Source organism: Cellulomonas sp. PS-H5 (genome assembly GCF_019265565.1).
Taxonomy (GTDB): domain Bacteria; phylum Actinomycetota; class Actinomycetes; order Actinomycetales; family Cellulomonadaceae; genus Cellulomonas.
Genome location: NZ_JAHVCI010000027.1, coordinates 1 through 53,338, shown reverse-complemented (window position 1 = coordinate 53,338; position 53,338 = coordinate 1). Strand labels below are relative to the sequence as shown.

Below are 53,338 nucleotides of genomic sequence, written 5' to 3'. Positions count from 1 at the left end.
CGCTCCACTCATCTCCACGCCTGGGGGTGGACGGGCGGGCGCGGCCGTCGACGGGCGGGCCCGGGCGCGGTCGGCGAGCATGGGGCGTGGCCTCCGACCTGCACGCGAGCACCCCCGAGAACGCGACCGGGAGCACCCCGGCGTGCCCCGCAGGCCACGGCCGACGCCCGACCCGCGGCCGGTGGCTCGTCGCCACGACCGAGTACGCCGGGCTCACCCCGTACACCGGCGGCATCGGGCGGCACTACGCCTCGCTGCTGCCGGCGCTCGTCCGGCAGGGCGCGGCGGTCGACCTGCTGGTGCTCGCGGACGGCCCCCTGCTCCCCGACCCCGACCTCGGCGGCGTCCGGCTGGTCGGCCACGTCCGCCCGCCGCGCGCCCGGGTCCCCGCGCTGCTCGCCCGCGCGGCCGCCGTGCGCCGCGCCGTCCGCGCCGGTCGCTACGACCGGGTGTTCCTGCCCGAGTGGGCGGCGCTCGGGGTCGGGCTGCCGGCCGGGGCGCCGCTGCTGACCAACCTCGCGACGAGCACCCGGCTGGCGAACGAGGTCGCGGGCTTCACGCCGCCCTCGTTCGGGCTTTGCGGCGGGGCCGTCGTCGCGGTGCAGAGCCGGCTCGAGGACCGGCAGGTGCGGCGGTCGGCGGGCCTGGTGGCGATCTCCCGCGCCATGCTCCGGTGGACCGAGGGCGCGTTCACCGGGCTGCCGCCCGCGCGGGTCGTGCGGAACTGCATCGACGTGGCGCACGTGCGCCGGGCGGCTGGGTCGGCGGCGCTGCCCGCGGGCTGGCCGCAGGACGGGTCACCGGTCGTGCTGTTCCTCGGCCGGCTCGAGCGGCGCAAGGGCGTCACGGACGCGTTCGCGGCGTTCGCGGAGGTCGCTCGGCAGCACCCCACGGCGCGGCTGGTGCTGGCGGGTGCGAGCGGGGACCGGCGGTTCGAGCCCGACCGTCCGACCCTGCTCGGGATGCTGCCGCCCGAGGCCCGCGACCGGGTGACCTGGCTCGGGCACGTCGACGACGACACGCTCTACCGGGCGGTGCGCGAGGCCGCGGTGACCCTGTGCCCCTCGCGCTGGGAGGGGTTCGGCAACGCCGCGCTGGAGGCCAAGGCGATCGGCGGCGCGGTCGTCGTGACGACCGGCAGCGGCTACGACGACTTCTGCGCCGACGGCGAGGACAGCCTCATGGTGCCGCCCGCCGACCCGGCCGCCCTGGCGGGCGCGGTGCTCCGCCTGCTCGACGACCCGGTGCTGGCCGCGACCCTCGGCGCCCGGGCGGCCGCGGGCGCGGAGCACTGGACCGCCGACCCGGTGGCGGCCGACCTCCTGGACGCGGCGGACGCCCTCCTGGGCGCACCCCGCGCCTGACCCCGCTCGCCCCCGCCGCGCGCCCGCCCCGACCACGCGCCGATAGTGCAGCCGACACGTCGAGCGAGTAGCCGGCGACTGCTCGCTCGACGTGTCGGCTGCACTCTCGCGATCGCGAGGACGCGCGCGACGCACGGAGGGGCGACGCGCGCCGGGCGCGCCGCGTGGGCGCGACGCGCGCGTCAGGCGCGGTGCCAGGTGGTGCCGTCCCAGCGGATCGCGCCCGCCTCCGCGAACGCGCGCAGCCAGCCCTCCATCGGCCACCGGCCCCAGCGGCGCGCGAACCGCGCGCCGTTGCGCAGGACGTCGTCCAGGTGCTGCCACGGCGGGCTGCTCGTCGGGTGGTGCTGGTGGTAGGCGTGCGCCCCGCCGACCCAGGCCAGCGGAACGCCCGCCGCGCGCAGCGCGTAGCCGTAGTCGGTGTCCTCGCCGCCGTAGCCCTCGTACCCCTCGTCGAACCGGGGTCCGTCCGCCCAGCGCCGCGCGGTCAGGGCGAACGACAGCGACCAGAACAGGTCGTACCCGCCGTCCCCGGCCACGACGACCTCGCCGTCCGCGGGCGCGGGCCGCGCCGGGTGCGGGCGGGTGGCGGCCGCGAGCGCCGCCGGGTCGTCGACGACCGCGCCGGCCGGCAGGTAGGTGACCGGCCCGCACAGCACGGCGTCCGGGTGCACGTCGGCCGCGGCGGCGTACCGGTCCAGCAGGTCGGCCCCGGGCACGCAGTCGGCGTCGAGCAGGACCAGCAGGTCGGCGCCGAGCGCCACCGCCCGGTCGGCGCCCGCGTTCCGCGCCGCCGCGAGCCGCAGGCCGTCCGGCCCGGGCGGCACCCGGAGCACCGCGTCGGCGTCGAGGGCGGGCGGCTCGTCGGCGCCGACCCACACGACGACCGCGAGCACCGCCGGGTCCCGCCGGATCGCCGCGAGCTGCCGGCGCAGGTGGTCGACCCGCGGGGCCGAGCACAGGGTCACGACGGCCCGCCGACCCGCCCGGCGGGGCCCGTCGCTCCCGGGAACGCCGGACGCGCCGGGCACAGGCCCGCGAGGCACGGACGCCCCCTCCCCGGACGCGGCCTCCCCAGCCGCCCCGGCCCCGGTCACCACGCGCCCCGCCCGCGCGCCACGTCCGCGATCGCCTCCGCGGCCCGCGCCGCCGCCCCCGACGTCCCCCACACCGACCAGTCGGGCTCCAGCGCCTCGGCCCGCTCCAGCACCTCGGGCCAGCGCGCCGGTTCCGGCCACGCCGGCTCGACGACGGCGAGCCCGGCCCGCCCCAGGGCGCGGGCGGTGACCGCCTGCTCGTCGAACGGCCGGTCCTGCGGCACGACCACGGCCCGGGCCCCCGCGACCGCCAGGTCCGCGACCGAGTTCTGCCCGGCGAACGACACGACGGTCCCGGCGGACGCCAGCGCGTGCCACGGGTCGTCCGTCCAGGTCCCGCCCGCCCCGAGCGCCGTCCACCGGTGACCGGGCGTCACCCGCGCCGCGGCGTCGAGGTGCTCCGCGGTCACGCCCGAGCCGCCGCGGCCGCCGAGCACCAGCACCCCGGCGCGCTCGCCGGCGGGCACCTCGCGGCCGTCGAACCGGCTGATCCCGCCCGTGAACACGACCCGGTCGCGCACGGCGTCCAGGTGCGGGGCGGGGACGACGTCGGCGGGCCACGGCGCGAGCACCCGGGCGGCGGCGCGCAGGCCGAGGGCGTGCGGCTCGTCGTCGCGGACCCCCGGCTGCGCGACGAGCACCGGCGGGACGCCGAGCAGCCGGGCGAGCACGGTGACCTCGACCGACACGTCGACGACCACCGCCGCGGCGCCCCGGGTGTCGAGCTCGCGGGCGATCCGCGCCAGCCGCCCGCGGTGGCCCGGGTGCAGCAGCGGCGCCCAGTGCAGCAGCCCACCCGCGGCGGGGTCGGCGTCGGCCGGACTGCGGCCGGTGCCGGGGTCGGGCTCGTCGTCGCGCTCCAGGCGGACCCAGTCGACGTGCGCGGGCAGCCCCGCGGGCTCCGGCAGCGTGCTCAGGGCCACGACCTCGGCGTCGAGGTGCGGCGCGACGGCGCGCAGCCGGCCGAGGTGCCCCGACCCGTGGTGGTGCACGTACCAGGCGACGGTCGGCCGGGTCACGCGATCAGCTCCGCGCCGGTGCCGCGCTGGGCGACCAGCGCGCGGAACACCCGCTCCAGGGCGTCGACCCGGGCGTCGAGCCCGTAGTGCCGGCGGGCCGAGGCGCGCACGGCCACCCGGAAGCCCGGCTCGGCCGCGGCCCGGGTGGCGAGCCGGCCCGCGGCGTCCGCGAGGGCGGCCACGTCGCCCCGGGGCACGGCCGACATGCCGGTCGCGGTGCGCGCGATCTCCCGGATGCCGCCGGCCCCGAACGCCGCGACCGGCGTGCCGCACATCAGCGCCTCGGGACCCACGAGCCCGAACGGCTCCTCCCAGGCCGGCGTCCCGAGCGCGCACGCGCTGCGCCCGATCAGGCGCGCGAGGGCGGGCTGGTCCAGCAGGCCGACGTACCGGACGCCGTCGCCGACGTGCGGCAGCACGTGCCGCTCGGCGTACTCCCGGTCGCCGATCCGGCCCGCGATGGTCAGCTCGCGGCCGAGCAGGCGCGCCGCCTCGATCGCCAGGTGCGGCGCCTTCTCCGGCACGAGCCGGCCGGACCACACCAGGCCGTCGCCGCCCGGCCCGGCCGGCCAGTCGGCGGCGTCGATCCCGTTCGGGAGCACGGTGGCGTCGACGACCGGCGCCCACTCGCGCCGGGTGTGCGCGCTGACCGCCAGGAACCGGGTGCCGCGGGCGTGCGCGGCGGCGTCCACCAGCTCCGGCTCCAGCGGCGTGTGCAGCGTCGAGACCATCGGCACCCCGAGGTCCGCGGCCCGGCGGAGCGGCAGCCCGTGCAGGCAGTGGTTGGAGATGACGTCGTACCGTGCCGGGTCCCGGGCGATCACGTCGAGCGCGCGGTCGAGCGCGGGGACGGACCGCTCGAGGTACGCGTCGGGGTAGTGCGAGTCGGTGGCGCGGGCGCCCGCGGGCCAGTCGAGGGTCGGGAGCGCGAACTCGGCCGGCCCGCCCTCGAGGAAGTCGGAGCCCTGCACCGCGATGAGCGAGACCTCGTGCCCGCGGGCGCGGAGCGTGCGCACCTCGTTCCACACGGCCGACTCCAGGCCGCCGGCGTGCGGCTGCCGGATCGGGAAGCGCAGCGGCGCGACGACGACCACCCGCAGGGGGGAACCGGTCACCGGGACCCCCCGGCGAGCAGGTCGCGGTACAGCGCGGCGTGCTGCTCGGCGGCGGCGCGGTCGGCCGTCAGCCGCTCGGCGCGCCGGTCGCGGACCAGCGCGGCGCGCTCGGTGGTCCCGGGGCGGGTCGACGTCTCGGCGGCGAGCAGCCGGCGGAGGGCACCCGCCAGCCCCGCGGCGTCGCCGACCGGCCCCGACGTCTCGACCGAGCCGTCAGGGTGCTGCTCGGCGTAGTAGCCGACGGCCGGCGCCGCGACGGGGACGCCGAGGTCCCAGCAGAGCTCCAGCCAGCCGGAGTGCGTGCCGTGCGCGTAGGGCAGGACGCACGCGTCGAGCCCGGCGAGCGCGGCGGCGAGGGCGTCGTCGTCCAGCCGGTCGTGCTCGACCAGGTCGACGGCCGGACCGGCCGCGGCGCACAGCGCGCGGACCTCCGCGCGCGCCGCCTGGTCCCGGACGGCGCGGTGCAGCCGCACCTCGGCCCGGACGGCCACGCCGGACGCGCGCAGGTCGGCGACGGCGGCGAGCAGCGCGCGGGTGGCGGCGGGGGCGTCGACGTTCGGGCGGAGGTCCTTGAGGTGCAGGCCGACGACGCGCTCGCCGCCGGGCGCGCGAGGCGCCCCGTCGTCGGGGATCTCGCCCAGCAGCCGCGGGTGCGGCACGACCCGCGCGTCCCGTCCCCAGCGCGCGCGGATCTCCGCGGCCGCGCCGGGCGTGAGCGTGACCAGCGCGTCCGCGCCGGGGACCAGCACGTCGAGCTGCGCGCGGTACCCGTCCTGGTCCGTCAGCTGGGGGTGCTCCAGGTCGTGCACCGTGACCACGACGGGCCAGCCCTGCTCGCGCGCCGCGGCGAGCGTGCGGGCCAGGTGCTCGGGCGCGAACGACTCGGTGCCGAAGTGCACGTGCAGCAGGTCCGCCTCGGCGGCGTGCGCCCGCACCCACGCCGGGTCGAGCACGACGGGCGGCCACCAGCGGCCCGGCTCCGCGCCCGGCGGGGTGGGATCGGGCAGCAGCTCGACCCCGGCCGCGGCGGTGACCCGCGCGACGTACGGGTGGCCGGCGGGCACGGAGGCGACGCGGACCGTGCGGCTCGTGGACCGCGGCGCGCCGGCGGTCGGTGCCAGGAGCTGCGACATGCGGTCCTCTCGTCGTCGCGGGCGCGCTGCCCGGTCCCCGAGCAGCGCGGCGTCGCGGTGGTGCGGGAAGTGTCGCGCGGTTGCCGCCTCCCCGCGACTCGACCACGATTGCCGCGATGACCAGGACCGACACCCCCGCGCTCCTCCTCACGGGCCCGCCGCGGCACGGCGTCGTCCGGTACGCGGGCGACCTCGCCGCGCACGTCCGCGCCCTCGACGCGGACGCACCTGTGCTGCGCGTCGAGGACCCGACCGACCTGCCGGCCGCGGCCGCCGGGCTGGGCCGGGCGCACCTGCACGTCACGGACCGGCTGCTCGGGCCCTCGCCCGACGCGGCGGCCGACGTGGTCGAGCGGCTCGCAGCGGCGTGCCGGCTCACGGTCACGCTGCACGACGTCCCGCAGGAGTCGGACGGCCCGCGCAACCTCCCCCGGCGCACGGCGGCGTACGCGCGGGTCGCCGCGGCGGCGGCCGGGGTCGCGGTGAACAGCCGGCACGAGGCGCTGCTGCTCGCGGAGCACGGGGTGCTGGCCGACGGGCGCGCGCAGGTCGTGCCGCTCGGCGCCGCCGCCGCCGGCGCGGCCGCGGCCCCCGCCCCGCAGGGCGCCGGCGCCCCGCTCGTCGCCCTCGTCGCCGGCTTCCTCTACCCGGGCAAGGGCCACGACGACGTCGTCCGCGCCGTCGCCGACGCCGCGGACCTGCTCCGCGCGGCCGGCACCCCGCCGGGCGAGGTGGCGGTCGTCGCGGTGGGCGGCCCGTCCGCCGGCCACGAGGACGAGGTCGACCGGCTGCGGGCCCTGGCGGAGGGGCGCGGCGTCGCGCTCCGGGTGACCGGCGGCCTGGACGACGACGCGTTCCACGAGGCGCTGCGCGGGCCGGGCGTCCCGGTCGCGGCGCACCGGCACCTGTCGGCGTCGCGCACCCTGCTCGACTGGGGCGAGGCCGGGCGGCGGCCGCTGGTCGTCGACTCGCGGTACGCCCGCGAGATGGCCGACCTGCGCCCCGGGACGCTCGCGCTGTACCCGCCGGACGACCTGCCCGCCCGCCTCGCGCGCGCCTGGGCGGACCCGGCGGCGACCGCGCTGCCGGCGGGGGCCTCGCTCGCGCCGACGCTCCGGGACGCGGCGGCGGCGTACCTCGCGTGGTGGGCCGGCGACGCCGGCGCGTCCGGCGGGGCCGCCGCGTGACGTCCGCCGGCCGCCCGCTGCCCGGCAACCGGTGGGACCTGCTCGACGGCGTGGTCGCGGAGGCGCCGCCGACGGTCTCGGTGGTCGTCGTGCACTACGACCAGCAGGCCGAGCTCGACCGCACGCTGCACGCGCTGGCCCGGCAGGACCACCCGGCCGACCGGACCGAGGTGGTCGTGGTCGACGACGGGTCGCCGGAGCCGCCCCGCGTGCCCGACGGCGTCCGGCTGCTGCGCCAGGAGGACCGCGGGTTCCGGGTCGCCGCCGCGCGCAACCTCGGCGCCGCGGCCGCCACGGGCGACGTGCTGGTGTTCCTCGACGCGGACACGGCGCCGGAGCCCGGCTACCTCCGCGCGCTGGCGCGGCTGCCCGCGCTCGCCCCCGACTGCCTCGCCGTGGGGCGGCGGCGGCACGCGGACCTGGGCGGGGTGCCCGCGGACGCGCCGGTCGAGCGCGCCGGCCCGGAGCACGAGCTGACCGAGCCCGCCTGGCTCCTGGACGGCTACCGGCGCAGCCGCGACCTGCTCGACGCGGACGACCGGTCCTACCGGTACGTGATCGGGGCCGTGACCGCGTGCAGCCGCGCGCTGTTCGCCGAGGTCGGCGGGTTCGACGAGGGGTTCTCGGCCTACGGCGGCGAGGACTGGGAGTGGACCTACCGCGCCTGGCTCGCGGGCGCCGTGCTCGCGCACGTCCCGGAGGCGGTCGCCTGGCACGACGGGCCGGACTGGTCCGGCCGGGACGAGGCGTCGCGCGTGGCGAAGAACGCCGAGACGCTGCGGCTCGCGGAGCTGGTGCCGGTGCCGGGGTCCCGGCCGCGGGGCCTGCCGTCCGGGCGGGTCGACGTGCTGGTGCACCCGCCCGCCGGCGACGCGTCGGCGGCGCAGCGGTTCGTCTCGGTCGACTCCGTGCTGGCCGCGCTGCCGGGCGCCGAGGCCGCGCCGGACCCCGACAGCCCCGGCGGCACCGCCGACGACCCGCGTCTCGACCGCGTCCGCCTCGACGTCGTCCTCGACCGCCCGCTCCGTGCGACCGACCCGCGCGCGGTCGCCGAGGCGGTCGAGCGGGTGGCCGCCGAGGGCCTCGGCGAGCTCGCCCTGCTGACCCCGGACGGCGCGCCGCTGCTCCGGGTCGTGTCCCGGCGCGCCCGCGCCCGCGAGCGCCGCTGGGGCCGGGACGACCTGTTCCCGCGCGCGACGTCCGCGACCGAGGGCCTGGTCCCGCTGACGGACGAGCCGGACCTGGAGGCCTACCTCGGCGGCTGGTGACCCGCTCAGCCCGCGGCGTCCACCGCCGCGTCCGCCCGCGCCGCCGCCACGACCGCGCCCCGCTCCGTCGCCGGGAACCGGGCCAGCACGGCGGCCAGCGTCCCGGCGTCCTCGTTCGCGCCGAACGCCTCGGCGTGCGGCTGCAGCGCCACGCTGTCCGCGAGCGACCCCGCGGGCACCGGGTCGAAACCCAGCGCGTCCACGAACGCCGCCACCTCGGCCGCGGCCGCCGCGTCGTCCGCCGCGACCGCGATCGCCCGCCGCCCCGGCGAGCCCGCGGGCAGCGGGCCCTCGTCGAGGTCGTGGTACCCCATGTGGTTGAAGGCCTTGACCACGCGCGCGCCCAGCAGCGCCTCGGCCACCAGGGCGCTGGTCGCCACCGCGGGGTCAGCGAGGTCGGGGCGCTCGCCGTCGGTCTCCCACCAGTAGTTCATCGCGTCGACGACGAGCCGGCCGGCCAGCAGGTCGCCCTCCCGCTCGACCACCTCGGGCAGCCGGCCGAGCGGCAGCGCGAGCACCACGAGGTCCGCGCGCGCCGCGTCGCGCGCGTCGACGGCCCGGGCCCCCGGCGCCAGCACCTCGACGATCAGCCGGATGCGCTCCGGGTCGCCCGAGCCCGCGACCGCCACGTCGTACCCGGCCGCCACCGCGAGCCGCGCCAGCACGGTGCCGACCTTGCCGGCCCCGAGGATCCCGACGGTCGTCACGCGGCGCCCTCCGCGAGCAGGTCGCGCACCATCGGCGCGACGCGGCTGCCGAACAGCTCGACGGCGCGCAGCCGGTCGCTCACCCGCAGCGGGCCGCCGGTGTAGACGAGGTCGAACCGGCTCACGTCGAGGCCGGACACCGTGCGCGCGATCTTGCGGGCGACCGTCTCCGGCGAGCCGACGTAGAGCGAGCCGTGCGCCACCTCCGCGTCGAACTCCGCGCGGCGCAGCGGCGGCCAGCCGCGGTCGGCACCGATCGCGTCGCGCATCTGCTTGTACGGGCCGTAGTACGCCTCGAGCGCGGCCTCGTCCGTCTCGGCGACCAGGCCGTGCGAGTGCACGCCGACCCGGCCCTCGGGGGTGCCCAGCTGCGCGGTGGCCCGCCGGTACAGGTCGACGTACGGCCGGAACCGGTCCGGCTCGCCGCCGATGATCGCGAGCATGAGCGGCAGGCCGTAGTGCGCCGCGCGGACCACCGACTGCGGCGAGCCGCCGACGCCCACCCAGGTCTCCAGGCCGCCTGCCGTCTTCGGGTAGACGTCGGCCGCCTCCAGCGGGGCGCGGGTCGTGCCCGACCAGGTCACCGGCTGCTCGCGGAGCAGCTGGGAGAACAGCTCGATCTTCTCCTCGAACAGGACCTCGTAGTCCTGCAGGTCGAACCCGAACAGCGGGAACGACTCCGTGAACGACCCGCGGCCGAGCATCACCTGAGCGCGCCCGCCCGAGAGCGCGTCGAGGGTGGCGAACCGCTGGAAGACGCGCACCGGGTCGTCGGAGCTCAGCACAGTGACGCCGGACGCGAGCCGGATCCGCTCGGTGCGGGTGGCGATGCCGGCGAGCACGGTCTCGGGCGAGGACAGCGCGAAGTCGGGCCGGTGGTGCTCGCCGAGCGCGATGACGTCGAGGCCGACCTGGTCGGCGAGCACGGCCTCGTCGACCACGCGGCGGATCGCCTCGGGGTGGCTGAGCAGGCGCCCGGTGGCGTCGTCGGTCGGCAGGTCGCCGAAGGTGTCCAGGCCGAGCTGCAGGGCGGTCATGACGGGGTCCTCCCGGGTCGTCGTCGGCACCCATCGTGCGCGATGCTGATTGAACAATCAACTATCGCCACGGATTCCGCCCGGGAACGACCCCGGCCCCGACGCCGTCAGGCCACGACCGTGCGCGCCGGCGCCGCCGACCGCACCGCGCTGCCCACCGTCGACTCCCGCGCCACGACCTCGAAGTCCGTGATCACCTCGACGTGCTCGTCCGGCGCCGTCCCCGCGACCCGCGCCAGCAGCAGGTCCACCGCGGTCTGCGCGATCTGCTCCCGCCCGGGCGCGACGGAGGACAGCGGCGGCGACGCGTACGCCGCGTCCTCGATGTCGTCGAACCCGATCACGGCGACCTCCTCGGGCACCGCGATCCCCCGGTCGTGCAGGGCGTGCAGCGCGCCGATCGCGAGGGCGTCGTTGAGCCCGAACACCGCGTCGATCTCGGTGCCGGAGTCGAGCATCCGCTCCATCGCCTCCGCGCCGGTCGACCGGTGCCACAGCCCCGCCTCGCCGAGCAGCGCCGGGTCGAGCGGGAGGCCCGCCTCCGCGAGCGCCTCCTCGTACCCCCGCTGGCGCAGGGCGGCGCTGCCGACGGTCTCGCCCTCGTGCGACCCGATGAGCGCGATCCGCCGGCGGCCGGTCTCGATCAGGTGCCGGGTCGCCGCGCGGGCCGCCTCGACGTTGCTCATCGTCACGTGGTCGGCGGGGCCGCCGAAGATCCGCTCGCCGAGCAGCACCATCGGGAAGTCGACCGCGAACGACGCCCGGTCGTCGGTCCCGAGCGCGAGCGGCGAGAAGATCAGCCCGTCGGTCAGGTGCCGGCGCTGGCCGTGCAGCACCTCGAGCTCGCGCTCCCGGCTGGCGTTGGTCTGCTCGATCAGCACGATCACGCCGCGGCGCTCGGCGGCCTGGATCACCGAGTCCGCGAGCTCGGCGAAGTACGGCAGGCTCAGCTCAGGCACGGCCAGGCCGATCATCCCGGTCCGGCCCTGGCGCAGGTTCCGGGCCGACAGGTTCACCCGGTAGCCGAGCTGCTCGATGGCGGCCTCGACGCGGTCCTTGGTGCCCGGGCGGATGTACGGGTACCCGTTGATGACGTTCGAGACCGTCTTGATGGACACCCCGGCCAGCGCCGCGACGTCCTGCATGGTCACGCCCGCCTGGCGCCGCTTCCCGGTCACCGGACCACCTCCTCCGCCACGTGCTGCCCGACCCGGTCCCTGCCGATGCGGCCGGGGTGGGTCCGGTCGTCACCGGCCGCCGAGCCCGGTGGTGGCGACCGCCTTGACGATCTGCCGCTGGAACAGCATGAACAGCAGGATCAGCGGCAGGGCGGCGATCACGGCCGACGCCATGGTCTGGGCGTAGATCGTGCCGTAGGCGTTCTTGACCGTCGACAGACCCACGGGGAGCGTCATCAGGTCGGGGTTGTTCGTGACGATGAACGGCCACAGGAAGTTGTTCCACGCGCCGATGAACACGAAGATCGCGACCGCCGACACGATGGGCCGGGAGATCGGCAGCACGATGGACCAGAAGGTCCGCCAGTGCCCCGCCCCGTCGACCCGCGCCGCGTCCTCGATCTCCTGCGGCACCTCCGCGAAGAACTTGCTGAAGATGTAGACCATCACCGGCGCCACCAGCTGGGGCAGGATCACGCCCTGGTAGGTGTCGACGAAGCCCAGGGCCTCCATCTGCCGGAACAGCGGCACGATGAGGATCTGGCCGGGGACCGCGATCAGCGCGATGGTGGCCGCGAACAGCAGGTTCTTCCCGCGGAACCGGGTGCGGGCGAATCCGTAGCCGGCCAGCGCGCACGCCGCGACGGTGAGGATCGTGACCGACCCGGCGACCAGCAGCGTGTTCGCCATCCAGCGCGGCACCTCGCCGCGCTCGAACACCGTGCGGTAGTTCTCCAGCGTGAACCCGCCGTCCGGGAACCACTGCAGCGGCACGGACTGGGCCTGCGCCTCGGTCTTGAACGAGGTGTCGACCGCCCAGAGCATGGGCAGCAGCCAGGACAGCGCGAGCACCACGAGCAGGACCACCGACAGGACGGTGGCGACCTTGCTGCGGCCGAGCACGAGGCTGCGGGTGCGGCGGTTCTCCTCCCGGCGCTCCGCGTAGGCGCGGCGGAACCCGCCCGTCGCGGGGGCGGTGAGCGTGTCAACGGCCACGGCGCTGCTCCTTCCGGCGAGCGGTGGTCAGCACCTGGAACCCGACGGCGACCACGATGATGAGCGCGAAGTAGATGTAGGACATCGCCGAGGCGTAGCCCATCCGGTACCCGGTGAAGCCGGTGTCGTAGATGTACTGCAGGATCGGCCGGGTCACCCCGTCCGGGCCGCTGCCGCCGTTGAAGGCGATGAACATCTGGTCGAACACCTTGAGCGACGCCAGGACCTGCAGCACCGTGATGAGCACGGTCGTCGACCGGAGCTGGGGCAGCGTGATCGACCACAGCCGGCGCCAGGAGCCCGCGCCGTCCAGCGCCGCGGCCTCGTACATCTGGTCCGGGATGGCCTGCAGCGCCGACAGGTACAGCAGGAAGTTGAAGCCGACGGTCCACCAGAGGGTTAGCAGGGCCATCGACCACATGGCGACGCTCGGGTCGGTCAGCCAGCCGACCTTGTCCAGCCCGAGCCGGTCGAGCCAGTAGTTGAAGAAGCCGATCTCGGGCTGGTAGAGCCAGACCCAGATCTGCACCACGACCGCGACGGGCAGCATGTACGGCGCGAAGAACGCCAGCCGCCACACCCACTGGCCCGGCAGGCCGGTGTAGACCAGCAGCGCCATCGCCAGCGCGATCACCACCAGGGGGATCGTGCTCATCAGGGTGAACGCGACGGTGTTGCCCAGCGTGGACCACATGACGGGGTCGCCGAACGCCTCGGCGTAGTTGTCGAACCCGACCCAGCCGCCGTTGCCCATCAGCGACTGCTCGGTGAAGCTCAGGCCGAGGCCCCACAGCGTCGGGACCACCAGGAACAGCACGGCGATCACGACGAACGGGATGACGAACGGCCAGCCGCTGCCCTCGCGGCGGCTGCGGCCGCGCCGGGTGGGGCGGTCGGGGGTGCGCGGCGGCGAGACGGTGCCGGTCGCCTGCGACTGGGACGGTGTGGTGACGGTGCTCATGTCTGCGATCCCTTCCGTCACGCCGGCGGCTTGGTCTTGAGGGCGGCGTCGAGGCTGCCGATCAGGCGGTCGACGGCGGCCTCGGGGGACGACTTGTCGAGCCAGGCGCCCTGCAGCGCCTCGCCGACGCGCGCCTGGAAGTCCGACCCGGAGCCGGTGAACCAGGCCTGCGGGTCGAAGACGGCCTCCTCGCTCGCCGCGGCGTAGTGCGACTGCGGCACCTTGGCCTGGTACTCGGCGGACTCGGTGACCTCGCGGTTGGCCGGGATGTGCCCGCCGTCGGACCAGAGCAGCGACTTGTTGAGCATCGCCGCGACCGTCGCGTAGGCCGCCTCGCGCTTCTCGGGGTCGAGGTTGACCTGGTGCGGCAGCACGAACACGTGCGAGTCGCCGTAGGTGGCGGGGGTGCCGAAGATGTTCGGCATCGGCATGGCGTCCACGTCGACGCCGGCCGTCAGGAACGACTGCAGCTCCCAGTTGCCGTTGAAGCACATGCCGACGCGGCCGGTGGAGAAGTTCGCGACGGCCGACGGGTAGTCGGAGTTCGCGATGGCCACGGTGTCGTCGAGCCAGGACTGCACCCAGCTCACCGACTCGACCAGCGCGTCCCGGTCCAGCTCCGCGGGCTGCCCCGGGTTCAGCACGACCTCGTTGCCGGTCTGCGCGTACAGGCCCCAGAGCATCCGGGACATCTGCGCGCCGTCGCCGGTGTAGCCGTAGCCGACGCCCGCGTACCCGGTGACCTCCGCCATGGCCCGCCCGGCCTCGATGAAGCCGTCGGGCGAGTCGACGCCCGCCAGCTTCCCGTCCGGACCCAGGATCCCGGCCTGGTCGGCCAGCCCCTTGTCGAAGAACAGCAGGAACGCGTGGAAGTCGAGCGGGACGGCCCAGAGCTTCCCGTCGATCGTCGCCCGGTCCCACAGCGCCGGCGGGAACATGTCCTCGGTGACGCCGTGCTCGGCGAGCAGGTCGAGGTCCCAGGGGTCGAGCACCCCGCCCGGGACCCAGCCGGCCACCCGGGTCAGGTGCATGACCGCCAGGTCGGGGGCGCGGCCGCCGACCGACGCCATGATGAGCTTGGTGTAGTACGGCGCGCCCCAGGTGAGCACCACGGGGTCGATCCCGATGGCCGGGTTCTCGTCCTGCACCTCGGTCATCATCTGCTGGAAGATGCCGCCGTCACCGCCCGTGAACAGGTGCCAGAGCTGGATCCGCGTCTGGTTCGACGCGGCAGCGGCGTCGCCGCCGCACCCGCTCAGCGCCCAGGCCGTCCCGAGGGCACCGGCCCCCGCCACGGCTCCCCGGAGCACGGACCGGCGGCTGTACGCCGCTCGCCCCGGACCCCCGCGAGCTCCTGAGATCATCCTCGACCTCCCGCCTCCGCCGGCGCGCACGGCACCGGAGGGTTTTCATCGTTGAAGAACCGCTCGGCAGTGAATCAGGACGGGACAAACCCCGTCAAGGGGTGACGATCCACCCCGGTGTGCCACGTGGCAACACGGCGCGCCGGTGCGCCCGGGAAGCGGTGCCCGCGGGTGCGCCGAGCGCCCCGGCGCGGGGCCTCGCGACGCCACCCAGGCGTCGACCGCGCGGGCGCCGCGCCATCCCCACCCGATTCTCGCGGCACGACCCGATCGATCGGGGTGCACCGCGAGAATCGGGTGGGAACCCGGCGGGCGGCAGGAACGCAGCCGGCGGCGGGCCTCCCGGTGCGCGTGCCCCGGGCACGACGAGGGGCCCGGCACTCGGTGCCGGGCCCCTCGTTCACGTCGCCGCTCGCGCGGCGGCCGTCACTTCTTGTTGCGACGCTGGTGACGCGTCTTGCGCAGCAGCTTGCGGTGCTTCTTCTTCGCCATGCGCTTGCGGCGCTTCTTGATGACGGAGCCCATGGGGTCCTCGCTTCCTGTGGCGAGCGCTCGCAGCGCCCCGCCGGGTCGTGGTCGATCGACGCGCGGCACGACGAACGCCCACGCACGGGAAAGTCCGCCCCTACCTTACGCGATCGGCGACGCCGTCCGCGACGCGCCGGTGCGCGACCGCCCCGGGGCGGGCGCGCGGTCCGCGCGGGTCAGGAGGACAGGCGGCCGGCGCGCGGCCCGCCCTCGTCCGCCTCGCCCTCGGCCTCGAGGTCGAGCCGGGCGGTCGCGAGGTAGTGGTCGAGCGCGTCCTGGGGCACCCGGAACGAGCGGCCGACGCGCACCGCGGGCATCTCGCCCGAGTGGAGCAGCCGGTACACCGTCATCTTCGAGACGCGCATGACCTCGGCGACCTCGGCGACGGTGAGGAACCGCACCCGCGGGGGCTGCTCGCTGGTCATGGCCGCTCTTCTCGCTCGTGCGCGCACGACCCGTGCGCGGAACTGGGTGCACACAGGTGCCGCGACGACACCTTAGAGCCTGCTGAGGCTGGTGTGAAAGGGGAGACGGGTGGGACCACTCCCCGGAGTGCATCCACCCTCCCGCACCACCCTCGCGGGCGCCTCCCGGGGCGGGCGGGGTCAGTCGTGCAGCGGGTCCAGGCCCAGGAGCGGGAAGGCCGCCGAGCGGGTGGCTCGGACGGCGCGGTCGACGTCGTCCGCCGGGTCGAAGCCGTCCGCCCAGGGGCGCCACGCCGGCCCCGCGCCGTCGGACATCGACCCCGGGGCCTCGCGGCCGTAGAGCGCGACGACCTGGTCCAGCCAGGCCTGCGGCATCCGCGTCGCCGGGTCGACCGGGGCGTGCGCCGCGACCCCCAGCAGGTGCGTCCACGCGCGCGGCACCACGTCGACCACCGCGTACCCCCCGCCGCCGAGCGCCAGCCACCGGCCGCCGGACACCTCGTGCGCCAGGTCGTGCAGCCACTCGGACACCAGCCGCTGCGCGTCGACGGAGACGTCGAGGTCGGCGATCGGGTCCTCGACGTGGGTGTCGCAACCGTGCTGCGTGACCAGCACCTGCGGGGCGAACGCCCGGAGCACCGGCGGCACCACGGCGTCGACCGCGCGCAGCCAGCCGGCGTCGCCGGTGTGCGAGGGCAGCGCCAGGTTCACCGCGCCGCCGGGCGCGCCGGGTCCGCCGGTCTCGTCCGGGAAGCCGGTCCCCGGGAACAGGGTCGCGCCGCTCTCGTGCACCGAGACCGTGAGCACCCGCGGGTCGTCCCAGAACGCGCGCTGCACGCCGTCGCCGTGGTGCGCGTCGACGTCGACGTAGGCCACCCGCTCGGCTCCGGCCGCGAGCAGGGCACGGATCGCCACCGCGGCGTCGTTGTAGACGCAGAACCCGGACGCCGCACCGGGCATCGCGTGGTGCATCCCGCCGGTGAGGTTCACGGCGTGGTCGGCGCGACCCTCCCAGACGGCGAGCGCCGCCTCGCGGCTGCCGGCCACGATGCGCGCCGCCGCCTCGTGCATGTGCGGGAACACCGGGTCGTCCTCGGTCCCGATGCCGCGGGCCGGGTCGCCGGCGCCGCCCGCGGACGCGCGCCGCACGGTCGCGACGTACTCCGGCTCGTGCACGGTCTCGAGCTGGGCGTCGGTCGCGGGCTCGGCGCCCACCACCTCGACGCCCGGCAGGTCCAGCAGCCCCAGCGCCCGCGCGAGCCGCACCGTGAGGTCCAGCCGCAGCGGCGCCATCGGGTGCCCGGGGCCGAAGTCGTAGTCGAGGAGCTCGGGCGTCCACACCACGCGCACCCGGGCCGTCATGCCCACACCGTAGCCGCTGACCGGCCGCACCCACCCGCTCGTGCCACAGTGGTGCTCCCCGCGCGCTCGCACGCACGGGCGCACGCGGCGGCGACCTGCCCCGCGCGCGGACGCGGTGCACGGCAGGAGGGCGGATGGCACGGGGCCTCCCCGGGGTGGTCTGGTCCGGGCGCGAGCTCGTCGACCGGCTGGCCCGCCAGTCCCCCGCCCGGCTGGCGCTCGGCGTGTTCGCGTCGGTGATCGTGGTGTTCACAGGCCTGCTGTCGATGCCGTGGGCGACCGCGTCCGGCGAGCGGGCGCCGTTCGTCGACGCCTTCTTCACCGCGACGTCGGCGGTGTGCGTCACGGGCCTGGTCACGGTGGACACCGGGACGTACTGGTCGACCGCGGGCCAGGTGACCATCCTGGTCGGCATCCAGATCGGCGGCCTGGGCGTGATGACCCTGGCGTCGATCCTCGGCCTCGCGGTGTCCCGGCGGATCGGGCTGACCCAGAAGCTGCTGGTCACCTCGGAGACCAAGACGACCCGGCTCGGCGAGGTCGGCTCGCTGGTGCGGACGGTCATCGTCACGTCGGTGGTGCTCGAGGTCGCGATCGCGCTCGTGCTGATCCCGCGCCTGCGGATGCTCGGCGACTCCTGGGGCGAGGCGGTCTGGCACGGGGTGTTCTACGCGGTCTCGGCGTTCAACAACGCCGGCTTCATCCCGACCACCGAGGGCCTGGCGCCGTTCGCCGCCGACTGGTGGGTGCTGCTGCCGATCATCGTCGGGGTGTTCATCGGGTCGCTCGGCTTCCCGGTGATCCTCAACGTCGCGCGCACCTGGCGCCGGCCCCGCCGGTGGAACCTGCACTCCAAGCTGACGATCACGACCAGCCTGGCGCTCGTGGCGTTCGGCGCGGTGGTCGTCGCGGCGTTCGAGTGGACGAACCCGAAGACCCTCGGCGGCATCGGCTGGAACGAGACGCTGCTCGCCGCCCTGTTCGCCGGCGTCATGCCGCGGTCCGGCGGGTTCTCGACGGTGAACGTGGCCGACATGCACGAGGGCACCTGGCTGCTCAACGACGCGCTGATGTTCGTCGGCGGCGGCTCCGCGTCGACCGCGGGCGGCATCAAGGTGACGACCCTCGCGGTGATGCTGCTGGCCATCGTCGCGGAGGCGCGCGGCGACCGGGACGTCGAGGCGTACGGCCGGCGGATCCCGCGCGAGGCCCTGCAGGTCGCGATCGCGGTGTCGCTCGTCAGTGCGACGATCATCCTGGTGGCCTGCCTGCTGCTGCTGGCGATCACCGGGCTCACCCTGGACGTGATCCTGTTCGAGGTGATCTCGGCGTTCGCGACCTGCGGGCTGTCCACCGGGATCACCGCCGACCTGCCCGACGCCGGCAAGTACGTGCTCGCCGTCCTGATGTTCATCGGCCGGACCGGCACGATGACGCTCGCCGCGGCCCTCGCGCTGCGCAGCCGTCGCCGTGTCGTCCGGTTCCCCGAGGAGAGGCCGATCATTGGATGACCTGACCCGCACCGGCGCGACCGGCCTGAGCCCGCTGCCCGGCGACTCCCGGCGCGGCGACCGCCGCGGTCCCGAGGGCCGCGCGAAGGGCCCCAAGCGCGAGGCCGGCATCCTCGTGATCGGCCTCGGCCGGTTCGGCTCGGCCATCGCCGCGACCCTGGACCGGCTCGGCCAGGACGTGCTCGCCGTCGAGCGGGACCCCGACCTGGTCGCGCAGTGGACCGGCCGCATCCCGCTGGTCGAGGCGGACGCCGCCAACCCCGAGGCTCTCGAGCAGGTCGGCGCGCGCGAGTTCTCCGTGGCCGTCGTCGGCGTCGGGTCCTACCTGGAGGCGTCGGTGCTCATCACCGGCAACCTCGTCGACATGGGCACGCCGCAGATCTGGGCCAAGGCCGTCAGCGCCGAGCACGCCCGCATCCTGCAGCGCATCGGCGCGCACCACGTGGTGCTGCCCGAGGCCGACGCCGGGTCCCGGGTCGCGCACCTGGTGTCCGGGAAGATGCTCGACTACATCGAGGTCGAGGACGGGTTCACGATCGTCAAGATGAAGCCGCCGCGCGAGACGCAGGGCTTCACGATCGGGCAGTCGAAGATCCGCGAGCGGTACGGGGTCACGGTCATCGGGGTGAAGAGCCCCGGGATCGACTTCGTGTACGCGACCCCGGACACCCGGATCGCGGCGAACGACCTGCTGATCGTCTCGGGCCACGCGGAGCTGCTCGAGCGGTTCGCGGCCCGGCCGTGACGGGCGCGCCCGCGGGCGACGGGCGCACCGGCCGGACCGCGCGCCCCGAGCCGGTCCCGCCGGGCCGCGACCTGCCGTCCGACGCCGCGCCCGCGCCCCGCGACAGCCGCGGGCTGCTGCTCGCCGCGCTCCGCCGCGAGGACGCGCGCACGCAGGTCGAGCTCTGCCGGGCGACGGGCCTGTCGCCCGCGACGGTGTCGACCGCCGTGGCGGCCCTCGCCGCGGAGGGCCTCGTCCGGGTGTCGCCGACGACGCGGTCCGGCCGCCGGGCGACCCAGGTGCAGCTCGCCCCGGCCGGCGCGCTCGTGGGCGTGCACTGCTACCTCGACGAGGTCCGGGTCGTGCTCGACCGCGGCGACGGCGAGCCGGTCGAGGCGGCGATCCCCCTGCCGGCCGTGCCGGGGGCGGGGCAGCAGCGGGCCGAGCACGCGGTGCGCGCGGCGCGGGCGCTGCTCGACCGCGTGCTGCGGGACACCGGCACCGATCCCGCCGCGGTCGCGGCGGTCGGCGTGGGCGTCCCCGCGCCCGTCGAGGTGCGCACCGGCCGCGTCGCGGGCGCCGGGGTGCGCGCGGGCTGGGGCGGCATGGTCGCCGCGCCCGCGCTGCTGGCGCCGGCGCCCGGGGTGCCCGTGCTGTTCGACAACGACGGCAACCTCGGCGCGCTCGCGGAGGCGCGGCTCGGCGCGGGGCGAGGGCGGTGGTCCGTCGTGCACGTCGCGCTGGGCGAGGGCGTGTCGGGCGGCGTCGTCGTCGGCGGGGAGGTGGTGCACGGCCGCACGGGCACCGCGGGCGAGCTCGGCCACCTCACCATCGACCCGGACGGCCCGGTGTGCTCGTGCGGCAACCGCGGGTGCCTCCAGGTGCTCGCGGGGGCGTCGGCGGTGCTGGACCTGCTGGTGGCGAGCCACGGGCGCCTGACCGTGCCGGAGCTGCTCGCGCACGCCGCGGCGGGCGACCCCGGGTGCCGCCGGGTGCTGTCCGACGTGGGCCGGCACCTCGGCACCGCGCTGGCCTCGGTGTGCACCGTGCTGGACCCCGACGTGCTGGTGGTCGGCGGGGCGCTCGCCGGTGCCGGGGACGTGCTGCTGGACCCCCTGCGCGAGGTGCTGGCCGAGCGCACCGCCGTCACGGCGGGCGCGGTCGTCGAGGTGGTCGCGGGGCGGCTCGGCGTGGGGGCGCCGGCGCGCGGCGCGCTGCTGCTGGCCCGGGACGCGGCACTGGGGGGCGTCGGGGGCTGACCGCCCGCCGGCCCCGTGCGGCCGGCGACACCCTGCCGCACGTCCGTGCACGTGTCCGGGAGCACGCGCCCCCGGGCTCATCCCGCGCCGCAGGATGCCGATGTATCCGGGAGAACAGGACCGTCGCGCACGCCCCGGGAGGTGATCGGTGCCGACCCGCACGACCACCCCCTCGGTGCCGACCCCGCGCGAGCCCGCGCGCGGCGGCGCCGGCCCCGCCGCGCCGGCGGTGCCGCCCGCGCCCGTCGCCGACGCCACCGGCCCGACCGTCGTGGTCGCGCCCCTCGACGCGGCCGCACCCGCCGCGCGCAGCCTCCCGCAGCGCCTGGCCGCGCTGGAGCAGCTGGGCACCGTCACCGGTGCCGTCGAGCCGCGCTTCGACCGGGTCGTCCGGCTCGCGCGGCAGCTCTTCGACGTCCCCACCGCCACGGTGTCGCTCGTCGGCGCCGGCGAGCCCGCCCCGGCGCCGATGGTCGTGCCCGCGGAGCTCGCCGGGACCCCCGCGCCCGGCCGCGACGGCGTCGCCGTCCTGGAGGACCGCGGCCCCGACGCCCGGCTGCGGTTCTACGCCGAGCACCCGCTCGTCGGCGCCGACGGCCGGACCCTCGGCACCCTGTGCATCGCCGACACCCGCCCGCGCCGGTTCACCGCCGACCAGTCCGCCCTGCTCCGCGACCTCGCGCACTGGGTGGCCAAGGAGCTGAGCGTCGACGCCGAGCTCGAGCGCGCCCAGCAGGTGCAGATGGGCCTGCTCCCCCAGGAGTCCCCGCGGGTCGACGGCTACGAGCTGGCCGGCGCGTGCCTGCCGAGCAGCCAGGTCGGCGGCGACTTCTACGACTGGTACCCGGCCGCCGACGGCGTGGTGCTCACGCTCGCCGACGTCATGGGCAAGGGCCCGGCGGCCGCGATCCTGGCCGCCGCCGTGCGCGCCGTGCTCCGCGGCTCCGCGCAGGGCGAGTCCGTCGACCGCGCCATGCTCCAGGCGGGCGCCGTGCTGCACGCCGACCTGTCCGGCGCGGGCCTGTTCGCGACGGCGTTCCACGCGCGGCTCGAGGCCGCCACCGGCCGCGTGACGTACGCCGACGCCGGGCACGGGCTGACGCTGGTCGTGCGCGCCGACGGGTCCTGGGAGCGGCTGGACGCGCTCGGGCTGCCGCTCGGCGTCACGGACGAGGCCACCCGGGACCTGGGCGAGACGCACCTCGGGCCCGGGGACCTGCTGCTCGCGTTCAGCGACGGGGTGCTCGACCTGTTCGACGGGTCGCTGCGCTGCGTGCCGCTGCTGGTCGGCGAGCTGCTGGACTGCCCGAGCGCGGACGAGGCCGTGCAGCGGGTGCTGCGACTGGCGGCCGTGAGCGCGAGCCGGCCGGACGACGTCACGGTCGTCGCGCTGCGCCGCGCCGCCTGAGCCGGGCCGATCGGATCCATCGGCACCGGCACGCCGGGGCGTGTCCGCGCGGACGGATCCATTCGCGCGTGCCGACGTGCACGCGCGGGACGGCCGCGCCCCGCGGACCTATCGTGAGGGAGTGACGGACGTGCAGCGCACCGGGGCCGACGCCGTGATCGGCGACTGCGGCCTCTACACCGGCGGCGAGCGGGTGCCCGGGCGGGTCCCGCTCGGGAAGGCCGCGCACGTCGCCGACGCCACCGACGGCTACGTCTGGGTCGGCCTGCGCGAGCCCACGAACGCCGACATCGCCGAGGTGGCCGACGAGTTCGCGCTGCCGGCGCTGGCCGTCGAGGACGCCGTGCACGCCCACCAGCGGCCCAAGCTCGAGGTCTACGACGACGTCGTGTTCGCCGTGCTCAAGCCCGTCCGGTACGTCGACCACGTGGAGGTCGTCGAGGTCACCGAGATCGCCATGTTCCTCCGGCCGCAGGCGGTCGTGTCCGTCCGGCACGGCGAGGGCGGCGTGCTGCGCCAGGTGCGCGCGGAGCTCGACGCGGGCGTGCCCGCCGAGGAGGACTTCGGCCCCGCGGGCGTCCTCTACCGGACCGCCGACCGCGTCGTGGACGCCTACGAGGTCGCGCTCGGCCACATCGACCTGGACGTCGACGAGATCGAGCTGCAGGTGTTCGGCCCCGGCGACGACGACCACTCCGAGCGCATCTACAAGCTCAAGCAGGAGGTCGCGGAGTTCCGCCGGGCGATGCTGCCCCTGCAGCGGCCGCTGGAGCGGCTGGCGGCCGGCGAGGTGCCGCACGTGCCTGCCGCGGCCGAGCCGTACTTCCGCGACGTGCACGACCACCTGCTGCGAGCCGTCGACCAGATCGAGGTGATCGACCGGCAGCTCACCGACGTCCTGCAGGCCAACACCGCGCGGGTCACCACGGGCCAGAGCCGGGTGGCGCTGCGGCAGAACGAGGACATGCGGAAGATCTCGGCCTGGGCGGCGATCGCGCTGGTGCCCACGGCCGTCGCCGGGATCTACGGGATGAACTTCGAGCACATGCCGGAGCTCGGCACGCGGTACGGGTACTTCGTGGTGCTCGCGGTCATCGCGGGCGCGTGCGTGGCCCTGCACCGCGCGTTCCGCCGCAACCGCTGGCTCTGACCCCCCGGCCCGGTGCACCGGACGCAGCGAGGGCCGGGACCCGGGGTCTCCCCCGCGTCCCGGCCCGCGCCGGCCGTGCGATGCGCCCGAGGTCAGCGGGCGGCGCCCGCGCGGCGCTTGTTGTAGATGTCGAACGCCACGGCCAGCAGGAGCACGAGGCCCTTGACGATCTGCTGCGTCGACTGCGGCACGCCCATCAGCTGCATGCCGTTGGACATCACGGCCATGATCAGACCACCGACCATGGCACCGGTCACGCGGCCGACACCACCGGTCGTCGACGCACCGCCGATGAAGCAGGCGGCGATGGCGTCGAGCTCGAACATGTTGCCCGCGCCGGGCTGCGCGCCGTTGGAGCGGGAGGAGTAGATCGCACCCGCGACACCGGCCAGGAAGCCCATGTTCACGAAGATCCAGAAGTTGACCTGCTTGACCTTCACGCCGGACAGCTGGGCGGCGTTGAGGTTGCCACCGATCGCGTAGACGTGGCGGCCGAACACCGTGCGGGTGGTGACCGTGTTGTAGGCCAGGATCAGCACCGCGAGGATGATCAGCACGATCGGCAGGCCGCGCGAGTGCGCCAGCTGCCAGGCGAACGCCATGACGACGACCGCGATCGCGACGATCTTCAGGATGAACAGCGGGAGCGCCTCGACCGACTGCTGGTAGCGGACGCGGCCCATGCGGGAGCGCCAGGCGGAGTACGCGTAGCCGACGATGGCGACCGCCGCGATGATCAGCGTGAAGGCGTCGAAGCCGTTGCCGCCGAGCAGGCCGTTGATGAAGCCGCCGGCGACCTTCTGGTACGAGGAGGGGAACGGCGACAGCGAGATGTTGTTCAGCACCTCGTAGGTGAGGCCGCGGAACAGGAGCATGCCGGCCAGCGTCACGATGAACGCCGGGATCCCGACGTACGCGACCCAGAAGCCCTGCCACGCGCCGACCAGGAGGCCGACCACGAGGGCGGCGAGGATGCCGACCCACCACGGCTGGCCGTTCTTGATGACCAGGATCGCGGACACCGCGCCGGTCAGCGCCACCACGGAGCCCACCGAGAGGTCGATGTGCCCGCCGATGATGACGATCACCATGCCGATGGCGAGGATCAGGATGTACGAGTACTGCAGGACGATGTTCGTGATGTTGCCCGGTGCGAGCAGCACGCCGTCCGTGAGGATCGCGAAGAGCGCGATGATCGCGACGAACGCGATGTAGATGCCACTCGTCCGCAGGTTCTTGGTGAAGATGTCCCGCAGGCCTTCCACAGCCGTCATCGAACCGTTTCCTTTTCCTTCGTCATGAGCTCCATGAGGCTCTCCGGGGTGGCGACCGCGCGCTCCTGCACGCCGGTGATCCGGCCGAACGCGAGGGTGTAGATGCGGTCGCAGATGCCCAGGAGCTCGGGCAGCTCGGAGGAGATGACCACGACGGCCTTCCCCGCGTCCGCGAGCTTGTTGATGATCGTGTAGATCTCGTACTTGGCGCCGACGTCGATGCCGCGGGTCGGCTCGTCCAGGATCAGGACCTCGGGGTCCGTGTAGATCCACTTGGACAGCACGACCTTCTGCTGGTTGCCGCCCGACAGCTTGCCGGTCAGCGCCATCACGGTCGGCGACTTGATGTTCATGGACCGCCGGTACTCCTCGGCGACCTTGATCTCCTCGTTGCCGTTGACCCAGCCGGCCTTCGACAGCTTGCCGAGGGCCGCGGCCGAGATGTTCCGGCGGATGTCCTCGATGAGGTTGAGGCCGTAGGTCTTGCGGTCCTCGGTCGCGTACGCGAGCCCGTGGCCGATCGCCTCGCTCACCGAGCGGGTCTTGATCTCCTTGCCGTGCAGGAAGACCTTGCCCGTGACGTTGCGGCCGTAGGACCGGCCGAAGACGCTCATCGCGAGCTCGGTGCGGCCCGCGCCCATCAGGCCCGCGATGCCGACGATCTCGCCGGCGCGGACGTTGAAGGACGCGCCGTCGACGACCACGCGACCCGGCTGGGTGGGGTGCTCGACGTGCCAGTCCTCGACCCGGAACACCTCCTCGCCGACGTGCGAGACGTGCTCGGGGTACCGGTGCTCGAGGTCCCGGCCGACCATGCCCTTGATGATCCGGTCCTGGGTGACCTTGTCCTCGACCATGTCGAGGGTCTCGATCGTCTTGCCGTCGCGGATGATCGTCGTGGAGTTCGCGATGTCGGCGATCTCGTTGAGCTTGTGCGAGATCATGATCGAGGTGATGCCCTGGCCCTGCAGGTGACGCAGCAGGTTGAGCAGGTGCTCGGAGTCCGAGTCGTTGAGCGCCGCGGTCGGCTCGTCGAGGATGAGCAGCTTCACCTTCTTGGAGAGCGCCTTGGCGATCTCCACGAGCTGCTGCTTGCCGACGCCGAGCTGGCCGATCGGGGTGGTCGGGTTCTCGTCGAGGCCGACCCGGGCCAGCAGCACGGCCGCCTCGGAGTTCGCCCGGTTCCAGTCGACGAGGCCGTGGCGCGCCCGCTCGTTGCCGAGGAAGATGTTCTCCGCGACCGAGAGGTAGGGCACCAGAGCGAGCTCCTGGTGGATGATCACGATCCCCTTCTCCTCGGAGTCGTTGATCGAGCTGAACTCGACCGTCTCCCCGTCGAAGCGGATCTCCCCGTCGTAGGTGCCGTGCGGGTACACGCCCGACAGCACCTTCATGAGGGTGGACTTGCCGGCCCCGTTCTCCCCGCAGATCGCGTGGATCTCCCCGCGCTTGACGTTCAGGTTGACGTCCTGCAGCGCCTTGACCCCGGGAAAGGTCTTGGTGATGGAGTGCATTTCCAGGATGTGGTCGCTCATGCGGCCTCGACCGTCCTCAGTCGTGTCGGGCGATGGAACACGTCGCCGCGGGACCGGCCGGCACGAGTCGTGCCGGCCGGCCCGCGTCGGTCACGCGGTGGGTCGGGGGGTCAGGAGGCCTGACCCGCCGCGACCTCCTCCTCGGTCCAGTAGCCCGAGTCGATGAGGAGCGACTGGATGTTGTCGGCGTAGACGATGTCCGACTCCAGCAGGAACGACGGGACGACCTTCACGCCGTTGTCGTAGTCCTCGGTGTTGTTCGCCTCGGGCTCGTCGCCCTCGAGGAACGCCTGGGCCGAGACGACGGCCTGCTCCGCGAGCTTGCGGGTGTCCTTGAAGATCGTCGAGAACTGCACGCCGTCCTTGATGAGCTTGACGGAGGCGATCTCGGCGTCCTGGCCGGTCACGATCGGCAGGCCGGCCTCGATGCTGTCGCCGTAGCCGGCGTTCTGCAGCGCGGTGATGATGCCGCGGGAGATGCCGTCGTAGGGCGAGAGCACGCCGTCGACCTTCGAGCCGTCCGAGTACGTGGAGGTCAGCAGGTCCTCCATGCGCTTCTGGGCGGTCTCCTGCAGCCAGCGGAGCGTGGCGACCTGCTCGATCTCGGTCTGGCCCGACTTCACGACCAGCGTGCCGTTGTCGATGTACGGCTGCAGCGTGTCCATCGCGCCCTTGAAGAAGAAGTGCGCGTTGTTGTCGTCCAGCGAGCCGGCGAACAGCTCGATGTTGAACGGGCCGGTCGCGCCGGCCTCGTTGCCCTCGGCGTCGAGGATGCCCAGGCCGACGAGCAGCGAGGTGGCCTGCTGGACACCGACGTTGTAGTTGTCGAACGTGACGTAGAAGTCGACGTTCTCGGTGTCGCGGATCAGGCGGTCGTAGGCGATGACCGGGATGCCCTGGTCGGCCGCGGCCTGCAGCTGGTTGGCCAGCGCGGTGCCGTCGATCGAGGCGACGATCAGGAGGTCGGCGCCCTTCGTGATCATCTGGTCGATCTGCTGCGCCTGCGTCGGGATGTCGTCGGCCGCGTACTGCAGGTCGACCGTGTAACCGGCCTCCTCGAGCTGGCTCTTGACGGCGTCGCCGTCCGCGATCCAGCGCTCCGAGGTCTCGGTCGGCATCGCGACGCCGATCGTGAGGTCGCTGGGGTCCGCGTTGGTCTCGTCGCCCGTGGTGCTGCCGGCGCCGCCGCCGGAGCACGCCGCCAGGCCGAGCGCGAGAACGCCGCCGAGCGCGACGAACCGGATGCTCTTCATGTCCTTCTCCTCCTCGAGAGGGTTGCTGACCTCGTCGTCATGGGCCCGGATTCCGCACCGTCGCCCGTCCTGCCCTGCGCCGCGTGCCGGGGTCGTTCTCCCCCGCCACCGGCGAGCACGTGCACACTCTCGCGGCCTTGACTTCAAGAAGTCAAGCCAAAGGAACGGGGCCCAGGTTGCAGATGGGTAACGGTCCGAAGCCCGGGGGCGACCGGTCGCGTCACCGCAGGTCACAGGCGTTTTTTCGGACTTTCGACCCCGCGGGTCGCGCGCCCGGATCACCCGCTCGGCGCACGCTCTTGAGTTCGCTCACCGAAGTCAGAGGGCCGAACGGGCGACAGCCAGGTGAGCGCTCACACGGCGACGGCCCGCCCCCGCAGCAGCGGGGCCGGGCCGTCGGGACGGAGGGGCGGGGGCTCAGAACCCCTGCGCGATCCGGTAGTACACCTGGTTCCAGCGCACCTGGTCGCGGAAGCCGCGACGGGTGGTGTCCTGGTCGATGACCAGGAGCTCGGTGCCGGCGATGTCGGCGTAGATCTCGAACGCCTCGACGCCCACCGCGGTCGACATGACCGTGTGGTGCGCGCCGCCGGCCGTCAGCCAGGCCTCGGCCGACGTGGCGAAGTCCGGACGGGGCTCCCAGACCGCGCGGGCGACCGGCAGGTTCGGCAGCTCCTGGGTCGGGGGCACGACGTCCACGACGTTCGCCGTCATCCGGAACCGGTCCCGCATGTCGGCCAGCGACACGACCACGGCCTCGCCCGGGTCGGCGTCGAACACCATGCGGACCGGGTCCTCCTTGCCGCCGATGCCGAGCGGGTGGATCTCCACCTTCGGCTTCGACGTGGTCAGGGAGGGGCAGACCTCGAGCATGTGCGCACCGAGGATCTTCTCCGCGCCCGGGGTCAGGTCGTAGGTGTAGTCCTCCATGAGCGAGGCGCCGCCGGGCAGGCCCTCGCCCATCACCTTGGCCGCGCGCACCAGGACGGCGGTCTTCCAGTCGCCCTCGGCGCCGAAGCCGTAGCCCTTCGACATCAGGCGCTGGACGGCCAGGCCCGGGAGCTGGCGCAGGGCGCCGAGGTCCTCGAAGTTCGTCGTGAACGCCTTGGCGCCCACCTCGGTCAGGAAGGTCTCCAGCGCGATCTCCTGGCGGGCCGCGTAGCGGAGCGACTCGTGGCGGTCGCCGTCCCGGCGCAGCTCGGGCGCCACGTCGTAGAGCTCCTCGTACTGGGCGACCAGCGCGTCGACGTCGGCGTCCGCCACGGCGTCCACGGCGGCGACGAGCTCGTTCACGCCCCAGGTGTTGACCGAGACGCCGAACCGCAGCTCGGCCTCGGTCTTGTCGCCCTCGGTGACCGCGACGTTGCGCATGTTGTCGCCGAACCGGACGAGCTTCAGCTCGTGCGTGGCGGCCCAGCCCGCGGCGGCGCGCGCCCAGGTGCCGACCCGCTTCGCGACGGCCGGGTTCGACGCGTGGCCGACGACGGTCGTGCGCGCGACGCCGAGCCGGGAGGCGATGTACGCGTACTCGCGGTCGCCGTGCGCGGCCTGGTTGAGGTTCATGAAGTCCATGTCGATGCTGTCCCAGGGCAGCTCGACGTTCGCCTGCGTGTGCAGGTGCAGCAGCGGCTTGCGCAGCTGGTCCAGGCCGGCGATCCACATCTTGGCCGGGCTGAACGTGTGCATCCAGGTGATGACGCCCAGGACGCGGTCGTCGGAGTTCGCGTCGAGCATCGCCCGGCGGATCGACACGGAGTCCTTGAGCACCGGCTTCCACACGATGCGGACCGGCACGTCGGCGGCCTCGTCGAGGGTGCGGGCGACCTCCTGGGACTGCTCGGCCACCTGGCGCAGGGTGTCCTCGCCGTAGAGGTCCTGGCTGCCGGTGAAGAACCAGACCTCGCGGTCGGCGTAGGGCTTGCTCATGCGTCCTGCTCCTTCGTGGCCGCAGCGGCGCTGCTCTGGCCGTAGACGTTCTGGTACCGGGCGTACAGCGAGTCGACCTGGTCCTGCGGGATGCGGGTGGGCTCCCCGAGCTGGCGGGAGATGTGCACGGTGCGCGCGACCTCCTCGACCATGACGGCGGCCTTGACCGCGGCCTTGGCGTCCTTCCCGATCGTGAAGGGGCCGTGGTTGCGCATGAGCACCGCCGGGCTGCGCGATTCCCGCAGCGTCTCGACGATGCCGCGGCCGATCGAGTCGTCGCCGATGAGCGCGAACGGGCCGATCGGGATGTCCCCGCCGAACTCGTCGGCCATCATCGTCAGCACGCACGGCACCGGCTCGGCCCGGGCGGCCCAGGCCGTCGCGTAGGTCGAGTGCGTGTGCACGACGCCGCCGATCTCGGGCATGTGCGTGTAGACGTAGGCGTGCGCCGCGGTGTCCGAGGACGGGCTGCGGGTGCCGTCGACGAGGTTCCCGTCGAGGTCGCACACGACCATCGACTCGGGGGTGAGCTCGTCGTAGGTCACGCCGGACGGCTTGATGACGAGCAGGTCGGCGGCCGACGGTCCGGCCGGGTCGACCTGGACGCGCTGGGACACGTTGCCCGCGGTCCAGACGATGAGCTCCCAGCGGGGCAGCTCGGCGTGCAGCGTCGCGACGACCTCGCGGGTGCGCGCGACCGCCTCCTGCACCTCGGCCGGGTAGTCGGCGAGGGTCCGGGTCATGGGGTCTCCTCCTCGGGAGTGGGTGGTCAGAGGGCCTCGGTCGCCGCGCGCTCGACGGCGAGGCCGGCGCGGTAGCGGTCCAGGAACTGCTCGTAGCCGGCGACGTCCGCCGGGTCCGGGGTGACGGTGTCGACGTCCGCGCCGGCGAACACGCGCTCGGTCAGGTAGGTCGGCAGGTCCTGCTCGGCCGCGGCGTCGAGGTACGCCGCGAGCACCGCGATGCCCCAGGCGCCGCCCTCGGCCGCGGTCTCGCCGACCGCGACGGGGGCGTCGATCGCCGCCGCCAGCAGGCGCTGTGCGACGCCCGCGGTCCGGAACATCCCGCCGTGCGCGAGCATCGCGTCGATGGCGACGCCCTCGCCCTGCAGCACGTGCATGCCGAGGCTGAGCGTGCCGAACGCCGAGTACAGCTGGGTCCGCATGAAGTTCGCGAGCGTCAGCCGGCTGTCAGGGGTGCGCACCACGAGGGGGCGGCCGGCGTCGAGGCCGGTGATCGGCTCGCCGGACAGGTAGTTGTAGGCGAGCAGGCCGCCGCCGTCCGCGTCGCCCTCGAGCGCGGCGCGGAACAGCGCGCCGAACACGTCGTCGGCCGCGGCGGGCGCGCCGAGCGCGGTGGCGAACTCGCCGAAGAGCCCTGCCCAGGCGTTGAGCTCGGACGCCCCGTTGTTGCAGTGCACCATCGCGACCAGGTCGCCGGCCGGGGTGGTCACGACGTCGAGCTCGTGGTGCACCCGCTCCAGCGGCTTCTCCAGCACGACCATCGCGAAGATCGACGTCCCGGCGCTGACGTTGCCGGTGCGCGGGGCGACCGAGTTGGTCGCGACCATGCCGGTGCCGGCGTCGCCCTCGGGCGGGCACAGCGGGATGCCGGCCCGCAGCGTGCCGGTCGGGTCGAGCAGCGCGGCGCCCTCCTCCGTCAGGCGGCCGGCGTCGGCGCCCGCGGGCAGCACCTCGGGGAGCAGCGCCTCGACCTTCAGGCCGGGGCGGCGGGTCGCGACGATCTCGTCGACCTGGGCCAGCATCGTCGCGTCGTAGCCGCGGGTGGCCGGGTCGATCGGGAACATGCCGGACGCGTCACCGACGCCGAGCACCTTGCGCCCAGTGAGCCTCCAGTGCACGTAGCCGGCCAGCGTGGTGGTGAAGTCGATCTGCGGGACGTGCGGCTCGTGGTCGAGGATCGCCTGGTAGAGGTGGGCGATCGACCAGCGCAGCGGGATGTTGAAGCCGAGCTTGTCGGTGAGCTCCGCGGCCGCGCGGCCGGTCGAGGTGTTCCGCCAGGTGCGGAACGGCACCAGCAGCTCGCCGTCGGCGTCGAACGGCAGGTAGCCGTGCATCATCGCGGAGACGCCGAGCGCGCCGAACGTCGTCGGGCGGACGCCGTACCGCTGCTCGACGTCGGCCAGCAGCGTGGCGATCGACTCCTGGAGGCCGGCCCACACGGCGTCGAGGGAGTAGGTCCACACCCCGTCGACGAGCTGGTTCTCCCACTCGTGGCTGCCGGTGGCGACCGGTGCGTGGTCCGGGCCGATCAGGCAGGCCTTGATCCGGGTCGAGCCGAGCTCGATGCCCAGCGAGGTCCGGCCGTCCGTGATCGCGGCGGCGATCTCGTCGCGGCGTGCGTCGTCGTGCTCCTGCGCCATTGCGTGCTCCGTCCTCGCCGTTCGGGCAGCACTGCCCGCTCGCCTGCGATGTTCCCGCACGCGGCTGAGCGCCGCGTCCTGCCGCCGATGTTAGCGCTCACACGCCCGCGCGCCAACCGCCCTGCTGACGCCCGCGGGCACCCCCACTCCCTGGGGGCACCACCCGCCGAGATGGCAACTCTCGGCTGCGCGCTGAGCCCACGTCACAGCCGAGAGTTGCCATCTCGGCGAGGGGACGCTCGCGGCGGGCGGGCGGGGGCGAGCGGGCGGGGGCGAGCGGGCGGGGTGGGTTGCGGTGGGGTGGGGTCAGCGCGCGGCGGGGGCGGGAGGCGCGGTGCTCGCGCGGGGGACCAGGGTCGCCGGGAGGAGGGTGCGGGGCGGGGGGTCGCCCGCGAGGGCGCCGACCAGGGCGCGGATCGCGCTGCGGCCGAGCGCCGGGAAGTCCTGCCGGACGGTCGTCAGCGGCGGCACGAAGTACGCCGCGCCGGCCTCGTCGTCGAAGCCGACCACCGACACGTCCTGCGGCACCCGCAGCCCGCGCTCCCAGAACGCCCGCAGCAGCCCGAGCGCCAGCTGGTCGTTGGCGGCGAAGACGGCGGTCGGCGCGCCGGCGTCGGCCAGCCGCAGCCCCTCGCGGTACCCGGACTCGGCGGACCAGTCGACCTCGACCGGCTCCGGCGCCCCGACGCCCGCGGCCGCGCACGCCTCGCGCCAGCCCGCGAGCCGCTCCTGCGCGTCGAACCAGTCCTGCGGCCCGGCCAGGTGCACCACCTCGCGGTGGCCCAGGTCGACGAGGTGCCGGGTCGCGGCCCGGGCCCCTTCGCGCTGGTCGACGCCGACCGCCACGACGTGCGCGGGCCCGGGCACGGGCTCGCCCGAGGTCACCGACACGACCGGCACCGGCACGTCGAACGCCGCGACCGCCTCGGCCACGTCGACCTGCGGGGCGATGATCGCGATGCCCTCGACGGCCTGGTCGAGGAAGTGGTCGAGCGCCCCGCGCATCGTGCCGGCGTCGAACGTGTCGATCGCCGCGACGCTCACGTAGTAGCCGACCTCGCGCGCCGCGCTCTCCAGGCCGATGAGCGTGCTGGTCGGGCCGTGGTGCACCGACGACGTCGTGACGACGCCGAGCGCCCCGGACCGCCGGGTGACGAGCGCCCGGGCCGCGCTGTTGCGGCGGTAGCCGAGCTCGGCGATCGCCGCGAGCACGCGGTCGCGGGTCTCGGGCCGGACGCTCGGGTGGTCGTTGAGCACGCGCGACACCGTCTGGTGCGACACCCCGGCCAGCGCGGCGACGTCGCTCATCGCGGGCGGTCGCCGCACGGCGGGGGCGCCGGGCGTGCCGGTCACGGCGGGCCTACCGGTCCCCGCGGGGCGACGGGGCCGCCGCCGCGCCGAGCTCCCGCGACCGGTCGTGCGCCGCGCGCGCCGCCGCGACGACACCGGCCCGGACGCCGTGCGCGTCGAGCTGCGCCACGCCCGCCACGGTCGTCCCGCCGGGCGACGACACCCGCTCGCGCAGCACGACCGGGTGGTCACCGGTCTGCGCGGCCAGGGCGGCCGAGCCCTCGACGGTCGCGACCGCCAGCCGGGTCGCCAGGTCGCGGGTCAGCCCGAGCAGGACCCCGGCCTCCGCCATCGCGTCGATGAGGTAGAACGCGTACGCCGGGCCCGAGCCGGAGATCGCGGTCACGGCGTCCAGGTCCTTCTCGGCCACCCGGACGACGAGCCCGGTCGCGGCGAGCGCGCGCTCGGCGAGGTCGAGGTGCTCGTCGGTCGCGTGCGTGCCGGGGGCGATCGCGCTGGCGCCCTTGCCGACCAGCGCCGGCGTGTTGGGCATGACCCGGACGACCGGCGTGCCCTCCGGCAGCGCCGCCTCGTACACCGCGACGGGGATGCCGGCGGCGACCGAGACGACCAGGGTGCCGGGTCGCAGCGTCGGGGCGATCTCCGCCAGCACGTCCGGGACGACCTGCGGCTTGACCGCGATCAGCACCAGCCCGGCGCCCTTGACGGCCTTGGCGTTCGGGTCGGCCGCGCGCACCCCGTACCGGCTCGACAGCTCCATGGCGCGGGCGGCGCTGCGCTCGGTGACGTCGACGTCGTCGGCGGTCCAGCCGGCCGCGAGCAGGGCCGTGACCAGGGCCTCCCCCATGACGCCGCCGCCGAGGACCGCCGCGTGCGGTCGTGCCGTGGTCTGCGTCATCGGGTGTCCTCCGGTGGTGGTCGTGCGGGTGGGGCTGGCGGCGAGCCTAGTCCCGGTGCCGGCCGGCCCGGCCGCTCAGGCCGGCCGCGGCGCGTACATGATCACCGCGACCCCGGCGAGGCACAGCAGCGCGCCCAGCACGTCCCACCGGTCGGGCCGGAAGCCGTCGGCCACCATCCCCCACGCCAGCGAGCCGGCGACGAACACGCCGCCGTACGCCGCGAGGATCCGGCCGAAGTGCGCGTCCGGCTGCAGGGTCGCGACGAACCCGTACAGCCCGAGGGCGATGACGCCCGCGCCGATCCACACCCAGCCCTTGTGCTCGCGCACGCCCTGCCAGACCAGCCACGCGCCGCCGATCTCCAGCAGCGCGGCGAGCGCGAACAGCAAAACCGACCGCAGCGGCATGCGGAGCCCTCCCCTGCCGGGCCGCGGGCGGGCGCCGGCGGGTCCAGGGTGGCAGAAGGGCGCCCGGCCGGGTCCGCGCAGGGGGACGCGGGGACCGGCCGGGCGCCGTCGAGGGCCCGGGATCAGCTCCCGGGCGGGCCGCCGGCCGGGAGCTGCCCGCCGCCGAAGCCGCCACCGCCGGGGAAGGACGTCTGGCCCTGGCCCGACGACGAGTCGCCAGTGCTGCCGCCCAGGCCGCTGAGCCCGCCGCTGGACTCCGGGTCGTCCGACACCAGCGACTGGCTCAGGTCCGCCAGCACCACCTCGTCGCCCTCGGACAGGCCGGACACGATCTCCGTGAGCTCGGAGCCGACCGCCCCGCGCTCGACCTCGACCGACTCGACCGTCCCGCCGCTGAGCACCTGCACCGTGGCGGTCGAGCCGTCCAGGTGCACCGCCGACGACGGCACGGTGAGGGTCCGCTCAGAGGCGGCGACCGCGATGGACACCTGCGCCGAGGAGCCGTTGTAGAGCGCGACGTCCTCCGGGTCGACGGCGATGTCCACGGTGTACGTCGGGTCGGACGACGTGGTGGACGCGTCGAGGATGCCGATGGCCGTGACCGTGCCGGTCAGGTCCTCGTCGCTGGTGCGCACCGAGAGGGCCGCCTCCTGGCCGACCTCGACCAGGTCGACCTGGCTGAGCGGGACCGTGGTGGACACGGTGTACCCGTCGTCGCCGATGACCGTGATCACGGCCGACGTCGACGACGCCTCGACCTCGTCACCCGCCGCGATCGACACCGCCGCGACGGTGCCGGCGATCGGGCTGGTGAGGTCGATCAGGTCCAGCCTGCTCTGCGCGACGGCCAGCTCGGCCTCGGCCTGGTCGATCGCGGCCTGGTCCGCCAGCAGGTCGGCCGCGGTGGCGACCGTCGAGCCGCCCGAGCCTGACATGCCGGAGGCGGAGGAGCCCGTGCCCGAGGAGCCGGTGCCCGACGAGCCCGTGCCCGACGACGTGGAGCCCGAGCCGCCCGACGAGCCGGTGGGCAGCGAGCCGGTCGTGCCGCCGCCCGTCGTGCCGCCCTCCGTCGTGCCACCGGTGTCCGTGGAGCCGCCGGTGTCCGTGGAGCCGCCGGTCGTGCCGCCTCCGGAGCCCGTGCCGCCCGAGCCCGCCGCCGACGTCAGCGCGTCCTGCGCCGACGTCACCGCGGTGTCCAGGTCGGTCACGAAGGTCATGAGGCTGGTCTGCGCCTCGTCGACGGTCGTCTGCGCCGCGAGGACGGTGGTGATCGCGTCCTGGCACGACGTGAGGTCGCCGGTCGTGGTGCTGGTGGTGAGCGCGGCGCCGGTGATGACGGCGCCCGAGGTCGCGGCGACGCCGGTCGCGTCGGTCGTCCCGGCGTCGGTCGTCCCGGCGTCGTCCGCCGCGCCGTCGGTCGGCTCCTCCGTCGTGCCGTCCGCCGCGTCCTCGGTCGGCTCGGCGCTCGGCTCCGCGGTCGAGCCGTCGCCGGACCCCTCGCCCGCGTCGCCGGCGTCGTCCGAGCCGTCGTCGTCGAGCACCGCCTGGCAGACCTCCCGCGCCGCCGTCGTCGCCGACGACGCCTCCGCCAGGGCCGCCTGCGCGGTCTGGTACTGCGTGAGCAGCGCCTGCTGCGCGGCCTTGACCGCGGCGACGGCCTGCGTCACAGCGGGGCCGACGTCGGTCTGGCCGCCGTCGGTCGTCCCGCCGCCTCCGCCCGTCGTCCCGCCGGAGCCCCCGCCGCTGGAACCGTCGGTCGACCCGGACCCGCCCGACGACCCCGACGTCGAGCCCGATCCCGAAGACCCCGTGCCCGTCGAGCTGCCCGTCGCGCTGCCCGTCGCGCTGCTGGTCGCGCTGCTGCTCGTGCTGCTGCTCGACGTCTGCGAGTCGATGTCGTCCTCCAGCTGCTGCTGCGCGTCCGCGACGGCCTGCTCGGCCTCCTCGACGGCGTCCTCCAGCGAGGCCGTGTCGAGCGTCGCGAGCACCTGACCCGCCGTGACGGTGTCACCCACGGCCACGTCGACCGCGCCGACGGTGCCCGCGACGGAGAACGCCCGGTCGTACCGGCTGGCGGAGGCGACCGTGCCGGTCGCGTCGATGGTCTGCTCGACCGTGCCGAGCTCGGCCGTCGCCGTCCGGTAGCCGCTGCCGGTCGAGCCGTTGACCGCGAGGGCCACGCCGCCGCCGACCAGGCTCAGCGCGGCCGCCGTGGCGACCCCGCCGATCAGGAGCCGGCGCCGGTGCGCTCGCCGCCGGGCCAGGGCCTTGGGGGTGAGGGCCGGGGCGGCGGTCGACCGTCGCCCGGCGCGCCGCTTCAGGCTGTCACGCATCGGAGCCCTCGCCCTCGGAGCCGGAGCCGCCGGGTCCGCCCGCGCCGCCCGGGCCGCCGCGCCCGCCGAACCCGGTCGAGCAGCCGGCGTCGGTCGCGTCCGACAGCGTCAGGCTGGTCGCGGCGACCTGGCCGCTGCTGTCCGCCTCGCCCTGCGCCGTGACGCACCGGCCGACCGCGATGGCCGTGGCGTCCGCCGCGACCGTGCTGGTGAACGTGGTGGCGGCGTCGACGGTGATCGTGGCGGTGGTGGTCGTCGCGTCGTCCGACCCGGGCATCCCGGTCGGTTCGACCGTGATCGTGCTGCCGTCCACCGCGGTGACCAGGCCGGAGGTGACCCCGCCGAAGCCGCCCGACCCGCCGGACGCGCCGTCCGGGGCGCCGCTCGGCATGTCGGTCGGCGCACCGCCGGGCAGCTCGCGACCCTCGGCCCCGTCGGTCGGCATCCCGCTGGGCATCTCGCCGTCCGCGGGCATCCCGCCCCCGCCGGAGCCGCCGCCGAAGCCGCCCGTGCACTCTCCGTCGGTCGCGGCGGTGATCGCCACGGACGTCGCCGCGGCGTCGTCGTCGCCCGAGGTGAACGCGACGACGCACGACCCGACGGTGACGTCGGACAGATCGGCCGTGACGGTCTGGGTGATCGTCGTCGTGCCGTCCCAGGCGACGGCGGTCTGGCCGTCGTCGCCCTGCACCTGCAGGAGCGCGTCGCTGACGGCGGCGATCTCGCCGGAGGTGCCGCCGCCGCCGGGCATCTCGCCCGACCGGTCGCCGGGGTCCTGGGCCTCCGCCGTGCCGGTGCCGCTGCTCGCGGTGCCGGCGTCGGTGGTGTCGCCGGAGCAGGCGGCGAGCAGCACCAGGACCGCCACGGCGGCGGGGGCGGCCAGCAGGCCGGTGCGGGTACGGGACATGACTCTCCTCGGGGTGGTGCGGGGGGCGGGGGCGCGCACGGGTCTCACTCCGACCGCAGCGCGTCGATGGGCGCGAGCCGGGCGGCCCGGGTGGCGGGGTAGACGCCGAAGACGATGCCGATGGCCATCGCGATCGCGACCGACCCGCCGACCGCGGCGCCGGACACGACGATCGACGTGTCGAGCAGGGAGGGCAGGACCGTCGCGGCCACGATGCCGAGGACCGCGCCGAGCACGCCGCCCGCCAGGCCGAGCACGCCCGCCTCGACCAGGAACTGCCGCCGGATGGCCCACGGCGGGGCGCCGAGCGCCTTGCGCAGGCCGATCTCGCGGGTCCGCTCGGTGACGGAGACCAGCATGATGTTCATGACCCCGATGCCGCCGACCAGCAGCGAGAGGGCCGCGATGCCGGTGAGCAGGACCGTCAGCGTCCGGTAGACCGAGGTCGCCGTGCTGACCAGGGAGTCCTGGCTGTCGATGCTGAAGTCCGCGCTGTCCGCGTCGGTGACGTCGTGCAGGTTGAGCAGGAGCTGGTTGGCCTCCTGGTACGCCGCGCCGAGCTGGTCCGCCGAGGCGGCCTGGACGTAGATCGTGGTGAGCGAGTTCCGGTCGAAGCCGCCCGACACCGTGTCGGACGCGGTGGTCAGCGGGATCACGACCAGGTCGTCCAGGTCGGTGTCGGTGCTGGAGCCCGCGGTGTCGAGGACCCCGACGATCGTGAACGCGGTGCCCGCGATCGTGAGCTGCTGGCCGACCACGTTCGTGGTGCCGAACAGCTCGGTGGCGGTGGTCGCGCCGACGACGGCCACGGTCGCGCCCTCCGCGTCGTCCTCCGCCGTCAGGAACTCGCCGGAGGTGACCGCGCGGGACCGGACGTCGAGCCAGTCCTCGGTCGTGCCGACGACGGTCGTCGTCCAGTTGGTGTCGTTGGCCTCGACGGACAGCGACGACTCCTTCTCCGGCGCGACGGCGCCGATGTCCGGCGCGTTCACCTCGGAGGCCAGGGCGTCGGCGTCGGACCGGGTCAGCGTGGCGCCGGTGCCGAAGCCGCCCCGCACGCCGTCGGAGTCGGTCGACGACCCGGGCGTGACGATGAGCAGGTTCGACCCCAGCGCGCTGATCTGCCGGCTGACGTCCTGCTGCGTCCCCAGGCCGAGTCCGACGGTGAGGATCACCGCGGCGATGCCGATGAGGATGCCGAGCACGGTCAGCATCGAGCGCAGCTTGTGCCCCCGCACCGCGGCCCAGCCGGTGCGCAGGGTCTCGGACCAGGTCATAGCGGGTTCACCTCGTCGGACTGGATGCGGCCGTCCCGGACCGTCACGATGCGCCGGGCGTGCTCGGCGACCTCGAGCTCGTGGGTGATGAGCACGATGGTGCGGCCCTGGGCGTGCAGCTCGTCGAAGAGCGCGAGCACGTCCTCGGTGGACCGGGAGTCGAGGTTGCCGGTGGGCTCGTCCGCCAGGATCAGTGCGGGCTCGCCCACCAGGGCGCGGGCGACGGCGACGCGCTGCTGCTGGCCGCCCGACAGCTCGCCCGGGCGGTTGTCCAGCTTCTCGCCCAGGCCGACCCGCTCCAGGGCGGCGACCGCGCGCTCCCTGCGCTCGTCCGCCGGCACGCGGCCGTAGACCAGGGGCAGCTCGACGTTCCGCCACGCGCTGAGCGCCGGCAGCAGGTGGAACTGCTGGAACACGAAGCCCAGGCGCCGGTTCCGGACGTCCGCGAGCTCGACCTCGTCCAGCTCGCCGACGTCCTCCCCCGCCAGCCGGTACTCGCCGGCGGTCAGGACGTCCAGGCAGCCGACGATGTTCATCAGCGTCGACTTGCCGGAGCCTGACGGGCCCATGATCGCGACGTACTCGCCGGTGCGGATCGCCAGGTCGACGCCCCGCAGGGCCTCGAACTCGATGCTGCCGGTGCGGTAGGTCTTGCGGGCGCCGGCGAGCTCGATGACGGTGCCGTCGGCGCCGACCTCGTCGGGCCGGCGGTCCAGCACCAGCTCAGCCATTGCCGCCGCCCGGGAAGCCGCCCTGCATCTGCGACACGTCCGGCATCTGGCCGGACGAGAAGTCCGGCATCTCGCCGCCGCCGGGGAACTGGCCCTGCTCGGTACCGCCCGAGCCGTCGCCCGAGCCGCCCGACCCGGAGGCCCGCGGGCTGAACACGGTGACCAGCACCTCGTCGCCCTCGGCGAGCCCCTCGGTGATCTCGACCAGGTTCCCGGAGGTCTCGCCGACGGTGACCGCCGTGGTGACCGTCGCGCCGTCCGCACCCTCCTGCGTGACGACGGTCCGGCCGTCCTCGGTGGTCACCGCCGACGCGGGCACGGTCAGCACGTCGGTGCGGCGCTCGTAGATGATCGAGACGTCCACCGACTCGCCGTCGTGCAGCCCCTCGGGGCTGCCGGTGACGTCGATCGTCACCGGGTAGGCCGCGACCCCGCCGGAGCTGCTGGACAGCAGCCCGATCTCGGTCACGGTGCCGTAGACGGTGTCGGTCGAGGAGTCGGTGGTGAGCTCCGCCTGGTTGCCGACGGACAGCAGGGCCACGTCGGACTCGCTCACGCTGACGCTCGTCTGCCACGCGTCCGTGCCGACGACGACGAACTGCGCGGTGCTGGTCGACGTGGTCGAGGACGACCCCGTCGACCCCGTGCTGCCGCCCATCCCGCCGGCGCTGCCGCTGCCGCCGCTGGTGGCGGAGCCGCTGCTGCCCGAGGACGAGCCCGACCCGGTGACGGCGTCGCCGACCTCGACGTCCACCGTCGTCAGCAGGCCCGACACCGGCGCCGTGAGCGTCGCGCCGGCCATGTCGGCCTCGGCGTCGTCCACGGCGGTCTGCGCGACGTCCACCTGCGCGGAGAGCGCGGCGACCTGCGCGTCCGAGGAGTCGGAGCCGTCGGCCTCGTCCTGGGCGTTCGACAGCGACGCCTGCGCGCTCGCCAGCTCGGCCTTCGCCTGGAGCAGCGCGGCGTTCAGCTGCAGCGTGTCGACCGTCGCGAGCTGCTGGCCGGCGGTCACGGTGTCGCCGACCGCGACGTCGACCGACGTCACGGTGCCGCTCACCGCGAACGACACGTCCTCCTGCACGGTCGGCGTGAGGATGCCCGACGCCGACACGGACTGCTGGATCGTCGACAGGCTCGCTGCGACCGCGGTCGTCGTCGACTCCGGGGTGGCGGCCTGCGCCGGCGACTCGCGGAACCCGAACCAGTACACCCCGGTCCCGGCGACTCCCACCAGCAGCGCGACCGCCACCACCCGCACCCACGGTCGGGTGCGCCTCCACAGCGACAGCATGTTCTCCCTCGGTCCGTCGGGGACGGACCGCGCTCGCGGGCGGCGCCGCGGGGCCGTCCCGGCTGGTCAGGACCGTAGGGAGCGAGGCTGGACCGGCCGTAGCACCACCCTGTGCCCAGCCTGTGCGGGCGAACAGGTCCGGGCGGGGGCGCCGGGCGGGCGGGGGTGCGTGCGCGGAGTGGAAACGGGTGGAGCGTTCTGCCCGACACGCCCCGGCGTGTCGGGCAGAACGCTCCACTCGAAGCCCGAGGTCAGGCCGGGAGGAGGAGGCCGTCCGTCACCAGGCCGCGGACCTCGGGGAGGACGTCCGCCGCCACCGCGTCGGCGTCGACGCCCAGCAGCGCGCCCAGGGCGCCGACGATCTGCCCGACCGTGAGCTCCCCGTCGCAGGCGCCGACCAGCCCCGCGAGCGCCGTCCCCGCCTGCACGGTCCGCCCGAACCCGCCGCCCTGGCGCAGCAGCACGATCTGCGGGTCGACGTCGCCGGGCCGCAGGTACCGCTCCTCGGTGACGTCGCCCGGCACGAGCAGCCGCTCGGCCGCGAGCGCCGCGTCGTCCCGCCGGCGCAGCCAGTCGTGCGCGGCGAGCGACGCCCCGATGGCCGGGCCGAGGGGCTGCCGGACGGTGCCGGTGACCTCCTCCAGCCGCCGCAGCCGGGGGGAGTCCGCCAGGTCCGCGGCCGGCCGGCGCAGGACGACGATCCCGAACCCGATGCCCTCGACGTCCCGGGACGCGAAGTCCGCGAGCCAGGCGGCGTACCGGGCGCGCCACGCCGCGGGGTCGCGGTCGGGGGTGGTGCCGCCGTCGCGGATCCAGGTCTCGGCGTACTGGGCGGGGTCCTGCAGCTCACGCTGCACCACCCACCCGTCCAGCCCGGACGCGTCCAGCCAGGCGCCGACGCGCTCGTCCCAGGGCTCGCCGCGGCGCACCTCCCAGTTGCCGAGCAGCTGGGCCACCCCGCCGGGGGCGAGCACCGACCCGACCGACGTGATCAGGTCGGACACGATCGCGTCGCCGGTGCGGCCGCCGTCCCGGTACTCGTAGGTCGGGACGTCGGCGGCGGTGCGCGGGGTGATGACGAACGGCGGGTTGCTCACCACGAGGTCGAACCGCTCCCCCGCGACGGGCTCCAGCATCGACCCGAGCCGCAGGTCCAGCGCGCCCGGCGCCAGCCCCGCGAGAGCCGCGTTGAACCGGGCGAACCCGAGCGCGCGCGCCGAGATGTCCGTGCCGACGACCACGTCGCTGTGCCTGGCCGCGTGCAGCGCCTGGATCCCGCACCCGGTGCCGAGGTCGAGCGTGCGGGCGCTGGGCTCGCGCACGGTGACCTGCGCGAGCGTCGTCGACGCCCCGCCGACCCCCAGCACGTGGTCGGTGCGCAGCGCGCCGCCGGTCGCGAGCTCGCCGAGGTCGGAGGCCACCCACCAGTCGACGGGGCCGGCGGCGTCCTCCGCCTCGTAGGGCCGCAGGTCGACCCGGGCGCGCACCGCGTCGTCCGCGCCCGCACCGGCCGCGGCGACCAGCCCCAGCCGCTCGGCGCCCTCGACGCCGAGCGACGGCAGCGCCCGGGCCAGCGCGGCCGCGGGCACCGGGACGCCGAGCACGAACGCGCGGACCAGCGCCGCGCGGGGCTCGTCGCCGGCCGTCGCCAGCAGGGCGGGGACCGGCTCCTCGCGGTGCAGCGCGGCGCTCGCGACCGGGCCGAGCAGCTCCTCGACCCCGGGCACGGTGAACCCGGAGGCGGCGAGGTCGGCGCGCAGCGCGGTGACGAGCGCGGGGTCGGCGGTCAGGGGCTCGGTCGGGGCGGCGTCCACCGGACCATCCTCCCCGACGCGACCCGGCGCGTCGGCCCGGCGTCAGACCGGCAGCGGCTCCCCGCCCGGCCCGTCGCCCCCGGCGGGCGCGGCGTGCGGCACGACCTCGTCCTGCCAGCGCGTCGCGTACCAGCCGGTCGGTCCGCCGGACTCCAGCGTCACCACGCCCGTGTTGTCGAGCGGCCAGCGCCCGGACGTGGCGGCGTCCAGGTTCCCGGCCCGGGTCAGCGTCCAGAGCCGGATCATGGCGCCGTGGCTGACGACCGCGGCCGTCCCCGCCCCCGTGCCGAGCAGCTCGTCCACGACCGCGTCGAACCGGTCGAGCGTCGCCCGGCCCGACTCCCCGCCCGGCATGGCGACGTCCAGGTCGCCGGACGCCCAGGCCACCATCGTCGACAGGTACCGGTGCACCGACTCCTCGTCCGTGCGCATCTCCAGGTCCCCGGCGAGCACCTCGCGCAGGCCCTCCCGGACCTGCACCTCGAGGTCGTGCGGCCGCGCCACCTCCGCGGCGGTCGCCCGCGCGCGGTCCAGCGTCGACGCGTACACCGCGTCGAGCGGCTCGCCGGCCAGCGCCTCGCCGACCGCGCGCGCCTGCCGCTCGCCCTCGGGGGTCAGCGGCGCGCCCGGGGCGGCGGTGTCGAGCGCGTGGACCAGGTTGGACGGGGTCTGGCCGTGCCGGACGAGGTGCAGCCGCACGGTCACTCGCAGTTCTCGGTGGTGAACGCGCTCAGGTCGTCGCTCGCCGTGGCGAGGTCCTCGGAGTCGGCCTGCTCGGCGAACTGCTGCAGGGCGGCGGTGAACGCCTCCTGGTCCGTCGGGTCGATGTCGGCCAGCGCGTCGTCGAGCTCGGCGAAGGTCGAGGTGAACACGCCCCACGAGTCGGCGATGTCGTCCGGCGCCTCGACCTCGTCGAACTGGTCGCGGGCGTCCGAGATCGCGTCGGCGAACGCCTGCGGGTCGTCGCTGAGCGACCCGGCGGCGGTGATCTCCGTCATCGCGTCCTCGCCCGCGGAGCAGAACGCCTGGACCTTGTCGTCGTCGCCCGAGCAGGCGGCGAGCGGGACGACGAGCGCCAGCAGCGCGGCACCCGCGAGGGCGCCGCGGGCGGCACGGCGGGACGGACGGAGGGCGGCGGCGCGGCGCGAGGTCATGGCCCCCACCCTGCCGGACGGCCCGCCGGGCGTCGAGGCGGGGGCCGGACCGCCGCCGGGCGGACACCTCCGCGTCACGTCCGGCGGCACGCCCCGGGTCACGCCCGCAGCGGCACCTCGCGCTCCAGCCGCGCCTCCTCGTCCACCCGCGCCGCCCGCAGCCGGGACAGCACGACCGCGGTGAGCGCGATGAGCCCGGCGGCGATCGCGATCGACAGCCGCACCACGTGGTTCGCCCCGTCGCCGAGGCTGACCGTGACGACGGCCGGCGCGATGAGCAGCGCCACCAGGTTCATCACCTTGATGAGCGGGTTGATCGCCGGCCCGGCGGTGTCCTTGAACGGGTCGCCCACGGTGTCGCCGATGACCACCGCGTCGTGCGCCGGGGAGCCCTTGCCCCCGTACCGGCCGTCCTCGACCAGCTTCTTCGCGTTGTCCCAGGTGCCGCCGGAGTTCGCCAGGAACACCGCCATGAGCACGCCGGCGCCGATCGCCCCGGCGAGGAACCCCGCGAGCGGCCCGATGCCCAGCCCGAACCCGACCGCCACCGGGGCGGACGCCGCGAGCAGCCCGGGGGTGGCGAGCTCGCGCAGCGAGTCCCGGGTGCAGATGTCGACGACCTTGCCGTACTCCGGCCGCTCCGCGCCGGTCATGATCCCGGGGTGCTCGCGGAACTGCCGCCGCACCTCGAACACGATCGCCCCGGCCGCGCGGGTCACCGCGTCGATCGCGAGCCCGGAGAACAGGAACACCGTCGCCCCGCCGAGGATCACGCCGACCAGGGTCACCGGGCTGATCACCTGGTAGTCGGTCATCGCCAGGACGATGTCGCCCGGCACCTGCGTCAGCTCCAGCCCCCGCACCGCCCCGGCCACCGCGTCGGCGTACGACCCGAACAGCGCCGTCGCCGCCAGCACGGCCGTCGCGATCGCGATGCCCTTGGTGACGGCCTTGGTGGTGTTCCCGACGGCGTCGAGGTCGGTGAGGATCTGCGCGCCCTCCTCGGTGACGTCGCCCGACATCTCGGCGATGCCCTGGGCGTTGTCGCTCACCGGCCCGAAGGTGTCCATCGCGACGATCACGCCGACCGTCGTCAGCAGCCCGCAGCCCGCGAGCGCCACCAGGAACAGGGACAGGGAGATCGACCCGCCGGCGAGCAGGAACACCCCGCAGATCGCCGCCGCGATGGTGCCCGCCGTGTAGACCGCCGACTCCAGCCCGACGCCGATCCCGGAGAGCACCACGGTCGCCGCCCCGGTCTGCGAGGTGCGCGCCACGTGGATCGTCGGCTTCGAGGTCGTGCCCGTGAAGTAGCCGGTCAGCCAGAGGATGACGCCGGCCAGCACGACGCCGATCGCGACCGCTCCCGCCGCGACCGCACGCGGGTCGCCCGGGTGGTCCGCCAGCCCGGCCGTCCCGGCGAGGTCCGCGAACGACGACGGCAGGTAGGCGAACGCCGCGACGGCCGCGAGCACCGCCCCCGCCACCGCGGCCACCGCGAAGCCGCGGTTGATCGCCGTCAGCCCGCTCTCGTCGCCACGCACCCGGGTCACGACGACCCCCAGCGCCGCGACCACCGCGCCGATCGCCGTGACGATCAGGGGGAACACGAGCCCCTCCTCGCCGAACGCCGCCCGGCCGAGGATCAGCGCCGCCACCAGCGTCACCGCGTACGACTCGAACAGGTCGGCCGCCATGCCCGCGCAGTCGCCGACGTTGTCCCCCACGTTGTCCGCGATCGTCGCGGCGTTGCGGGGGTCGTCCTCGGGGATGTGCTGCTCGACCTTGCCGACGAGGTCCGCGCCCACGTCGGCCGCCTTGGTGAAGATGCCGCCGCCGACCCGCATGAACATGGCCAGCAGAGCCGCCCCGAAGCCGAAGCCCTCCAGCACCGCGGGCGCCTCGCCGCGGTACAGCAGGACGACCACCGCGGCGCCCAGCAGGCCCAGCCCGACGACCGACATCCCGACGACGCCGCCCGTGCGCAGCGCGATCCGCGCCCCGGCCGCACGCCCGCCCGGGAGCGACGCCGCCGCGGCCACCCGCACGTTCGCCCGCGTCGCGAGCCACATCCCGAGGTAGCCGATCGACGCCGAGAACCCCGCGCCGATCAGGAAGAACACCGAGCGGCCGATCTTGACGCCGGCATCCCCCGGCAGCAGGAACAGCAGCGCGAACACCACCACCGCGAACAGCACCAGCGTGCGCAGCTGCCGGGACAGGTACGCCGCGGCGCCCTCCTGCACCGCCGCGGCGATCGCGCGCATCGACGCGGACCCCTCGTCGGCCGCCAGCACCTGCCGGCGCAGCACCACCGCGACGACGAGGGCGGCGACCGCCACGGCCGCGATGACGGCGACCACCACGAGGCTCCCGGACCCGAGCTCGACCATGCATCCTCCTCGGACGCGAGGCACGGCCCTGCCCGAGCCGCCCCCGGTACGCGCCGCTCCGTTGCCGCGCGAGAGGACGCCACTGTAGCCAGATATGTCCGGTTGGGAAGGGGTGCGGGCGCCGGTTCCACCACTCGGGCCCCGGGGTCTCGTGCGGCCGGGGGCGACCGTCCCGGCCCCGTCGCGAGTCAGCCCGGCGCCGCCACAGCGGGCAGCGGGTCCGCCTTGCGCGCCAGCATCCGCCGCTGCGCCTTCTGCACGAGCGCGTCGGCGTCCGCGTCGCCCGCCGACGACACCACCCACGCCAGCCGGACGGGCGGCTCGTCGGGCGCCTGCGGCAGCAGCGCGCGGCCGATGCTCTCGACCACCCGGGCCACCTGCTCCTCGGCCTCTGCACCGGGCACGCCGGGCAGCAGCACGACGGCCATGAGCTCGTCGCTCCCCGTGCGGCCGACCATCGCGCCCGTCGGCACCCCGTCCGCGAACCGGTCGGCCAGCACCCGGAGCAGCGCGTCGCCCGCGGCGCCGCCGAACCGCGCGTTCACCCGGGCGAACCCGTCGACGTCGGCCTGGACCAGCAGGAGCCGGCGGGTGCTGCCGGGCAGCAGCCGGGCCCACTCCCGTGCGGTGTGCAGCACGAGCTCGCGCCCCGGCAGCCGGGTGAGCGGGTCGTGCAGCGACCGCTCCGACAGCGCGGCCACCAGCGCGCGCACCAGGTCCGACGTCGCCACCGCTCCCCAGGTGCCCGACCGGACCAGCACGTCGTCGTAGCGCGTCTCCCCGGACCGCTCCATCGCGCGGGTCGCCGACTCGACGATGCCGGTGCGCTCGTCGACCACGAGCGGAGACCAGTCGGCGACTTCCCCGACGGGCCGCCGGGCGAGCACGGCTCGGCCGTAGCCGAGCCGACCGGTCTGCGCGTCGGTGAACCGGCTGCGGGACACCATGCCGATGCTGCCGTCCCGCTCGTCGACCACCGCCAGGCACGGCAGGTGCGGCGACCGGAACAGGACCTCGACCTCGCTCATCGGCAGGTCGCGGTCCACGACCTCGACCGGGACGGCGATCTCGCCCACGGAGCGGTGCACGCCTCCGACGGCGCGGGAGGTGCGGACCAGGAGGTCGACGTCGTTCGGCACGACCGCATGGTGCCGCGGCGGGCGGGGCGCGCCGCGTGCAGGGCGGCCGAGGCGCCGAGACTTCCCCCTGCGTTCACCGGGACGTCGTCGTGGACCACCCTTCCGGGTGGGGTCCGCCCTCGGTCGGAGGGCAGCCTCTCGGTACCGACAGCGTAGGTGCGCCTGGAGTCCGACCGCCGCGTCTGGGTGGACCGACTGGACGCGAGGATGGGAGGGCGGGACAACGGGGCCCCGCTCGATCTGTGGAGGAGTGTGCCGCCATGCGCGAGACCCGGGCTGCGACCATCGCGATCCTCGGTCGGCTCCGGCGGCGAGCAGGCGGGCTCGCCGCGGCCGGTGACGCCCGCCTGACCAGGGTGACGAACGAGCCGGCGGCGTCGGACGGGCTGACGTCCACCTCGCAACCGCGAGACCCGGCAGATCCGCCACCGACTCGGGATCGGCGCGACCTCGATGCGGGCGAGCCCGCAAGCTGAGCGGCTCCTGGCGCCGGACCGTGCATCCGGCGGTTCGTCGCCGGAGGTCGCGGAGCGTCTCGCGCGCTGGCCCCTCCGCGCGTGATCAGCCCTCGCGGTCGGCGGCGAGCGCCTCGTCCACCGTCTCCCGGATGGTGAACACCTGGGTGAGCGCGGTGATGCGGAAGACCTTGAGCAGCCGCTCGGAGTCGATGACGAGCTGCAGCCTCCCGTCGAGCCCCCGGACGCGCTTGAGCACGCCGACGAGCAGCCCGAGCCCCGTGGAGTCCATGAACCGCACCTCGGTGAGGTTCACGACCAGGTCCACGTGCCCGGAGTCGACCAGGCCGGTGAGCTTCTCGCGCAGCGCGGGCGCGGTGTACACGTCGATCTCGCCGGTCACGTCGACGACGGTCCTGCCCTCGACGGTCCTGCTGGCCACGCTGACGTCCACCGGAGCTCCCCTCTGCCTTCCGGGAGCATTCAAACAGACCGCACGCCCGTGGCCCACGTGTTGCGTGCTCACGCGTGTCCGGCGGACCCCTCGGACCGGGTGAACGTCACCGCGTCCCCGGGCCGGAGCTGCGCCGCCAGGTCGCGGGACCGGGGCTCGACGACGGCGACCACGGGGTAGCCGCCGGTCACCGGGTGGTCCGCGCCGAACACGACCGGCCGACCGTCCGGCGGCACCTGCACCGCGCCGGGGACCAGGGGCTCGGAAGGGAGCTCGCCGCGGTCGACCCGCTCGACCGGCGGACCGTCGAGGCGCAGCGCCACGCGGTCGCTGGCCGGTGTCACCGCGTAACGCCCGGCGAGGAGCCGCTCGAACGCGTCCGGGGTGAACCAGTCGGCGCGCGGCCCCGGGGTCACGCGGAGCACGGCGGTGCCGGGCCAGTCGCGGGGCGGGTCCGGCCAGGGCTGCGCGGCGTCGACCACCTGCGCCCCGACCGGCAGCACGTCACCGGCGCGCAGCGGCTCCGGGCCGAGGCCCGCGAGCCGGTCGGCGGAGCGCGAGCCGAGGACGCGCGGCACGTCGACGCCGCCGCGGACCGCCAGGTAGAGCCGGAGGCCGCGGGTCGCCGTGCCGGTGCGGAGCACGCCGCCGGGCGGGACGCGGGTGGCGGCGTGCGGGGCGACCGGGACGCCGTCGACGTCCGCGGGAACCTCGGCCCCGGCGAGCGCGACGACGCCGCCCGCCGGGAACCGGAGGGACAGGCCGCCGAGCAGCACCTCCAGACCGGCGGCGTCGGGGGCGTTGCCGACGAGGCGGTTCGCGAGGCGGAGCGCCCCGGCGTCGGCGGCGCCGGACCGCCCGACGCCGACTGCCGCGAGGCCGGGGCGGCCGCGGTCCTGGACGAGGGCGAGCGGGCCGGGGGTGAGGACCTCGACGGTGGCGCGGACGGTGGCGCGGACGGGGGCGCGGGCGGAAGCGCTGGCGGGGTCGGGACGCGACGCGGAGGAGGTGCGGCCGGACGGCAGGGTCGGGACGTCCCGAGAGGCGCTGGGCGCAGGGTCGTCGGCCGGGCGGTCGGCGGGAGCGTCGGCGGGCACGAACCGCACCCGCGTGCCGGGGCGGAGCAGCGCGGGCGGGTCCCGGTCGACGTCGAACAGCGGCACGTCGCACGTGCCGAGCAGCATCCAGCCGCCCGGGGTCGCCGCCGGGTAGACGGCGGCGAACTCGCCCGCGATCGCGACCGCGCCCGCGGGGACCCGCTCGCGCGGGGTCGACCGCCGGGGGACGTGCAGGGCGGGGTCCAGCCCGGTCAGGTAGGCGAACCCCGGCATGAAGCCGCCGAACGCCACGGTGTACTCCGATGCCGCGTGACGGTGCACGACCTCGTCCTCGCTCAGGCCGGTGGCGCGGGCGACCTCGGCCAGGTCGGCGCCGTCGTACCGGACGGGCAGGACGACGGGCGCGCGCGGGGGCGCGGCATCCGGGTCGTCGGTGGGCCGGTCGGTGCAGTCCGCGCGGTCGGGGTCGTCGGTGGGCGGGTCGGTGTCGCGGTGAGTGCCGGCCGCGACGGCAGCCGCCTTCTGGAGGCGGTCCAGGGCGGCGCGCGCGTCGGCCGGCGTCGCGAACCGCACGAGCACCGTGCGGGCGGCCGGGACCACGTCCACCGCGCCCGGGAGCGGGCTCGACCGCAGGGCGTCGTCCAGCGCGCGGACGGCGACGAGGTCGGGCAGGTCGGCCAGCAGGGCGTCGACGCCGTAGGGCACGACACGGCTGGCCGTCGCGGGCACGGCCCCGGCGTCCAGAGCGACGGACCTGGGCTGCGCGCCGACGTCGGGGCCCGTGGGTTCCGTGGCGTGCGTCGTGGCGTACGCCAGGTCCGTCGAGTTCGCAGGGTCCGCCGAGTTCATCGGGTCCGCCGAGTTCGCAGGGTCCGCCGGGTCCGTCGTCACGACGGCGCTCCGCTCACGCCGCGGCGGGGCGCAGCTCGACCCCCGCGGCCTCGAGCGCCGCGCGGACGGCGCGCGCCACGGGCACCGCCCCGGGCGTGTCCGAGTGCACGCACAGCGACGCCGCGTCGAGGCGCACGAGCGTGCCGTCCGCGGCGACGACCGTGCCCTCGGTGGCCATCCGCACGGCGCGCCCGGCGGCCTCGTCCGAGTCGGTCACCAGCGCCCCCGCGCTGCCGCGCGGCACCAGCGTGCCGTCCGCGAGGTAGCCGCGGTCGACGAACGCCTCCGTCACCGTCGGCAGCCCGGCGTCGCGCGCGTGCCGGAGGACGGCGGAGCCGGGCAGCCCCACGACCGCGAGGGTCGGGTCGACCCCGGCGACGCCCGCGACGACAGCGGCGGCCTGCTCCTCGTCGCGCACGATGCGGTTGTAGAGGGCGCCGTGCGGCTTGACGTAGCCGACGCGCGCGCCGACGGTCCGGGCGACGGCCTGCAGCGCGCCGACCTGGTAGGCGACCTCGGCGGCGAGCTCGCCCGGCGGCACGTCGAGCCGGCGGCGCCCGAACCCGACGAGGTCGCGGTACGAGACGTGCGCGCCGACCGCCACGCCGCGGGCCAGCGCCGTCGCGCACCGGGCCGCCATGATCGACGGGTCGCCGGCGTGGAACCCGCAGGCGACGTTCGCGCTGGTGACCACGGACAGCAGGGCGTCGTCCGCGCCGGGCTCCCCCAGGCTCCACGGGCCGTAGCCCTCGCCGAGGTCGCAGTTCAGGTCGATGTGCGTCGCCACGTGCCCATCCTGCCCCGCCCGCCACGAGGGCCGGGAGCCGCGGCGGGCGCACCGGTACGCCGCAGCGCCGTCGAGGGGCGAGGATGGTCCCGTGGTGGGGACCGGTGAGCTGCTCGACGTGCTGCTCGCCGCGGGCCGCCGCGCCGACCGGCTGACGCACGTCCGGCACCTGCCCCCCCGCGAGGGCACCCCGGTGGACTGGCCCGCCTGGGCGGACGCCGACCTGGTCGCGGGCTACCGGGCGCTCGGCGTGGAGCGTCCGTGGCGGCACCAGGCGCTCGCGGCGGACGCGGCGTGGTCCGGGCGGCACACCGTGCTGTCGACGTCCACCGGGTCCGGCAAGTCGCTGGCGTTCTGGCTCCCGTCGCTGTCGGCGGTCCGCGCGCAGGCCGCGGTGCGGGCGCTCGACCCGGGGCGGATCGAGACGGTCGCCCGCCGCGGGTCGGTGCTGTACCTCTGCCCGACCAAGGCGCTCGCGGCGGACCAGCGGCACGCGCTGGACCGGGTGCTGCACGCCGCCCGGCTCCGGGACGTCCGCGTCGCCACCTGCGACGGCGACACGGCGCAGGAGGAGCGGCGCTGGGTGCAGGAGCACGCCGACGTCGTGCTCACGAACCCGGACTTCCTGCACTTCGCCCTGCTGCCGCAGCACCGGCGCTGGGCCCGGCTGCTGGGGTCGCTGCGGTACGTCGTGCTGGACGAGTGCCACGCCTTCCGCGGGGTGTTCGGCGCGCACGTCGCGGCCGTCCTGCGGCGGCTGCGCCGCGTCGCGGGGATCTACGGCGCCGACCCGGTCTTCCTGCTCGCCTCCGCGACCACGGCTGAGCCCGCGGTGAGCGCGGCGCGGCTGATCGGAGTCCCGGCCGAGGACGTCCTGTCCGTCGCGGAGGACACCTCCCCCGCCGGGCGGAAGACGGTCGCGCTCTGGCAGCCGCCCGAGGTCGCGCCCGCCGAGGGCCCGTGGAGCGGGCTGCTGCCCGAGGACGACCCGTGGGCGCTCCCCCTGGACGAGCCCCCGGTCGACGTGGACCGCGCGGGGACCGACACGGCGGCCGGCACCGAGGCGGACGCCAGGGCGCGGACCGGGGCCGACAGCACGGCCGTCGGCGCCGACGGCGACGGGACGGCCGGGGCCGCCGGCGACGGGACGGCCGGGGCCGACGGCGACGTGGCAGCCGGGGCCGACCCCACCGCGCGCACCGCCGCCCCTGCGCCGGGCCCGGATGCCGGCACGGTCGGGCCGGCGCGGGAGGGGTCGGGACCGCTCGGCACCGGCGAGGACCTCGTCGCCGACGACCCGGACCGGCCGCGCCGCTCGGCGACGGCCGAGGTGGCCGACCTGCTCGCCGACCTCACGGCCGCGGGCGCCCGGACGCTCGCGTTCACACGGTCGCGGCGGGCCGCGGAGTCGGTCGCGACGGTGACCCGGGAGCACCTGCGGGAGGTGGACCCCGAGCTCGCGGTGGCCGTCGCCGCCTACCGGGGCGGGTACCTGCCCGAGGAGCGCCGCGAGCTGGAGGCGGCGATCCGCACCGGGCGGCTGCGCGCGCTCGCCACGACCAACGCGCTGGAGCTCGGCGTCGACATCTCGGGGCTCGACGCGGTCGTGATCGCGGGGTGGCCGGGCACGCGCGTGTCGCTCTGGCAGCAGGCGGGCCGGGCGGGGCGGGCGGGCGCCGACGGCCTGGTCGTGCTCGTCGCCCGCGAGGACCCGCTCGACACCTACCTGGTCCACCACCCCGAGGCGGCGCTCGACGCCCCCGTGGAGGCCACGGTCTTCGACCCCGGCAACCCCTACGTGCTCGCCCCGCACCTGTGCGCCGCCGCGGCGGAGACCCCGTTGCGCGCCGAGGAGCTCGACCTGTTCGGTCCGGGGACGCGGGAGCTGCTGGACGTCCTGGTCGCGCGGGGCGCGCTGCGCCGCCGGCCGTCGGGCTGGTACTGGACGCACGCCGAGCAGGCGGCGCGGCTCACGGACCTCCGCGGGACCGGGGGCGACCCGGTGCGCGTCGTCGAGTCCACCACCGGCCGGCTGCTGGGCACGGTGGACTCGGCCGCCGCGGACTCGACCGTGCACGCGGGCGCGGTCTACGTGCACCAGGGCGCGACGTACGTCGTCGACGAGCTGCGGCTCGAGGACGGGGTCGCCCTGGTCGACCGGCGCGACGTCGACTACGGGACGTGGGCCCGGTGGGTGACGTCCACCGAGATCCGGTCCGTCACCGCGGAGCGCCGCTGGGGACCGGTGACGTGGGGCTTCGGGGCCGTCGACGTCACGACGCAGGTGCTGAGCTTCCAGCGCAAGCGGATCCCGGACATGGAGGTGCTCGGCTCCGAGCTGCTCGACCTGCCGGCCCGCACGCTGCCGACGACCTCGGTCTGGTGGACGGCACCCGTCGAGGTGCTGGAGCGCGCCGGCATCACCGTCGAGACCGCTCCGGGAGCGCTGCACGCCGCGGAGCACGCGTCGATCGGGCTGCTGCCGCTGCTCGCCACCTGCGACCGCTGGGACCTCGGCGGGGTCTCGACGGCGCTGCACGCCGACACCGAGCAAGCGACCGTGTTCGTGCACGACGCCTACCCGGGTGGGGCGGGGTTCGCCGAGCGCGGGTACGGGCTCGGGGCGACGTGGCTGCGCGCCACCCGGCAGGCGATCGCGACCTGCCCGTGCCGCACCGGCTGCCCGGCGTGCGTGCAGTCCCCGAAGTGCGGCAACGGCAACAACCCGCTGGAGAAGGCGGCCGCCGTGCGGCTGCTCGACGCGGTCCTCGCGCACGCCCCGGCCTGAGCCGGGGCCGGAGCCGCGCACACCCGCACGCCGCCCGCCCGGGCGGCGCCCGACCGCGCGGCGCCCGACCGCGCGGCGCGGACCG

Annotated in this window: 44 protein-coding genes; 9 read left to right on the top strand and 35 right to left on the bottom strand. The window is 75.6% G+C overall.

Annotation, left to right across the window (positions count from 1 at the left end; all coding sequences use genetic code 11):
* Nucleotides 1–86: 86 nt before the first annotated feature.
* Nucleotides 87–1,364, top strand: coding sequence for a glycosyltransferase family 4 protein (locus J5O08_RS11950; RefSeq protein WP_218707097.1), 1,278 nt, complete (start codon nucleotides 87–89; stop codon nucleotides 1,362–1,364).
* 182 nt (nucleotides 1,365–1,546) lie between these two features.
* On the opposite strand, the gene J5O08_RS11945 is transcribed toward J5O08_RS11950, so the two are convergent.
* From J5O08_RS11945 to J5O08_RS11930, 4 genes are all read right to left on the bottom strand, one after another.
* Nucleotides 1,547–2,332, bottom strand: coding sequence for a glycosyltransferase family 2 protein (locus J5O08_RS11945; RefSeq protein WP_308281587.1), 786 nt, complete (start codon nucleotides 2,330–2,332; stop codon nucleotides 1,547–1,549).
* A gap of 125 nt (nucleotides 2,333–2,457) precedes the next feature.
* Nucleotides 2,458–3,480, bottom strand: coding sequence for a glycosyltransferase (locus J5O08_RS11940; protein WP_218707096.1), 1,023 nt, complete (start codon nucleotides 3,478–3,480; stop codon nucleotides 2,458–2,460).
* Nucleotides 3,477–4,595 (bottom strand): glycosyltransferase, encoded by a 1,119-nt coding sequence (locus tag J5O08_RS11935; protein WP_218707095.1) that lies wholly within the window; start codon nucleotides 4,593–4,595, stop codon nucleotides 3,477–3,479. Before J5O08_RS11935 ends, J5O08_RS11940 begins: the two co-directional genes overlap by 4 nt.
* A complete protein-coding gene (locus J5O08_RS11930) occupies nucleotides 4,592–5,728 on the bottom strand; it encodes a glycosyltransferase (protein WP_218707094.1) in 1,137 nt (378 codons plus the stop codon). Before J5O08_RS11930 ends, J5O08_RS11935 begins: the two co-directional genes overlap by 4 nt.
* A gap of 116 nt (nucleotides 5,729–5,844) precedes the next feature.
* On the opposite strand from J5O08_RS11930, the gene J5O08_RS11925 reads away from it, so the two are divergent.
* Both J5O08_RS11925 and J5O08_RS11920 read left to right on the top strand, forming a co-directional pair.
* The gene (locus J5O08_RS11925) at nucleotides 5,845–6,915 is read left to right on the top strand and encodes a hypothetical protein (protein WP_218707093.1); all 1,071 of its coding nucleotides are present in this window, start codon (nucleotides 5,845–5,847) and stop codon (nucleotides 6,913–6,915) included.
* Nucleotides 6,912–8,183: a glycosyltransferase gene (locus J5O08_RS11920; protein WP_308281586.1), complete on the top strand. Its 1,272-nt coding sequence runs from the start codon at nucleotides 6,912–6,914 to the stop codon at nucleotides 8,181–8,183. Before J5O08_RS11925 ends, J5O08_RS11920 begins: the two co-directional genes overlap by 4 nt.
* A gap of 5 nt (nucleotides 8,184–8,188) precedes the next feature.
* Here J5O08_RS11920 and J5O08_RS11915 read toward each other — a convergent pair whose 3' ends face one another.
* The 9 genes from J5O08_RS11915 to J5O08_RS11875 form a co-directional block, all read right to left on the bottom strand.
* On the bottom strand, nucleotides 8,189–8,890 hold the full coding sequence (locus J5O08_RS11915) for an NADPH-dependent F420 reductase (RefSeq protein ID WP_218707091.1): 702 nt from the start codon (nucleotides 8,888–8,890) through the stop codon (nucleotides 8,189–8,191).
* On the bottom strand, nucleotides 8,887–9,927 hold the full coding sequence (locus J5O08_RS11910; protein ID WP_218707090.1) for an LLM class flavin-dependent oxidoreductase: 1,041 nt from the start codon (nucleotides 9,925–9,927) through the stop codon (nucleotides 8,887–8,889). The genes J5O08_RS11915 and J5O08_RS11910 overlap by 4 nt, the downstream gene beginning before the upstream one ends.
* A 107-nt stretch (nucleotides 9,928–10,034) precedes the next feature.
* Nucleotides 10,035–11,072 carry a LacI family DNA-binding transcriptional regulator gene (locus tag J5O08_RS11905; protein ID WP_147797078.1) on the bottom strand — a complete coding sequence of 346 codons (1,038 nt, stop codon included), beginning with the start codon at nucleotides 11,070–11,072 and terminating at the stop codon, nucleotides 10,035–10,037.
* Nucleotides 11,073–11,174: 102 nt separating this feature from the next.
* The gene (locus J5O08_RS11900) at nucleotides 11,175–12,101 is read right to left on the bottom strand and encodes a carbohydrate ABC transporter permease (protein ID WP_147795357.1); all 927 of its coding nucleotides are present in this window, start codon (nucleotides 12,099–12,101) and stop codon (nucleotides 11,175–11,177) included.
* The gene (locus tag J5O08_RS11895) at nucleotides 12,091–13,062 is read right to left on the bottom strand and encodes a carbohydrate ABC transporter permease (RefSeq protein WP_218707089.1); all 972 of its coding nucleotides are present in this window, start codon (nucleotides 13,060–13,062) and stop codon (nucleotides 12,091–12,093) included. Before J5O08_RS11895 ends, J5O08_RS11900 begins: the two co-directional genes overlap by 11 nt.
* A 17-nt stretch (nucleotides 13,063–13,079) precedes the next feature.
* The gene (locus J5O08_RS11890; RefSeq protein WP_168216964.1) at nucleotides 13,080–14,372 is read right to left on the bottom strand and encodes an extracellular solute-binding protein; all 1,293 of its coding nucleotides are present in this window, start codon (nucleotides 14,370–14,372) and stop codon (nucleotides 13,080–13,082) included.
* A gap of 480 nt (nucleotides 14,373–14,852) precedes the next feature.
* Nucleotides 14,853–14,951, bottom strand: a complete 99-nt coding sequence (locus J5O08_RS11885; protein ID WP_003792170.1) for a 30S ribosomal protein bS22 — start codon at nucleotides 14,949–14,951, stop codon at nucleotides 14,853–14,855.
* A gap of 179 nt (nucleotides 14,952–15,130) precedes the next feature.
* Nucleotides 15,131–15,379 carry a helix-turn-helix domain-containing protein gene (locus tag J5O08_RS11880; RefSeq protein WP_147795354.1) on the bottom strand — a complete coding sequence of 83 codons (249 nt, stop codon included), beginning with the start codon at nucleotides 15,377–15,379 and terminating at the stop codon, nucleotides 15,131–15,133.
* Nucleotides 15,380–15,559: 180 nt separating this feature from the next.
* Nucleotides 15,560–16,741, bottom strand: a complete 1,182-nt coding sequence (locus tag J5O08_RS11875) for an acetoin utilization protein AcuC (protein WP_218707088.1) — start codon at nucleotides 16,739–16,741, stop codon at nucleotides 15,560–15,562.
* Nucleotides 16,742–16,875: 134 nt separating this feature from the next.
* Here J5O08_RS11875 and J5O08_RS11870 point away from each other — a divergent pair, with 134 nt between their 5' ends.
* The 5 genes from J5O08_RS11870 (at nucleotide 16,876) to J5O08_RS11850 (ending at nucleotide 22,793) form a co-directional block, all read left to right on the top strand.
* On the top strand, nucleotides 16,876–18,252 hold the full coding sequence (locus tag J5O08_RS11870; protein ID WP_218707087.1) for a TrkH family potassium uptake protein: 1,377 nt from the start codon (nucleotides 16,876–16,878) through the stop codon (nucleotides 18,250–18,252).
* A 109-nt stretch (nucleotides 18,253–18,361) separates the two neighbouring features.
* A complete protein-coding gene (locus tag J5O08_RS11865; protein WP_308160964.1) occupies nucleotides 18,362–18,997 on the top strand; it encodes a TrkA family potassium uptake protein in 636 nt (211 codons plus the stop codon).
* Entirely contained in the window at nucleotides 18,994–20,235 is a 1,242-nt protein-coding gene (locus J5O08_RS11860; RefSeq protein WP_308281583.1) for an ROK family transcriptional regulator, read from the top strand. The genes J5O08_RS11865 and J5O08_RS11860 overlap by 4 nt, the downstream gene beginning before the upstream one ends.
* Before the next feature lie 148 nt (nucleotides 20,236–20,383).
* Entirely contained in the window at nucleotides 20,384–21,643 is a 1,260-nt protein-coding gene (locus J5O08_RS11855) for a SpoIIE family protein phosphatase (RefSeq protein ID WP_308281582.1), read from the top strand.
* A 121-nt stretch (nucleotides 21,644–21,764) separates the two neighbouring features.
* A complete protein-coding gene (locus J5O08_RS11850) occupies nucleotides 21,765–22,793 on the top strand; it encodes a magnesium and cobalt transport protein CorA (protein ID WP_218707086.1) in 1,029 nt (342 codons plus the stop codon).
* 92 nt (nucleotides 22,794–22,885) lie between these two features.
* Here the strand turns inward: J5O08_RS11850 and mmsB are convergent, their stop codons facing one another.
* The 22 genes from mmsB to J5O08_RS11740 all read right to left on the bottom strand — a co-directional run bounded on the left by mmsB (nucleotide 22,886) and on the right by J5O08_RS11740 (nucleotide 50,465).
* Nucleotides 22,886–24,067 (bottom strand): multiple monosaccharide ABC transporter permease, encoded by a 1,182-nt coding sequence (mmsB, locus tag J5O08_RS11845; protein WP_217615154.1) that lies wholly within the window; start codon nucleotides 24,065–24,067, stop codon nucleotides 22,886–22,888.
* Nucleotides 24,064–25,602 carry a multiple monosaccharide ABC transporter ATP-binding protein gene (mmsA, locus tag J5O08_RS11840; protein ID WP_218707084.1) on the bottom strand — a complete coding sequence of 513 codons (1,539 nt, stop codon included), beginning with the start codon at nucleotides 25,600–25,602 and terminating at the stop codon, nucleotides 24,064–24,066. Before mmsA ends, mmsB begins: the two co-directional genes overlap by 4 nt.
* A gap of 110 nt (nucleotides 25,603–25,712) precedes the next feature.
* Nucleotides 25,713–26,855: a multiple monosaccharide ABC transporter substrate-binding protein gene (gene chvE, locus J5O08_RS11835; protein ID WP_218707082.1), complete on the bottom strand. Its 1,143-nt coding sequence runs from the start codon at nucleotides 26,853–26,855 to the stop codon at nucleotides 25,713–25,715.
* 417 nt (nucleotides 26,856–27,272) lie between these two features.
* Nucleotides 27,273–28,781 (bottom strand): L-arabinose isomerase, encoded by a 1,509-nt coding sequence (gene araA / locus J5O08_RS11830; RefSeq protein ID WP_218707080.1) that lies wholly within the window; start codon nucleotides 28,779–28,781, stop codon nucleotides 27,273–27,275.
* Entirely contained in the window at nucleotides 28,778–29,524 is a 747-nt protein-coding gene (locus J5O08_RS11825) for an L-ribulose-5-phosphate 4-epimerase (RefSeq protein WP_218707078.1), read from the bottom strand. The genes araA and J5O08_RS11825 overlap by 4 nt, the downstream gene beginning before the upstream one ends.
* Before the next feature lie 26 nt (nucleotides 29,525–29,550).
* Entirely contained in the window at nucleotides 29,551–31,164 is a 1,614-nt protein-coding gene (locus tag J5O08_RS11820) for a xylulokinase (protein WP_218707077.1), read from the bottom strand.
* Between the two features lie 306 nt (nucleotides 31,165–31,470).
* Nucleotides 31,471–32,472, bottom strand: a complete 1,002-nt coding sequence (locus J5O08_RS11815) for a LacI family DNA-binding transcriptional regulator (RefSeq protein ID WP_218707101.1) — start codon at nucleotides 32,470–32,472, stop codon at nucleotides 31,471–31,473.
* A 52-nt stretch (nucleotides 32,473–32,524) separates the two neighbouring features.
* Nucleotides 32,525–33,373, bottom strand: a complete 849-nt coding sequence (proC, locus tag J5O08_RS11810) for a pyrroline-5-carboxylate reductase (protein ID WP_218707075.1) — start codon at nucleotides 33,371–33,373, stop codon at nucleotides 32,525–32,527.
* A 75-nt stretch (nucleotides 33,374–33,448) separates the two neighbouring features.
* The gene (locus J5O08_RS11805; protein ID WP_218707073.1) at nucleotides 33,449–33,781 is read right to left on the bottom strand and encodes a YnfA family protein; all 333 of its coding nucleotides are present in this window, start codon (nucleotides 33,779–33,781) and stop codon (nucleotides 33,449–33,451) included.
* Nucleotides 33,782–33,903: 122 nt separating this feature from the next.
* Entirely contained in the window at nucleotides 33,904–36,114 is a 2,211-nt protein-coding gene (locus J5O08_RS11800) for a biotin/lipoyl-binding protein (RefSeq protein ID WP_218707072.1), read from the bottom strand.
* Nucleotides 36,107–37,021: a DUF5666 domain-containing protein gene (locus J5O08_RS11795; protein ID WP_218707071.1), complete on the bottom strand. Its 915-nt coding sequence runs from the start codon at nucleotides 37,019–37,021 to the stop codon at nucleotides 36,107–36,109. The genes J5O08_RS11800 and J5O08_RS11795 overlap by 8 nt, the downstream gene beginning before the upstream one ends.
* A gap of 44 nt (nucleotides 37,022–37,065) precedes the next feature.
* A complete protein-coding gene (locus J5O08_RS11790) occupies nucleotides 37,066–38,298 on the bottom strand; it encodes an ABC transporter permease (protein ID WP_218707070.1) in 1,233 nt (410 codons plus the stop codon).
* The gene (locus J5O08_RS11785; protein ID WP_218707069.1) at nucleotides 38,295–39,029 is read right to left on the bottom strand and encodes an ABC transporter ATP-binding protein; all 735 of its coding nucleotides are present in this window, start codon (nucleotides 39,027–39,029) and stop codon (nucleotides 38,295–38,297) included. Before J5O08_RS11785 ends, J5O08_RS11790 begins: the two co-directional genes overlap by 4 nt.
* Nucleotides 39,022–40,320, bottom strand: coding sequence for an efflux RND transporter periplasmic adaptor subunit (locus J5O08_RS11780; protein ID WP_218707068.1), 1,299 nt, complete (start codon nucleotides 40,318–40,320; stop codon nucleotides 39,022–39,024). The genes J5O08_RS11785 and J5O08_RS11780 overlap by 8 nt, the downstream gene beginning before the upstream one ends.
* A gap of 251 nt (nucleotides 40,321–40,571) precedes the next feature.
* The gene (locus tag J5O08_RS11775) at nucleotides 40,572–42,134 is read right to left on the bottom strand and encodes a methyltransferase (protein WP_218707067.1); all 1,563 of its coding nucleotides are present in this window, start codon (nucleotides 42,132–42,134) and stop codon (nucleotides 40,572–40,574) included.
* Nucleotides 42,135–42,176: 42 nt separating this feature from the next.
* Nucleotides 42,177–42,839 carry a histidine phosphatase family protein gene (locus tag J5O08_RS11770; protein ID WP_308281579.1) on the bottom strand — a complete coding sequence of 221 codons (663 nt, stop codon included), beginning with the start codon at nucleotides 42,837–42,839 and terminating at the stop codon, nucleotides 42,177–42,179.
* On the bottom strand, nucleotides 42,836–43,288 hold the full coding sequence (locus J5O08_RS11765) for a hypothetical protein (RefSeq protein ID WP_217615169.1): 453 nt from the start codon (nucleotides 43,286–43,288) through the stop codon (nucleotides 42,836–42,838). The genes J5O08_RS11770 and J5O08_RS11765 overlap by 4 nt, the downstream gene beginning before the upstream one ends.
* A 98-nt stretch (nucleotides 43,289–43,386) precedes the next feature.
* Nucleotides 43,387–45,681, bottom strand: a complete 2,295-nt coding sequence (locus tag J5O08_RS11760; protein ID WP_218707066.1) for a sodium-translocating pyrophosphatase — start codon at nucleotides 45,679–45,681, stop codon at nucleotides 43,387–43,389.
* A 188-nt stretch (nucleotides 45,682–45,869) separates the two neighbouring features.
* The gene (locus tag J5O08_RS21650) at nucleotides 45,870–46,820 is read right to left on the bottom strand and encodes a GGDEF domain-containing protein (RefSeq protein ID WP_218707065.1); all 951 of its coding nucleotides are present in this window, start codon (nucleotides 46,818–46,820) and stop codon (nucleotides 45,870–45,872) included.
* 561 nt (nucleotides 46,821–47,381) lie between these two features.
* Nucleotides 47,382–47,729 (bottom strand): STAS domain-containing protein, encoded by a 348-nt coding sequence (locus J5O08_RS11750; RefSeq protein ID WP_218707064.1) that lies wholly within the window; start codon nucleotides 47,727–47,729, stop codon nucleotides 47,382–47,384.
* Nucleotides 47,730–47,797: 68 nt separating this feature from the next.
* Nucleotides 47,798–49,678: an urea amidolyase family protein gene (locus J5O08_RS11745; RefSeq protein ID WP_308281578.1), complete on the bottom strand. Its 1,881-nt coding sequence runs from the start codon at nucleotides 49,676–49,678 to the stop codon at nucleotides 47,798–47,800.
* Between the two features lie 13 nt (nucleotides 49,679–49,691).
* A complete protein-coding gene (locus J5O08_RS11740) occupies nucleotides 49,692–50,465 on the bottom strand; it encodes a LamB/YcsF family protein (RefSeq protein ID WP_218707063.1) in 774 nt (257 codons plus the stop codon).
* A 91-nt stretch (nucleotides 50,466–50,556) separates the two neighbouring features.
* On the opposite strand from J5O08_RS11740, the gene J5O08_RS11735 reads away from it, so the two are divergent.
* On the top strand, nucleotides 50,557–53,253 hold the full coding sequence (locus tag J5O08_RS11735; protein WP_374225975.1) for a DEAD/DEAH box helicase: 2,697 nt from the start codon (nucleotides 50,557–50,559) through the stop codon (nucleotides 53,251–53,253).
* Nucleotides 53,254–53,338: the final 85 nt, after the last annotated feature.

What these genes read in the sequence shown, in the direction of transcription:
- mmsA (WP_218707084.1), bottom strand. Translation starts at nt 25,602, where the DNA reads ATGAGCGACCACATCCTGGAAATGCACTCCATCACCAAGACCTTTCCC.
- proC (WP_218707075.1), bottom strand. Translation starts at nt 33,373, where the DNA reads ATGACGCAGACCACGGCACGACCGCACGCGGCGGTCCTCGGCGGCGGC.
- J5O08_RS11780 (WP_218707068.1), bottom strand. Translation starts at nt 40,320, where the DNA reads ATGCTGTCGCTGTGGAGGCGCACCCGACCGTGGGTGCGGGTGGTGGCG.
- mmsB (WP_217615154.1), bottom strand. Translation starts at nt 24,067, where the DNA reads ATGACGGCTGTGGAAGGCCTGCGGGACATCTTCACCAAGAACCTGCGG.
- J5O08_RS11925 (WP_218707093.1), top strand. Translation starts at nt 5,845, where the DNA reads ATGACCAGGACCGACACCCCCGCGCTCCTCCTCACGGGCCCGCCGCGG.
- J5O08_RS11875 (WP_218707088.1), bottom strand. Translation starts at nt 16,741, where the DNA reads ATGACGGCCCGGGTGCGCGTGGTGTGGACGCCCGAGCTCCTCGACTAC.
- J5O08_RS11880 (WP_147795354.1), bottom strand. Translation starts at nt 15,379, where the DNA reads ATGACCAGCGAGCAGCCCCCGCGGGTGCGGTTCCTCACCGTCGCCGAG.
- J5O08_RS11805 (WP_218707073.1), bottom strand. Translation starts at nt 33,781, where the DNA reads ATGCCGCTGCGGTCGGTTTTGCTGTTCGCGCTCGCCGCGCTGCTGGAG.
- J5O08_RS11895 (WP_218707089.1), bottom strand. Translation starts at nt 13,062, where the DNA reads ATGAGCACCGTCACCACACCGTCCCAGTCGCAGGCGACCGGCACCGTC.
- J5O08_RS11930 (WP_218707094.1), bottom strand. Translation starts at nt 5,728, where the DNA reads ATGTCGCAGCTCCTGGCACCGACCGCCGGCGCGCCGCGGTCCACGAGC.
- J5O08_RS11905 (WP_147797078.1), bottom strand. Translation starts at nt 11,072, where the DNA reads ATGCAGGACGTCGCGGCGCTGGCCGGGGTGTCCATCAAGACGGTCTCG.
- J5O08_RS11815 (WP_218707101.1), bottom strand. Translation starts at nt 32,472, where the DNA reads ATGAGCGACGTCGCCGCGCTGGCCGGGGTGTCGCACCAGACGGTGTCG.
- J5O08_RS11765 (WP_217615169.1), bottom strand. Translation starts at nt 43,288, where the DNA reads ATGACCTCGCGCCGCGCCGCCGCCCTCCGTCCGTCCCGCCGTGCCGCC.
- J5O08_RS11790 (WP_218707070.1), bottom strand. Translation starts at nt 38,298, where the DNA reads ATGACCTGGTCCGAGACCCTGCGCACCGGCTGGGCCGCGGTGCGGGGG.
- chvE (WP_218707082.1), bottom strand. Translation starts at nt 26,855, where the DNA reads ATGAAGAGCATCCGGTTCGTCGCGCTCGGCGGCGTTCTCGCGCTCGGC.
- araA (WP_218707080.1), bottom strand. Translation starts at nt 28,781, where the DNA reads ATGAGCAAGCCCTACGCCGACCGCGAGGTCTGGTTCTTCACCGGCAGC.
- J5O08_RS11795 (WP_218707071.1), bottom strand. Translation starts at nt 37,021, where the DNA reads ATGTCCCGTACCCGCACCGGCCTGCTGGCCGCCCCCGCCGCCGTGGCG.
- J5O08_RS11825 (WP_218707078.1), bottom strand. Translation starts at nt 29,524, where the DNA reads ATGACCCGGACCCTCGCCGACTACCCGGCCGAGGTGCAGGAGGCGGTC.
- J5O08_RS11760 (WP_218707066.1), bottom strand. Translation starts at nt 45,681, where the DNA reads ATGGTCGAGCTCGGGTCCGGGAGCCTCGTGGTGGTCGCCGTCATCGCG.
- J5O08_RS11800 (WP_218707072.1), bottom strand. Translation starts at nt 36,114, where the DNA reads ATGCGTGACAGCCTGAAGCGGCGCGCCGGGCGACGGTCGACCGCCGCC.
- J5O08_RS11885 (WP_003792170.1), bottom strand. Translation starts at nt 14,951, where the DNA reads ATGGGCTCCGTCATCAAGAAGCGCCGCAAGCGCATGGCGAAGAAGAAG.
- J5O08_RS11785 (WP_218707069.1), bottom strand. Translation starts at nt 39,029, where the DNA reads ATGGCTGAGCTGGTGCTGGACCGCCGGCCCGACGAGGTCGGCGCCGAC.
- J5O08_RS11870 (WP_218707087.1), top strand. Translation starts at nt 16,876, where the DNA reads ATGGCACGGGGCCTCCCCGGGGTGGTCTGGTCCGGGCGCGAGCTCGTC.
- J5O08_RS11910 (WP_218707090.1), bottom strand. Translation starts at nt 9,927, where the DNA reads ATGACCGCCCTGCAGCTCGGCCTGGACACCTTCGGCGACCTGCCGACC.
- J5O08_RS11820 (WP_218707077.1), bottom strand. Translation starts at nt 31,164, where the DNA reads ATGGCGCAGGAGCACGACGACGCACGCCGCGACGAGATCGCCGCCGCG.